Source organism: Halomonas sp. I1 (genome assembly GCF_032334135.1).
Classification (GTDB): domain Bacteria; phylum Pseudomonadota; class Gammaproteobacteria; order Pseudomonadales; family Halomonadaceae; genus Halomonas.
Map to the genome: position 1 here is coordinate 1 of NZ_JAVXUS010000013.1, position 57671 is coordinate 57671.

General features: G+C 60.3%; 51 protein-coding genes and 5 tRNA genes. 19 read left to right on the forward strand and 37 right to left on the reverse strand.

Features of this window, described 5'->3' with window-relative positions; translation table 11 throughout:
• From RSO41_RS13155 to RSO41_RS13185, 7 genes are all read left to right on the forward strand, one after another.
• Positions 1-1178: TRAP transporter large permease subunit (locus tag RSO41_RS13155; protein ID WP_315619604.1), on the forward strand; the 1178-nt coding region annotated here is incomplete at its 5' end.
• Between the two features lie 159 nt (positions 1179-1337).
• The gene (locus RSO41_RS13160) at positions 1338-2708 is read left to right on the forward strand and encodes an MFS transporter (protein ID WP_315619605.1); all 1371 of its coding nucleotides are present in this window, start codon (positions 1338-1340) and stop codon (positions 2706-2708) included.
• Positions 2709-2734: 26 nt separating this feature from the next.
• Positions 2735-3703 (forward strand): glycoside hydrolase family 43 protein, encoded by a 969-nt coding sequence (locus RSO41_RS13165; RefSeq protein WP_315619606.1) that lies wholly within the window; start codon positions 2735-2737, stop codon positions 3701-3703.
• 97 nt (positions 3704-3800) lie between these two features.
• Positions 3801-4787 carry an AraD1 family protein gene (araD1, locus tag RSO41_RS13170; RefSeq protein ID WP_315619608.1) on the forward strand — a complete coding sequence of 329 codons (987 nt, stop codon included), beginning with the start codon at positions 3801-3803 and terminating at the stop codon, positions 4785-4787.
• A 72-nt stretch (positions 4788-4859) separates the two neighbouring features.
• Positions 4860-6437, forward strand: coding sequence for an aldehyde dehydrogenase (NADP(+)) (locus RSO41_RS13175; RefSeq protein WP_315619609.1), 1578 nt, complete (start codon positions 4860-4862; stop codon positions 6435-6437).
• 90 nt (positions 6438-6527) lie between these two features.
• Positions 6528-7694, forward strand: coding sequence for a fumarylacetoacetate hydrolase family protein (locus RSO41_RS13180; RefSeq protein ID WP_315619610.1), 1167 nt, complete (start codon positions 6528-6530; stop codon positions 7692-7694).
• Between the two features lie 154 nt (positions 7695-7848).
• Complete coding sequence (locus tag RSO41_RS13185) at positions 7849-8613, forward strand: FadR/GntR family transcriptional regulator (RefSeq protein WP_315619611.1); 765 nt, start codon at positions 7849-7851, stop codon at positions 8611-8613.
• Positions 8614-8797: 184 nt separating this feature from the next.
• Here the strand turns inward: RSO41_RS13185 and RSO41_RS13190 are convergent.
• Positions 8798-8873 (reverse strand) — tRNA-Ala (locus tag RSO41_RS13190).
• Positions 8874-9104: 231 nt separating this feature from the next.
• On the opposite strand from RSO41_RS13190, the gene uvrY reads away from it, so the two are divergent.
• The 8 genes from uvrY to RSO41_RS13230 all read left to right on the forward strand — a co-directional run bounded on the left by uvrY (position 9105) and on the right by RSO41_RS13230 (position 14788).
• A complete protein-coding gene (gene uvrY, locus RSO41_RS13195; protein ID WP_315619612.1) occupies positions 9105-9752 on the forward strand; it encodes a UvrY/SirA/GacA family response regulator transcription factor in 648 nt (215 codons plus the stop codon).
• Between the two features lie 59 nt (positions 9753-9811).
• Complete coding sequence (gene uvrC, locus RSO41_RS13200) at positions 9812-11626, forward strand: excinuclease ABC subunit UvrC (protein WP_315619613.1); 1815 nt, start codon at positions 9812-9814, stop codon at positions 11624-11626.
• A 71-nt stretch (positions 11627-11697) separates the two neighbouring features.
• Entirely contained in the window at positions 11698-12246 is a 549-nt protein-coding gene (pgsA, locus tag RSO41_RS13205; protein WP_315619614.1) for a CDP-diacylglycerol--glycerol-3-phosphate 3-phosphatidyltransferase, read from the forward strand.
• A 62-nt stretch (positions 12247-12308) separates the two neighbouring features.
• A tRNA-Gly gene (locus tag RSO41_RS13210) sits at positions 12309-12383 on the forward strand.
• Positions 12384-12535: 152 nt separating this feature from the next.
• A tRNA-Cys gene (locus tag RSO41_RS13215) sits at positions 12536-12609 on the forward strand.
• A 35-nt stretch (positions 12610-12644) separates the two neighbouring features.
• A tRNA-Leu gene (locus tag RSO41_RS13220) sits at positions 12645-12731 on the forward strand.
• A 160-nt stretch (positions 12732-12891) separates the two neighbouring features.
• On the forward strand, positions 12892-14079 hold the full coding sequence (locus tag RSO41_RS13225) for a tyrosine-type recombinase/integrase (protein WP_315619615.1): 1188 nt from the start codon (positions 12892-12894) through the stop codon (positions 14077-14079).
• A gap of 262 nt (positions 14080-14341) precedes the next feature.
• Positions 14342-14788, forward strand: coding sequence for a universal stress protein (locus RSO41_RS13230; RefSeq protein ID WP_315619616.1), 447 nt, complete (start codon positions 14342-14344; stop codon positions 14786-14788).
• A gap of 76 nt (positions 14789-14864) precedes the next feature.
• Here the strand turns inward: RSO41_RS13230 and RSO41_RS13235 are convergent, their stop codons facing one another.
• From RSO41_RS13235 to RSO41_RS13250, 4 genes are all read right to left on the reverse strand, one after another.
• Positions 14865-15926 carry a helix-hairpin-helix domain-containing protein gene (locus tag RSO41_RS13235; RefSeq protein ID WP_315619617.1) on the reverse strand — a complete coding sequence of 354 codons (1062 nt, stop codon included), beginning with the start codon at positions 15924-15926 and terminating at the stop codon, positions 14865-14867.
• 669 nt (positions 15927-16595) lie between these two features.
• The gene (locus RSO41_RS13240; RefSeq protein WP_315619618.1) at positions 16596-17054 is read right to left on the reverse strand and encodes a hypothetical protein; all 459 of its coding nucleotides are present in this window, start codon (positions 17052-17054) and stop codon (positions 16596-16598) included.
• Positions 17051-17761 carry a phage antirepressor KilAC domain-containing protein gene (locus RSO41_RS13245; protein WP_315619619.1) on the reverse strand — a complete coding sequence of 237 codons (711 nt, stop codon included), beginning with the start codon at positions 17759-17761 and terminating at the stop codon, positions 17051-17053. Before RSO41_RS13245 ends, RSO41_RS13240 begins: the two co-directional genes overlap by 4 nt.
• 105 nt (positions 17762-17866) lie before the next feature.
• The gene (locus RSO41_RS13250; protein WP_315619620.1) at positions 17867-18049 is read right to left on the reverse strand and encodes a hypothetical protein; all 183 of its coding nucleotides are present in this window, start codon (positions 18047-18049) and stop codon (positions 17867-17869) included.
• Between the two features lie 117 nt (positions 18050-18166).
• Here RSO41_RS13250 and RSO41_RS13255 point away from each other — a divergent pair, with 117 nt between their 5' ends.
• From RSO41_RS13255 to RSO41_RS13270, 4 genes are all read left to right on the forward strand, one after another.
• On the forward strand, positions 18167-18532 hold the full coding sequence (locus tag RSO41_RS13255; RefSeq protein ID WP_315619621.1) for an Arc family DNA-binding protein: 366 nt from the start codon (positions 18167-18169) through the stop codon (positions 18530-18532).
• A 108-nt stretch (positions 18533-18640) separates the two neighbouring features.
• Positions 18641-19414 carry a hypothetical protein gene (locus tag RSO41_RS13260; protein ID WP_315619622.1) on the forward strand — a complete coding sequence of 258 codons (774 nt, stop codon included), beginning with the start codon at positions 18641-18643 and terminating at the stop codon, positions 19412-19414.
• Positions 19415-19423: 9 nt separating this feature from the next.
• Positions 19424-19813 (forward strand): hypothetical protein, encoded by a 390-nt coding sequence (locus RSO41_RS13265; RefSeq protein WP_315619623.1) that lies wholly within the window; start codon positions 19424-19426, stop codon positions 19811-19813.
• A 118-nt stretch (positions 19814-19931) separates the two neighbouring features.
• On the forward strand, positions 19932-20144 hold the full coding sequence (locus tag RSO41_RS13270) for a hypothetical protein (protein WP_315619624.1): 213 nt from the start codon (positions 19932-19934) through the stop codon (positions 20142-20144).
• Here RSO41_RS13270 and RSO41_RS13275 read toward each other — a convergent pair.
• The 32 genes from RSO41_RS13275 to RSO41_RS18510 all read right to left on the reverse strand — a co-directional run bounded on the left by RSO41_RS13275 (position 20141) and on the right by RSO41_RS18510 (position 57542).
• On the reverse strand, positions 20141-29215 hold the full coding sequence (locus tag RSO41_RS13275) for an LPD38 domain-containing protein (protein ID WP_315619625.1): 9075 nt from the start codon (positions 29213-29215) through the stop codon (positions 20141-20143). The genes RSO41_RS13270 and RSO41_RS13275 overlap by 4 nt on opposite strands.
• Positions 29215-30534, reverse strand: coding sequence for a hypothetical protein (locus RSO41_RS13280; protein WP_315619626.1), 1320 nt, complete (start codon positions 30532-30534; stop codon positions 29215-29217). Before RSO41_RS13280 ends, RSO41_RS13275 begins: the two co-directional genes overlap by 1 nt.
• Positions 30534-30797 carry a hypothetical protein gene (locus RSO41_RS13285; protein WP_315619627.1) on the reverse strand — a complete coding sequence of 88 codons (264 nt, stop codon included), beginning with the start codon at positions 30795-30797 and terminating at the stop codon, positions 30534-30536. Before RSO41_RS13285 ends, RSO41_RS13280 begins: the two co-directional genes overlap by 1 nt.
• A 25-nt stretch (positions 30798-30822) precedes the next feature.
• Entirely contained in the window at positions 30823-31311 is a 489-nt protein-coding gene (locus RSO41_RS13290; RefSeq protein ID WP_315619628.1) for a hypothetical protein, read from the reverse strand.
• Positions 31312-31322: 11 nt separating this feature from the next.
• On the reverse strand, positions 31323-31973 hold the full coding sequence (locus RSO41_RS13295) for a hypothetical protein (protein ID WP_315619629.1): 651 nt from the start codon (positions 31971-31973) through the stop codon (positions 31323-31325).
• Positions 31970-32497, reverse strand: a complete 528-nt coding sequence (locus RSO41_RS13300) for a hypothetical protein (RefSeq protein ID WP_315619630.1) — start codon at positions 32495-32497, stop codon at positions 31970-31972. The genes RSO41_RS13295 and RSO41_RS13300 overlap by 4 nt, the downstream gene beginning before the upstream one ends.
• Before the next feature lie 33 nt (positions 32498-32530).
• Positions 32531-32908, reverse strand: coding sequence for a hypothetical protein (locus tag RSO41_RS13305; protein WP_315619631.1), 378 nt, complete (start codon positions 32906-32908; stop codon positions 32531-32533).
• Positions 32901-33284, reverse strand: coding sequence for a hypothetical protein (locus RSO41_RS13310; protein ID WP_315619632.1), 384 nt, complete (start codon positions 33282-33284; stop codon positions 32901-32903). The genes RSO41_RS13305 and RSO41_RS13310 overlap by 8 nt, the downstream gene beginning before the upstream one ends.
• Positions 33281-37249, reverse strand: coding sequence for a hypothetical protein (locus RSO41_RS13315; protein ID WP_315619633.1), 3969 nt, complete (start codon positions 37247-37249; stop codon positions 33281-33283). Before RSO41_RS13315 ends, RSO41_RS13310 begins: the two co-directional genes overlap by 4 nt.
• Positions 37250-37282: 33 nt before the next feature.
• Positions 37283-38920, reverse strand: coding sequence for a hypothetical protein (locus RSO41_RS13320; RefSeq protein WP_315619634.1), 1638 nt, complete (start codon positions 38918-38920; stop codon positions 37283-37285).
• Positions 38917-39471, reverse strand: coding sequence for a DUF4376 domain-containing protein (locus RSO41_RS13325; protein ID WP_315619635.1), 555 nt, complete (start codon positions 39469-39471; stop codon positions 38917-38919). Before RSO41_RS13325 ends, RSO41_RS13320 begins: the two co-directional genes overlap by 4 nt.
• Positions 39468-40892: a WD40 repeat domain-containing protein gene (locus RSO41_RS13330; RefSeq protein ID WP_315619636.1), complete on the reverse strand. Its 1425-nt coding sequence runs from the start codon at positions 40890-40892 to the stop codon at positions 39468-39470. Before RSO41_RS13330 ends, RSO41_RS13325 begins: the two co-directional genes overlap by 4 nt.
• A 3-nt stretch (positions 40893-40895) precedes the next feature.
• A complete protein-coding gene (locus RSO41_RS13335) occupies positions 40896-41162 on the reverse strand; it encodes a hypothetical protein (protein WP_315619637.1) in 267 nt (88 codons plus the stop codon).
• Positions 41159-43396, reverse strand: a complete 2238-nt coding sequence (locus RSO41_RS13340) for a hypothetical protein (protein WP_315619638.1) — start codon at positions 43394-43396, stop codon at positions 41159-41161. Before RSO41_RS13340 ends, RSO41_RS13335 begins: the two co-directional genes overlap by 4 nt.
• A 12-nt stretch (positions 43397-43408) precedes the next feature.
• Complete coding sequence (locus RSO41_RS13345) at positions 43409-43831, reverse strand: hypothetical protein (protein ID WP_315619639.1); 423 nt, start codon at positions 43829-43831, stop codon at positions 43409-43411.
• Positions 43832-43865: 34 nt separating this feature from the next.
• Positions 43866-44423 carry a hypothetical protein gene (locus RSO41_RS13350; protein ID WP_315619640.1) on the reverse strand — a complete coding sequence of 186 codons (558 nt, stop codon included), beginning with the start codon at positions 44421-44423 and terminating at the stop codon, positions 43866-43868.
• Positions 44424-44426: 3 nt separating this feature from the next.
• On the reverse strand, positions 44427-45140 hold the full coding sequence (locus RSO41_RS13355; RefSeq protein ID WP_315619641.1) for a DUF6682 family protein: 714 nt from the start codon (positions 45138-45140) through the stop codon (positions 44427-44429).
• Positions 45141-45143: 3 nt separating this feature from the next.
• Positions 45144-45524: a hypothetical protein gene (locus RSO41_RS13360; protein WP_315619642.1), complete on the reverse strand. Its 381-nt coding sequence runs from the start codon at positions 45522-45524 to the stop codon at positions 45144-45146.
• Between the two features lie 58 nt (positions 45525-45582).
• Positions 45583-46371, reverse strand: a complete 789-nt coding sequence (locus RSO41_RS13365) for a P22 phage major capsid protein family protein (protein ID WP_315619643.1) — start codon at positions 46369-46371, stop codon at positions 45583-45585.
• An 85-nt stretch (positions 46372-46456) separates the two neighbouring features.
• A complete protein-coding gene (locus tag RSO41_RS13370) occupies positions 46457-47044 on the reverse strand; it encodes an HNH endonuclease signature motif containing protein (protein ID WP_315619644.1) in 588 nt (195 codons plus the stop codon).
• 465 nt (positions 47045-47509) lie between these two features.
• Positions 47510-48484 (reverse strand): hypothetical protein, encoded by a 975-nt coding sequence (locus RSO41_RS13375; RefSeq protein WP_315619645.1) that lies wholly within the window; start codon positions 48482-48484, stop codon positions 47510-47512.
• 261 nt (positions 48485-48745) lie between these two features.
• Positions 48746-50986, reverse strand: coding sequence for a hypothetical protein (locus RSO41_RS13380; RefSeq protein ID WP_315619646.1), 2241 nt, complete (start codon positions 50984-50986; stop codon positions 48746-48748).
• Between the two features lie 5 nt (positions 50987-50991).
• Complete coding sequence (locus RSO41_RS13385; protein WP_315619647.1) at positions 50992-51441, reverse strand: hypothetical protein; 450 nt, start codon at positions 51439-51441, stop codon at positions 50992-50994.
• A gap of 25 nt (positions 51442-51466) precedes the next feature.
• Entirely contained in the window at positions 51467-53071 is a 1605-nt protein-coding gene (locus RSO41_RS13390) for a terminase (RefSeq protein WP_315619648.1), read from the reverse strand.
• Complete coding sequence (locus RSO41_RS13395; RefSeq protein WP_315619649.1) at positions 53058-53615, reverse strand: hypothetical protein; 558 nt, start codon at positions 53613-53615, stop codon at positions 53058-53060. The genes RSO41_RS13390 and RSO41_RS13395 overlap by 14 nt, the downstream gene beginning before the upstream one ends.
• Positions 53616-53920: 305 nt before the next feature.
• A complete protein-coding gene (locus tag RSO41_RS13400; protein ID WP_315619650.1) occupies positions 53921-54472 on the reverse strand; it encodes a 3TM-type holin in 552 nt (183 codons plus the stop codon).
• Positions 54472-54816, reverse strand: a complete 345-nt coding sequence (locus tag RSO41_RS13405) for a hypothetical protein (protein ID WP_315619651.1) — start codon at positions 54814-54816, stop codon at positions 54472-54474. Before RSO41_RS13405 ends, RSO41_RS13400 begins: the two co-directional genes overlap by 1 nt.
• 2 nt (positions 54817-54818) lie before the next feature.
• Positions 54819-55373, reverse strand: coding sequence for a glycoside hydrolase family 104 protein (locus RSO41_RS13410; protein WP_315619652.1), 555 nt, complete (start codon positions 55371-55373; stop codon positions 54819-54821).
• Between the two features lie 33 nt (positions 55374-55406).
• Positions 55407-55480: transfer RNA gene (locus RSO41_RS13415), tRNA-Met, on the reverse strand.
• A 116-nt stretch (positions 55481-55596) separates the two neighbouring features.
• Positions 55597-56202 carry a hypothetical protein gene (locus RSO41_RS13420; RefSeq protein WP_315619653.1) on the reverse strand — a complete coding sequence of 202 codons (606 nt, stop codon included), beginning with the start codon at positions 56200-56202 and terminating at the stop codon, positions 55597-55599.
• A gap of 54 nt (positions 56203-56256) precedes the next feature.
• A complete protein-coding gene (locus RSO41_RS13425; protein WP_315619654.1) occupies positions 56257-56871 on the reverse strand; it encodes a hypothetical protein in 615 nt (204 codons plus the stop codon).
• A gap of 11 nt (positions 56872-56882) precedes the next feature.
• Complete coding sequence (locus tag RSO41_RS18510; RefSeq protein ID WP_410000336.1) at positions 56883-57542, reverse strand: HNH endonuclease; 660 nt, start codon at positions 57540-57542, stop codon at positions 56883-56885.
• Between the last annotated feature and the right edge of the window lie 129 nt (positions 57543-57671).

Sequence of the window (57671 nt, forward strand, 5' to 3'; positions counted from 1 at the left end):
GCGCCCTGCCGCTGGTCACCAGTCGGGTCTACGGCTTCGTCACCGAATACTCCCTGGTGGCGGTGCCGATGTTCGTCTTGATGGCATCACTGCTCGATCGATCGGGGATCGCCAAGGACCTGTTCAATGCCATGCGGGTCTTCGCCGGCCGCCTGCCCGGTGGCGTGGCGGTGCAGACCATCGTGGTGGCCTTCTTCCTCGCCGCCCTGTCCGGCATCATCGGCGGCGAGATCGTGCTGCTGGGGATCCTGGCACTGCCCCAGATGCTGCGCCTGGGCTATGACAAGCACCTGTCGATCGGGGTGGTCTGTGCCGGCGGCGCCCTGGGCACCATGATGCCGCCGTCGATCGTGCTGATCATCTATGGCTTGATCGCCAGTGTGTCGATCGCCGACCTGTTCACCGCGGCGATCACCCCGGCGGTGATCCTGATGCTGTCGTACATCGCCTATGTGCTGGTGCGCTGCCTGCGCAATCCGGCCATGGGGCCACCGATGAGCGACACCGACCGCCAGGAAGGTTTCGCCAACCGCTGGCAGGCGCTCAAGGCGATTCTCGTGCCGGGGCTGATCGCGCTGCTGGTGCTGGGGTCGATCTATGGCGGTGTGGCCTCGGTGACCGAGGCGGCCGCCATGGGCGTGTTCGGCGTGCTGCTGGCGGTGGTGCTGCGTGGCGAGTTCTCGATGAAGACCCTGCACGAGAGCCTGGGCCAGACGCTGACTACCTGCGGCATGATCATCTGGATCGGCATCGGCGCCGCGGCCCTGGTCGGGGTCTACAACCTGATGGGCGGCAACCGCTTCATCTCGGGCATGATCACCGGGCTCGATGTGGCGCCGATCGTCATCCTGCTGGTGATGATGGCGATCCTGCTGGTGCTGGGCATGTTCCTCGACTGGATCGGCGTGGCCATGCTGACCCTGCCGATCTTCGTGCCGATCGTCGAACAGTTGGGCTACAGCCCGATCTGGTTCGGCATCCTGTTCGCGGTGAACATGCAGGTTTCCTTCCTGTCGCCGCCGTTCGGGCCGGCCGCCTTCTACCTGAAAGGGGTGGCGCCGCCGGAGGTCAGCCTCAAGGACATCTTCGTCGCTGTGTTGCCGTTCATCGCCCTGCAGCTGTGCGTGCTGTTCGCGCTGTTGTTCTGGCCGAACCTGGCGATGTGGCTGGTGGGGTAGCCAGGCGATATCGACGCCGCCCGGCGAGGACGGACGGCGCCTTTCGATCACTCGGGACACGATGATTCACCGAGGCCAAGAGGCATCCAGCCACTTCCCCGAAGCTGGCCAAGAACAAGGACGCCTCATGACCATCAACAACGCCAAGGAGGCAAGATCATGACAACACGGCGCCTGACCTATCTGGAGAAAGTGGGATTCGGCAGCGGGGATATGGCGATCAATATCGTGATTTCTTCGATGTTTCTGATCATCTCATTCTTCTATACGGATATCTTTGGGTTGAAGCCGAGCCACATGGGTATTCTCTTTCTCGTGGCTCGCCTGGTGGATGCCATTACCGACCCCCTGATGGGGATCGTCACCGACAAGTTCAACAGCAAGCGTGGTCGATACCGACCCTACTTCCTGATCTTTTCGGTGCCATTCGGCATTTCCGTACTGCTGCTCTTCACCACGCCAGACTGGAGTTACAACGCAAAACTGGTCTGGGCCTACTCCACCTACCTCTTCGTCACCCTGATGTTCACGGCCGTGACGATTCCCTATATTTCACTGATCGGCGTCCTGACACCCGACCCTCAGGACAGGCTCTCCGCCAACGGTTATCGCCTCTTCTTTGCCAAGATCGCAGCCTTTCTCGTCACCATCATCGTGCCCAAACTGGCCGAATACGTCGGCAGTGAAAGCCTCCAGTTTGGCTACCAATTCTCCATGGGGCTGATGGGCGGGCTGGCCACCCTGCTCTTCCTGTTCTGCTATGCCACGACCACCGAACGCGTGCAGCACACCATCGAGGACAAGCCACTGCGTTCACAGTTGCACATTCTCAAGAAGAACGATCAGTGGCTGGTTCTCTGCGCCGTGTGTTTCACCGGTACCCTAGGCTACGTCATGCGCAGTTCGGTGGCCGCCTACTACGCCAAATATTATCTGGGGGCCGATGCCACCCTGCTGTCGGCGTTCCTTACCACAGGGGTCACCGCGGCGATTCTCGCCATGGTCGCATCGACCTGGCTGACCAAGCGCTACTGCAAGATTCAGCTGTTCCGCTGGAGCCAACTGGCAGTCGGCGCCTTGAGTGTGCTGATGTTCATCGCCGTCGGGCCCGGGGATATCGCCCTCGCCTTCGTGCTGTACTTCCTCATTTCCTTCATCGTCGACCTGCACGCACCCGTCTTCTGGTCAGCGATCGCCGAATCCGTCGATTATGGCGAAGCCAAGACCGGGCAGCGCGTATCGGGTCTCGCCTTCGGGGGCATCTCCTTCTGCCAGAAGGCCGGCATGGGCGCGGCGGGGTTTCTCGTCGGCCAATTGCTGACCTATTTCAACTACGAGGCCAACGTCGAGCAGAGCGCCTTCACCTTGACCGGCATCGCGCTGATGCTCTCGGTCATTCCCGGGGTATTCCACACCTTGATGGGCAGCTTCATGTTCAAGTATCGCATCACCAACCGCTACTACGACGCCATGCAGGACGGCGAGTTGGACGATACGCCCCCATCGACCGCCGACACCAGGACATCATGACGCCAGCACGTCCACAGGAGAACGGAATGAACAAGCCACTTGCGCCCTTGATTGAGCAGCGAGCAGACCCTTTCATCCACCGGCATGACAACGGGTACTACTTCATCGCCTCCGTGCCTGCCTATGATCGGCTGGAGTTGCGCCACGCCACCACCATCGCCGGTCTCGCCGAAGCCGAGCCCGTCACCATCTGGGAAAAGGAAGACAGCGGCCCGCTCAGCGAACTGATCTGGGCACCGGAACTTCACTATCATCAGGGCCGCTGGGTCGTCTATTTTGCCGCCGCGCCCAGCCGCGACACGCGAGACGGTCTCTTCCAGCACCGCATGTACTGCATCGCCACCAGCGCCGACGACCCCATCCAGGGCGTATGGAGCCATCCGCAGCGGATCGATACCGGCATCGACAGCTTCTGCCTCGATGGCACCGCCTTCCAACATGGCGGCGAGCTCTACTACGTCTGGGCACAGAAGGAGCCGGACATCCCCGGCAATACCAACCTCTACATTGCCCGCATGGCCACGCTGGATACCCTCGACAGTGCGCCGGTGCGACTTTCCATCCCCGAGTTCGAATGGGAGACACGTGGTTTCATGGTCAACGAGGGCCCGGCCGTGCTGGTACGGCACGGTCGCGTTCTGCTGACCTACTCGGCCAGCGCCACCGACGAAAACTACTGCATGGGCCTGTTGTGGGCCGATCAATCCGCCGACCTGCTGGACCCGACAAGCTGGACAAAATCGACCACCCCCGTCTTCACCAGCGACCGACAACGCTCGGTCTTCGGGCCTGGCCACAACAGCTTCACCATCGCCGAGGATGGCAAGACCGACATGCTGGTGTATCACGCCCGCTCCTATACCGACATCGTCGGCGACCCCCTCTGGGATCCCAATCGTCACACCTACGTCAAGCCCATTGCCTGGGACTCGAATGGCTTTCCCTGCTTCGGTCAACCATCGCTGGTAGAGGCCCCGGCAAGCGATGCGGAATAGGTGACACCGCCAATATGTACAACATTTGGATTTATTTATTGAACATGCCATCCTGTCCCGCATGCAGAAGCGGCGACACGCCGAGGAGGACGACCCCATGCGCCTGATCCAATGCCTGCACGAAGACCGCCTGTACGCCGCCCTGGTGGAAGACGACACGACGGTACGGCTCACTGACGCCGACACCTACCACCTTGCCCGCGATGCCATGGCATCGAGCCGGCCACTTGCCGAGGTCGTCGAGGCGCGGTTGACCGACATACGCCTCGATTATGCCGAGCTCGTCGACGCAGGACGTCTGATGCCGCCGCTCACGCATCCGGACCCGGCGCATTGCCTGGTCACCGGCACCGGCCTGACCCATCTGGGAAGCGCCGATGCCCGCTCGGCGATGCATGCCAAGACCCAGGCCAGCGAGGAAGACCTCACCGATTCCATGCGCATGTTCAAGCTCGGCGTGGAAAACGGCAAACCCGCCGCCGGCGAAACGGGCGCTCAGCCCGAGTGGTTCTACAAGGGCGATGGCGACTGCGTGGTACCGCCCGAAGCGCCTCTCCCGTCCCCTGCCTTTGCGCAGGACGGCGGCGAGGAACCGGAACTGGCCGGCCTGTACCTCATCGACGACACGGGGCGTCCTCGGCGACTCGGCTTCGCCGTGGGCAACGAGTTTTCCGACCATGTCACCGAGCGCTTCAATTATCTGTGGCTGGCCCATTCCAAGTTGCGCGTCTGCAGTTTCGGACCGGAACTGCTCATCGGCTCGCTGCCCGGCCACCTCGAGGGGATCAGCCGCATCACCCGCGAGGGCGAGACCCTGTGGCAGAAGCCTTTCCTCACCGGCGAGGACAACATGGCCCACAGCCTGGCCAACCTGGAGCATCACCATTTCAAGTACTCGGGCTTCCGCCGTCCCGGTGATGTGCATGTGCACTTCTTCGGCACCGCGACCCTCAGCTTTGCCGACGGCATCCAGCCACGCGAGGGCGACCGTTTCGAGATCGAGATCCCGGCATTCGGCCGTGCCCTGCGCAATCCGCTGACCCGGGAGACGGCCGACGATCGCGCGGACGTATCACCGCTGTAGACGCCACCAGAGCCCCAGACCGCTGCGGGCGCGCGGAATGCGCGCCCAATCGTTACCACGAAAGGAGTGACCATGACCCTAGAAGGCACGCAACTCATCGGACGTGAAGCCGTTCAGGCCACGGGCGACGCCTTTCACGCCATCGACCCGGCTACCGGCGAGACCCTTCAACCGGCCTTCCACACCGGCGGCAAGGCCGAGGTCGAGCGCGCCAGCGAACTCGCCCGGGATGCATTCGATCGCTATCGTGAAACGAACCTCGAGACCCGCGCCAGCTTTCTCGAGACCATTGCCGACAAGATCGAGGACATCGGCGATGAGCTCATCGTTCGCGCCATGGCCGAGTCCGGCCTGCCCCGGGCCCGCCTCGAGGGCGAAAGAGGCCGGACATGCGGCCAGTTGCGACTGTTCGCCAAGGTCGTGCGCGCCGGCGAATGGCTCGATGTGCGCATCGATCCCGCACTGCCCGACCGCCAGCCCATGCCGCGCGTCGACCTCCGACAGCGCCACGTTGCCCTGGGCCCGGTGGCCGTATTCGGTGCCAGCAACTTCCCGCTGGCCTTCTCGGCCGCCGGCGGCGATACCGCCTCGGCTCTGGCCGCTGGCTGCCCGGTAGTGGTCAAGGGACACCCCGCCCACCCCGGCACATCGGAGCTGGTCGGGCGCGCCATCCAGTCGGCGGTAGCCGAGTGCCAACTGCCCGAAGGCGTCTTCTCCCTGCTTCAGGGCACCGGCAACGAGATCGGCCAGGTCCTGGTCACGGACCCGAATATCAAGGCCGTGGGCTTCACCGGCTCGCGCGGCGGCGGCACGGCCCTGGCACGCCTCGCGCAGAATCGCCCGGAACCGATCCCGGTCTACGCCGAGATGAGCTCGATCAATCCGGTCTTCCTGCTACCCGAGGCCCTCGAGGCCCGCGGCAAGGAGCTCGCCGAAGGTTTCGTCGGCTCGCTCAACATGGGCGCCGGTCAGTTCTGCACCAACCCGGGGCTGGTAATCGGCATCCAGAGTGAAGCGCTCGATCGCTTCCTGGTTACCGCCGCCGAGTCCGTCGAAGCCAGCGGCACCCAGACCATGCTGACGCCGGGTATCCAGGATGCCTATTCCCGTGGCATGTCGGCCCTGGCTTCCAGCGACAAGGCACGTGAAGTGGCAAAGGGGCAATCCAGTGACGCTCCCAACCAGAGCCAGACCGGCCTGTTCGTGGCCAAGGCCGAGGATTTCCTTGCCGACGAGACCTTGCAGCAAGAAGTGTTTGGCGCCACGTCCCTGGTCGTGGCATGCGCCGACCAGGCCGAGGTCAAGCGGGTCGCCGAGCATCTCGAGGGGCAGCTCACCGCGACCCTGCAGATGGACGATGCCGACGTCGAGTTCGCCCATGAACTTCTGCCGACCCTGGAGCGTCGCGCCGGCCGGGTGATGGCCAATGGCTGGCCCACCGGCGTCGAAGTGTGCCATGCCATGGTGCACGGCGGCCCCTATCCGGCGACCACCGACGCTCGCACCACTTCGGTGGGCAGCGCAGCGATCCATCGTTTCCTGCGTCCGGTGTGCTATCAGAACCTGCCCCAGGCACTGCTGCCCGAGGCCCTGCGCGACGGTAATCCGAACGGCATCAGCCGGCTGATCGACGGTCAGCGCGACGCGTGATCAGGCAGCAGGACATCGGTGCGATGACCCTCCCGGCGGCGCCTCGCGTCGCCGGCTGCTCTCGCGTCGCTCACGAAAGGAAAGAGATTCATGCCCCACGACAACAGACTCCCAGACGATCATCGCCGGGCCCTGCTGGTCGGCCGCGTCTGGCGTGATTCACCGGAGGGCCCTGCCCCGGTTGTCGTCCGTGATGGGCAGGTCATCGACATTTCCGATACGGTCGGAATCATGGCCGACCTGCTCGATCGCGACGACGCGGCGCAACGCGTCGCCTCGGCCACAGGCCCCGTGCTGTGCGATGTCACGACCCTGCTCGACAACTCCACACGGTCACCCCAGGGCGTCCCCCACCTGCTGGCCCCCTGTGACGTCCAGGCTATCAAGGCGTGCGGCGTCACCTTCGCCGTCAGCCTGCTGGAACGCGTCATCGAGGAGCAGGCCGGTGGCGACCCGAAGCGGGCCGCCGAGCTACGCGACGAACTCCAGCGACTGATCGGCGGCGACCTGTCGCGGATCACCCCGGGCTCTGACGACGCCATGGCTCTGCGCGACGAACTCAAGGCCCGCGGCGCCTGGTCCCAATACATGGAAGTCGGCATAGGGCCGGACGCCGAAGTCTTCACCAAGGCACAACCGCTCTCGTCGGTGGGATTCGGTGCCTGGGTCGGTCTGCACCCGGCCTCGCGCTGGAACAACCCCGAGCCCGAGATCGTGCTGGCGGTGAACGCGGCGGGCAATCCCGTCGGTGCCACCCTGGGCAACGACGTCAACCTACGCGACATCGAGGGCCGCAGCGCCCTGCTGTTGGGCAAGGCCAAGGACAATAACGCATCCTGCGCCATCGGCCCCTTCATTCGCCTGTTCGACGAACATTTCTCCATGGACGATGTGCGCACCGCCATGGTCGACCTGCGCATCGAGGGGGAAGACGACGGTTTTCGGCTCCAAGACTCGAGCGACATGCGCGAGATCAGCCGATCGCCGGAGGGGCTGGTCAACCAGACCATCGGGGCCCATCACCAGTATCCGGATGGTTTCATGCTGTTTCTCGGTACCATGTTCTCGCCGATACAGGATCGGGATGGGCCGGGCCAGGGTTTCACCCACCATCTGGGCGACACCGTGACCATTGCGACGCCACGCCTAGGAGCCCTGATCAATCGTGTGGAACGCAGCGACCGCCTGCCGCCATGGACTTACGGCATTCGTCGCTGGCTGGCCGACCAGCGAGGACCGTCCAGTCACCGGGCGTAATGCCCAGAACGACCCAAGGCCCTCGAGACACTTTGGTCTGCCCCGGCGGCGACCATTCGTCTTGCGCGGGGGGCCTTGGCGGTCCCAGGAACGACCGCATTGCAGCTATGTTAAGCATAAGCTAGGATCATCGCCATTTTCGCGGAGCCCGTCAGTGCCAGCAACCTCTCGTCCCTCGCGTACTCGGCCCTCCATCGCCGAACATCTCGCCGAAGCCATTTTCGCCGGGCGCTACCGTCCCGGCGATTTCGTGCCCAGGGAAGTCGACCTGGCCCAGCGATTCGAGCTCAACCGCTCGGCGGTGCGCAGCGATCTTCGCATGCTGGTCGATGTCGGCATCATCGAACGCATTTCGGGGCATGGCTCCAAGGTTCGCGACTACGAGGGCTGGAACATCCTCGACCCCCAGGTCACCGACTGGATGACGCGGTATGCTGCGCCCAACCCCCGAATCCAGCGCGAGATCCTGGCCTTCCGTCTCGATGTCGAGCCCTATGTGGCCATGACGGCAGCCCGACGCGCCACCGCCCGGGATCTTGTCGCCCTCGAGGAGGCCTTCGAGGGCATGGGTCAACACCTGCGTGACGACACCGGCGCCGAGCAGCGACGCCTGCACAGCGAACACGATGTTGCCTTTCACGTCGCCATCTTCAAGGCAACCCACAACATCGTCTGGGCCCAGCTCTCCCATATATTGCGACCATCGATTCATTTACTGATCGAAACATCGAATATCAGCGCCACCGACCCCGAGGACAGTCTCGAACGGCACCGTCAGGTCATGGAAAGTATTCGCGCCCGACGCCCTTCTGAGGCCTTCCACGCCGCCCAGGCAGTCCTGGCAGGCACGGCCTCTGCCCTGGGCATCGAGACGGGAGAAAGCACACTGGGCGGCCAGGCCATTCCGCCCGGCGATTGAGAGGGTGTTTACAAACTACTGCGCTCGCCCATGCGGCGTTGAAATCAGCCTCAAAATGCTCATTTACCAGCTCGGCAACACGGTCATGAGGCCGGCGTTGCCGGGACGTCATCATTGTTCATACGCTCGGCCACGAAAAAGCCGCCTGACGCATTGCGTCAGGCGGCTGATTCTTCAAAACTCTTGGTGGAGCCTAGCGGGATCGAACCGCTGACCTCAACACTGCCAGTGTTGCGCTCTCCCAGCTGAGCTAAGGCCCCACATGTGCTCGCCTTTGCGAGAACGAGACGTATGTTATTCATCAAAACGCGGCTCGTCAACCAGAGGAGCAGAAAAATGATAAAAAACATCGTCGGGCTGGCATTGCCAATTCCCCTTAACTTCATGTTATGTCAAGGTATGCGCGATTCAACGGAGGCCAGCCAGGGCCACGTCTACCTCGACGCGGACCATGTTCCCGTATTTCGTCCACTTCGTAGTAGGAGTTCCTTTTGATCAGGGTTCTCGTCGCCGATGATCACCACCTGGTAAGAACCAGCATCGCCCACCTGCTGAATGACGAACCGGACATCAGCGTGGTCGGTGAAGCTGCCGATGGCGAACAAGCCATCTTCCAGGCTCGTCAGCTCAAGCCGGATATCATATTGATGGATATCCGCATGCCCGGCATAGGCGGCCTGGAAGCCACCCGCAAGATCACTCGCCTCACCAGTGACATACGCATCCTGGTATTGACCGCCTTCATCGAGGAGGCCTTCGCTCAGCGACTGCTGGAGGCGGGTGCCCACGGTTTCATCAGCAAGGGATCGCAGCATGACGAGATGGTCCAGGCCATTCGCAGCGTCTTCGGCGGGAAGCGCTATATCAGCCCCGACATCGCCCAGCGACTGGTGCTGTTTCGCATCGACTCCAACGACAACCCCTTCGACCAGCTCTCCCAGCGCGAACTGCAGGTGGCGATGATGATCGTCAACTGCCAGAGAGTCGCCGACATCGCCGACCGCATGTTCCTGAGCCCCAAGACCGTCAATACATACCGTTACCGGATCTTCGAGAAGCTCGGCGTGCATTCCGACGTGGAGCTGACCCACCTCGGCCTGCGTCACGGATTGGTGGACGGTTTCAGCGAAGTGGAATAACCCAGCCGGTGGCGGGTCTGATAGGATGACGCCCGTTCCATCCCGTTATCGGCATCCCGATGAGTTTCGATTCTCGACAGTTTCTCGACACGGTCACCGAGTCCCCCGGGGTCTATCGCATGCTCGACGAGCAGGGCGATACGCTCTACGTCGGCAAGGCCCGAAGGCTCAAGGCACGCCTCGCCAGCTATTTCCGCGGTGCGCTCAATACCAAGACCCAGGCACTGGTCTCGCGCATCGCCGATATCCAGGTCACGGTCACCAACAGCGAGACAGAGGCCCTGCTGCTCGAGCAGACTCTGATCAAGGAGCAGCGTCCGCCCTATAACATCCTGCTGCGCGACGACAAGTCCTACCCCTTCGTCTTCGTCACCGACCGTCACCCGTTTCCTGCGCTGGAATACAAGCGCGCCCGAACCCGTCATGACGACGGCCGCTACCTGGGTCCTTACCCCAGCAGTGGCGCAGTGCGCGAGAGCCTGTCGCTGATGCAGAAAATCTTCCGCATCCGCAACTGCGAGGACAACGTTTTCGCCCACCGCAGCCGCCCCTGTCTGCAGTACCAGATCGGCCGTTGCAGCGCCCCATGCGTGGGTTATATCGATGAGGCCGATTACCGTCGGGATCTGGAGCACGCCGTGCAATGCCTCGAAGGCAAGAGCGAGGCCGTCACCCAGGAGCTCACCCGGGACATGGAAGCGGCCAGTCAGGCGCTCGACTTCGAGGAAGCCGCCCGCCTGAGGGACCAGATCCAGCAGCTCCGGCAGCTGCAACAACGTCAGTTCGTCGACACCGGCAGCGGCGATGCCGACATCTTTGCCCTGGCGAGCCGCCCCGGCGCCTTGTGCATCTCGGTACTCTCGATACGCGGTGGACGACTGCTGGGCGCCCGGCATCACACGCCGAGCAATGGCCTCGACCTGACGCCCGACACCCTGCTCGGCGACTTCATCAGCCAATACTACCTCGGCCAGGCGCGGGCCATTCCTGCCGAAGTCATTTCCAGCCATGCACTGCCCGACACCGACCTGATCGCCCAGGCGCTGGAGACACGTGCCGGAAAGCGAGTGCGCCTCACCTCGCGGGTGCGCGGCCACCGGGCCCAATGGCAGGAACTCGCGCGCACCAATGCCGAGCAGCAACTCTCCACACAGCTGGCCAACCAAACCCAGCTGGCTCAGCGTTTTGCGTCCCTGCGAGACGCCCTGGCGCTCGAGCAGGTACCAGCGCGTCTCGAGTGCTTCGATATCAGCCACAGCCACGGCGAGGCCACGGTGGCCTCATGCGTGGTCTTCGATGCCAATGGGCCGCGCAAGTCCGACTACCGGCGCTTCAACATCAAGAACATCGAGGCCGGCGATGACTACGCCGCCATGCGCCAGGCCCTGACACGACGCTTCAAACGACTCAAGGATGGTGAAGGCGAGCCTCCCGACCTGCTGATTGTCGACGGCGGCAAGGGGCAGCTCAACATGGCCCGGGACGTTTTCGCCGAGCTCGGCGTCGAAGGCGTGGGCCTCATCGGTGTGGCCAAGGGCACGACCCGCAAGGCAGGCCTCGAGACCCTGTTCATCGAGACCCCGGACCGAACCCTGGACCTCGACACCTCATCCCCCGCCCTGCACCTGTTGCAGCACATCCGCGATGAATCGCACCGTTTCGCCATCACCGGGCACCGCACTCGGCGCGACAAGGCCCGACGTACCTCGACGCTTCAGGACATCCCCGGGGTCGGCCCACGTCGACGTCGCGAACTGTTGCGCTTCTTCGGCGGTTTGCAGGGCGTCAGGCAAGCCAGTCGCGAGGAGCTCGCCCGAGTCCCGGGCATCAGCGCGACCCTCGCCGAGTCGATTCACCGCGCCCTGCATGGATGAGTGTCGACAAGCCGGATAGAATAGTCGGAATTTTCCGGCATCCCCCCTTCAAGGCAAGGACCGCAGCTCCGATGAACATACCCAATCTCCTGACGTTGGCCAGAATCATCTTCATCCCGCTGCTGGTGGTGTTCTTCTACCTCCCTCTCTCGTGGAGCATGCCAGTGGCGGCCGCCCTCTTTGCCCTGGCCTCGGTGACCGATTGGCTGGATGGCTTCCTTGCACGCCGCTGGGACCAGTCGACGCCGTTCGGTGCCTTTCTTGACCCGGTCGCCGACAAGTTGATGGTCGCGGTGGCCCTGGCATTGCTGATCGAACGCTATGACGCCATCTGGCTCACCCTGCCGGCTCTGGTGATCATCGGCCGCGAAATCGTCATTTCGGCATTGCGGGAATGGATGGCCGAGATGGGCAAGCGCGGCACGGTGGCGGTGTCCTGGATCGGCAAGCTCAAGACGACACTACAGATGGTCGCCCTGCTTTTGCTGCTCGCTTTCGCGCCAGGGACCCCCATCGCCATCCTGGGCGTCGTCACGCTTTATGTCGCCGCACTGCTGACACTCTGGTCGATGATCCAGTACCTGCGCGCCGCCTGGCCGCACTTGAGCCGCGCCATGTAACGTCGGCACGAAAAAGCGTTTGACAGTCACCAACTTATCCGTATAATACGTCCTCGAGTCAAGCGGGAATAGCTCAGTGGTAGAGCATCGCCTTGCCAAGGCGAGGGTCGCGAGTTCGAATCTCGTTTCCCGCTCCAGACTCGCAAGCAGCAAATAAAGTCGAAGCGTGCGACAGAGGGTCGCGATCCGGTGCGCCGGTCCGATCGAATCTCGTTTCCCGCTCCAGACTTGAACAAGCAACACCCCAGAGTCGAGTTTCATTCTTTTCGAGGATGACAGGACTCACAGAGGCTGGATGGCAGAGTGGTTATGCAGCGGACTGCAACTCCGTGTACGCCGGTTCGATTCCGACTCCAGCCTCCACTCCCCCTTCGCATCGAGCACCCGACCTGCATACCGCCCGGATGGCGAAATTGGTAGACGCAAGGGACTTAAAATCCCTCGGTGGCAACACCGTGTCGGTTCGAGTCCGACTCCGGGCACCATATGCCTAACTGACCCTTCCTGAGTCTGCTTAAAACCTCCTTAACACGCGCATTTCATTGAATTTCTGCTGCCTGAGCTTACTTGAGTATGTCTCAGTCACTGTTGCCTGTCTTGTACCCTGCCTGTACCTTTTGAGGCTCTGGGGTACAGGAGCTAGCTATGAAGCGCAGTCAGATCAAAAAGCGGCCCATGTCAGACACGACCCTGGCCAAGCTTGAGCCTGAGGCTACAGAATACCGTGAGCACGATGGCCACGGCTTGTACCTGCGGGTAAAGCCTAGCGGCGTGAAGTCTTGGAACCTGCGCATCAAGAAGCCGAACGGGAAATGGGGGTGGACGACACTGGGCAAGTACCCCGACCTCAGTGCCAAAGAGGCTCGGGAGATGGCACACACCTTCGAGGACAAGCCCCCAGAAGACACATTCTCCGTTGCTGCCGAAGACTGGTACGACCACAAGGTCGCATCCGGCAACGCACCAGACTCCCTCGACCAAAAGCGCCGCTATCTCGACAAAGAGATATTACCAGCCATCGGACACAAGCCTCTCAGCGAAGTCACAAGGCAAGACTGCGCCAATATTCAGAGCTCGCTGGAAAAGCGTGACGCTCTGTCGGTAGCGTCAAAGGTGCGAAGCTGGTTGAACCAGATCTTCTCACGCGCCATTGCCCGAGGGCGGTGCGAAATGAACCCTGCTTCCGAGCTTCGCGCTGTCGCGCTCAAGCGGCAAGAACAGCAGTACCCTCATCTTCTTGAAAGCGAGTTACCCGACTTCCTTCGGGCACTACGAATCAGCAGAGCCTTCTTACTGGGCCGAGTAGCTACATGGATGACGCTGCGAACCGCTTCAAGGCCTGGCATGGTGCGTTGGGCTGAGTGGTGCGAGATCAACCTGGATGACGGGCTCTGGACCGTACCGGCCGCGAAGATGAAGATGCGGCGGGAGCACTACGTACCCTTGAGCAGCCAGACGATCACAGACCTACGAGAGCTCAGAGAACGCACAGGGCGTAGCCAGTACCTCTTCCCCGGCTCTCGCGATAACCCCGTAATTAGCGAGGGCACAATCAATAAAGTCATCAGCTCTGCAGGGTACAAGGGAAAGCTGGTGGGTCACGGCTCGCGGCACACTGCCTCGACGCTTTTGCATGAACACGGCTGGCCTCACGATCATGTCGAGGCCCAGCTTGCTCACAAGGTGCAAGGTGTAGCGGGGGTCTACAACAAAGCAGCCTACCTAGCTCAGCGCCGGACGATGATCCAGTGGTATGCCGACTACCTTGACGCCCTGGAGCGCGGCATCACAAAGGACGAGGTCGAGACGTTCAAGGCGCGAGTCGAGGCATGACGAGCCGGCTCACGATTGCCTAATTGAGGTCGGTGCACTGGCTGTCGTCTCCCTCCTCGACCATCACGCCCGCTTGTCATGAGAGAGACCGTCATCGCTCTGCGTAGGCTCGCTGGGCCCTCGCGTCTAGTGAGACGGAACGCTACTCTGCCTCCTAGCTACCATCAGTGGCATGTGACATTACGCCCCACGCGCAACACTCTCTTTACTACTAGGCTGTGAAGTGAGCAATAGCCTTGCTAACCAATGTCAGGAGTTTGCCATGTTTCAGTCAATTCTCGTTCCTCTGGATGGGTCAGAACATTCACAAATGGCCTTGCACGTGGCCTGCAAGCTCATCTCACAAACAGGAGGGCAGATCACCCTCTTGCATGTCCCCGAACCACTCGAGCATGAGCCCATGATGGTATGGGGGATTGGGGCTGTCCCTATGGGGACAAACCAAGAGGAACGTGAAAAGGTAGGACAAGCGTTGCTTGATAAGGCAGTCGAAGACGCAAAGTCTCAAGGGCTTGATCAGAATGCCATTACCACCAAGCTAGTGCACGGTGCCCCCCAGCAGAAGATTTTGGCTGCAGCCAAGGAGTACCATGTCGATGCTATCGTCATGGGCAGCCGCGGTCTCAGCGATCTCAAAGGGCTAGTCGTCGGCAGTATTGCCCATCGAGTTAGCCACGCAGCGGATTGCCGAGTGATCACTGTCCACTAGATTTAAAGGCAAAATCAGGCACATCGAATGTGCTCGGCCTGGTCTAGGCCGAGCTGTTACCAGGTACTGAAGGAAGTTACAGGTTACACACCATACCGCTGGATTCGATGTCCTCGACCCGGGCAGGCCCGAGCCCATCAATTCGAGTGAGGCCATCAATGCTCTCGAACGGGCGGGCGCTGATGATATCTTCTGCTCTAGCCGGCCCGACCTGGGGCAGTTCGTCGAGCCGGCTCGCACTCGCATCGTTGAGGTCGATGCATTGCGGGACAGCGTCCTGATCAACTGTCACTCCCTCCAGAGCGGTGAACTCAGGCTCCGCGCCGCCGACAGTGATGTAAACCGGGGCGTGATCCGAGACAATGTCGCGTGATTTCTCGTGGCTCAATCCCAGCAGATCAGGGAATTCCACGATGTCGCTGCCGGTGTTGTCGAGAATGCCCTGATCGAACCACAGGTTGTCATAGAGGTTGGCGTACTGGCCGTCTGTCGAGCTCAGCGTCGTCGCGCCTGACGTGATTGCCGGTGCCGCGCCCTCATCGCGCAGCATCTGCCACGCATCGTGATCCGGAGCGAGATTGAAGTCACCCGCGATGATCCGTGGCGTCTCCGGGTAGACCTCGCGCATCCAGTCCCAGATCTCTGCAAGTTGCCGGATCTCGGGCGTGCGGTCGGCACGGCTGTCGCCGTAGACGATGTGCACCGCGGCCATAGCGACCTTGTCGCCTGTTTCGACATCGCGGAACTCAGCAAGATACGGCTCGCGCGCGAACTCGTCGCCCGGATCGCGGTAGACGACCGCCCCTTTCGTATATTCGACCTGACTGTCGCGCCAGAGGTAGCTGTAGCTCTCCTGGTACGAGGAGCGCCCTACTTCGTGCGACGTCATCGACGACCAGCTCTCGCCCGTTAGCGACTCCAGCTCGCTCTCGAGCTGCGAAACCGCTGCTTCGTCCATGACTTCGGTCAGGGCCCACAGATCAGCCCCTTGGGCGATATGGGCAACGAGGTCGATCCTCTTGCCGTTGTCCCACCCCAAATGCTCAAGGTTCCATGTGCCGACACTCATATCCCCGCTTGCTGCGGCCGGTAAGCCCAACACGACCGTCAGCGCGGCTCCCAACAATCTTTTCGGCATTGTGCCCCCACTCCTATAAACCAAAGGGCATGGTATCGATAGGAAAGGAGGGAAGCGAGAAGTGACGCGAATCCCGGTAGTTGCTGGCGACCCGCATGCGGCCGCGGGGACTGGGCATCACACCTACAGAATAGATCCAAACGTACGAGATTGCTTTATAGTCCCTCAATTGAAGTGTAGGAGATCACCAACATACAACCATCGCCTATTGCCAACAGACTTCAGCCTCAAGCTATACTCACCTGCACTACATATAAATGAACTGCAGGGAATATCATGAAAGTCAAAGGCATTCTTCTATCTGCGCTTCTCGCTCTACCGCTGGTAGCCGTTGCCGACCAGCCCACAGATGCAGAGGTTAAGCAGGCGATCATCGACCGCTCTATTCGATTTTACTCAGGCAACTGTCCTTGCCCATACAACTCGGCAAGTAATGGAAGCCGTTGTGGAGCGCGAAGCGCCTATAGCCGGCCAGGCGGTGCATCGCCTATCTGCTATCGAAGCGATGTTACTGATGAGATGGTCGAGCGGTGGCGGGAAAGGAATCAATGATCTTGATGTCGCAGCATTCGCTACCTCATGAAAATCATTGATACACTTTAGGGCCCGGCCTGGTAAGCCTTCACCGGGAATTGGACCCGTACGAACTGCTCCAGGCCGGGCCTCAGACTATGCAGCGTGGCTTACTGGATGGACGGTGATTGCTCTTTCCAGTTGCCGTGTTGCCGACTCGATCCACCCGAGACACTCAAACATGGCCTTCCCCAGCTCTATTCGAGGCGTGCTTGAGCAATCCTCGAGATAGATTGCTTCAATCAGGCGGATGGAGCTGACCGTGCTGAATAGCCGGCAGGTCACGTACATGTCAAGCAGGTCATCGGGCGGCAGCTCGTCCATCTCCTCATAGGGAACGGTGCCTGCGAGATCATCTCGTAGCGCCTGACTCATCCAGCAGTGATGGCCCTGGCGTAGGGCATCCGCATACCGAATGGCTTCAATCCTCAGCCCGAGCCCGCGAACACACATCTCCAGTACCGCCCGGTGCTCGGGATCTAGCTCTGGCTGAACGCATTGCAGGAAACGCGCGGCCGCATCAATGCGGCTCGCAATCGTCAACAGATCACTCATGCCGCATTCCCCTTCCCCTGGTCCCACATCCGCTGAAGCTTCGCCAGCCCCTTCCCAGTCACCAGTGCCGTAATGTTTTCTTGGAGCCCTTTTTCTGGGTGCTCCCAATGACGCACCTTCACATCCAGCAGGCCTGCTTCGATTTTCGCCTGATAGGGTTCGTTGCGGCGATCTACCCAGCCGTGGCGGCGCAGGAATGAAAAAAGCCGGTTTCGGCCGGTGCCGATTGTCTTTGCCGCCTGGCCGACGGTGATCGCGTCCGGGGATACCTCAACCTGGTTGGCAAAGGCAATCTTCGGAGCCGCTTCCTGCAGCGCCCTCTCCTGCTGCTCTATCCGTTCAGCCTGATCGGCGGCAAGCCGCAGAGCCTCGGCCATGGATTGCGGGAGTTGGGGTTGAGTGGCCTGCTCCTCGAGCTCCTGCCAGCGATCCACCAGCCTGGCCGTGAACTCTGGGCAGAGCTGGGCAACCACCACGTAGCTGTCTCGCTTACCTCGTTCGCCCACGAAAATGTAGAAAGCGCTGGGACGGCCATCTGTAGGCTTCTCCCCCATTGGGGGAAAAGCGATAACACCGCGCTTTGCGAGGCGATCGATGGACTGCTTCACCTTGTCGTGACGGGACTCGACCAGCTCGGCGACCTCGATGCTGGTCATGGCCAATTTGTCATCGTTTTGAGTGACTGATAGAACGGTGCTAGTATTCATAGCGTCATATCCTTTGGTAGCACATTGGTCTGACTTCGAAGCCTTTGGGGCGGCCACCCCGGAGGCTTCACTCATTTTCGGGCCTAACAGGTCCTCTTTCATCTCTTAGCCCTCCTTCATCTGCCCTGTTTTGGCTGCCTTTCGTTGATCATTGCTCCTTGCCTCCTTTATGAGGTGCGCGATCATGCCGTTTTGGCTACGGCACTCGCGAGCGCTCTTCTCCTTGATCCACCGCTTATCCTCTTCATCGAGGCGAAGGGGAAACGGCGCTTGCTGCTTGACTTTCATAGGCCCTCCGGTTGTGTCCGTACCAAGATAGATTCTAAAAGAGTCAGAGTCAAATTGATTCTTTGATTCTTTTTGATATCTAGGACACTATGTCCTAAAACCGCGAGGATAGAGGCCATGAGCGACAAGCCGCAGAAGGCGCCTTACCCGCTTCGCATGCCTGACGGTATGCGGGAGAAGCTCAAGGATGCCGCACACAAGAACCAGAGGTCGCTAAATGCGGAGATCGTAGCGCGCCTGCAGGAGAGTCTTGACCCCTTGAATGAATTCGTGCGGGATTTCGGCGATGGACAGCCTACCGGGCTTGAAAATTTGTTCGCTGAGCTTGAGGCGGACAATCAGATGGCGAACAACGCGGAAGACCAGCACATCCTCGATCTGCTACGTACAAGGAGGGAGATGCTGAAGTCCATGGAGCAAGTCATTACCAGCATCGACGCCAGGATCAAGAAACACCGGAGGCAGCTCAAAAGCCCTGAGTAAGCAGGCCTAGCCATACCTATGGGCTATCAGGCTATAAGTCCCCATCCCCTTTGCACCCCGCTCTATCGAACGATACGCTTACACCTCGCAGGGAGATAGGCACAAGACATGGCTACGCCACAGCTAGATACTCAGAATGTCACAGACCGCATCTTTAGCCTGCCAGAGGGTGAGGGCTGGGGATCATTCAGGGTCCGATCCATACAGAAAGAGATCGATAGCATCCAGAAGGAGGATGCTGCCATCGGTTTCATGCTGACAGGCATCCTAAGCGCCAAGCTACGGGATTATCGCAGCGTGGTGTCATTCTTCAGTAAGGCTGAGCGCATCGCACCTACGGATGATGCGATGTTGTGGAATTACGCAGCCGCACTGAATTTATTGGCTCAGTATGATGAAGCGGGCAAGATCTTCGAACGCTTGCTGGATACCGGCAACGTAAACGCGATTAACATCAAGGCAGCGCTGTGGGCGAACGGATCGGCTCTCAACCTTGAAGCATTTGAGCGCATCTATAATAAATATGCCCAGGCAGTGACGGACGAGGTGATTATGTCGATCATAGAGGATCTGAGAGCCTCATCTAGCATGGTGAAGGGTTTTATGAGCCAAGATTCTACACTCCAGGCAGATGCGCAGAAGATGGTTCAACACCTACAGTCAACACTCTTCGACCATAAGGCAACTTTGTCATCCGCCACACCCAAGATTGATAACTTTTACGGGCAGAGCGTGTTGCACCTCTACTACGGCGTCAACGCTTCAGTCGAAACGGTGATAACGCTGAATGACGACCTACTGGAAAGAGTATCTGACGATGAGGCCATTACCCATTGGGATAGCATCATTCCATCGTTCGTCAAAGTTTCTGATGAGGAGTGACGCGAAAAAATGCCAGTAACACCAATGCAGATCATGGAAGTCGCTGACGCCATAACCAGTGAAAGCAGCACCGAAGCAACGCTCAGGACTGCGGCTTCTCGTAGCTACTACAGCTTATACCACCATGCCCTGGAATTCGCTGACAACGATTCAGACGTACCAATCAGCAACCTTGCCGGGCCAACGCACAGGAAGCTGTCTGAATACTTCTCCAGCTCTGTGGCGCACCCTGATTGGCGCCGTAAAGCGATGCGTCGCGCTGGAATCCTGTTGAGAAAATGTCACGACTCTCGCTGTTATGCCGACTACAGCATCAGCGAACCTTTCGATGAGGACGTGCTGAAGGTAATGCGCCATGACTGCCAGAAGGCGATTGGCGTTATTGAGGGTATGGAGTGAATATGACCTATCGCGAAGAGGACAGGGGCGTCCTGAAGTAAGCTCCCGAGGTCTAAAAGAGCGGATCAAGGCTCCTTAGGCCCTGGCATCCCTTCGATCGTCAGGCTACCCTGCTTGCATGGATATCGGACCCATTATCGGAATTGCGGCGACGTTGCTCATGCTGGGGGGCATCGCCATGACACAGCTCGAGGGCGGCGTCGGTATGTGGCTGTTCATCAGCTGGGTCGCCATCCCTGGCTTTGTACTAGTGGTCGGCCTGCTGGTTAATACGCCGAGCCTCCTGTTCGGCGCACTAATTGCCATCGGCATCTACGCCTTCCGCCATTAGCCCCCAGCGTTCAGCTTCTCCACTTCCTTGCCGAGCACCTCGGTGATGCGGTTTCGCATCGTGCGCAGGCGCTCCAGCTCCCTCCGCTTGTAATCAGCATCCATATCCGTGGATCGCTTTATCTGGTCCATGCGCTGGCTGACGTCTGAAAGATGTCGCTGGGCGTCATTCAACTGTTTGCGAAGGCGAAGCATGTCGCCCTTGTTCTGCGCTTTTTCACGAGCCTCGTCAATCGCCCCCATCTTCTCCAGTTGCTTCAGGTCGCCATACACTCTATTGACCTCTTCCAGTCCCTCATAGAACAGGCTCTGGTACCGCGTGTAGTAAGCCGGCGTGTTGAGGTTTCGGTAAAACCGACGTATAGGTTTCGATTCCGTCCAATAGCTGGCCGGCGACTCCACTCCCATGGCGTTACGCCACATGGTGTCGGCCATTCCCATGGCATAACTTCCGACAGTACCAAAGTAGCTGTTTACCAAGTAGTCCAGCTGCAACGGAGATAGCGAAAGAACGCTATCGGAACCAAAGGCGCCTTCCAGCCCCTTCGACACAAATCGTGACTGCATGGTGGTGCTGGATCGGAAGCGCAAGCTCGGCGATAGCTGCTTGTCCCAGTAGGGCTCGATCGGGCGATTCCTGAACGGGTCGCGATTGGCGTAGACGTCGAGCACCGGCGCGGCTGCCTGCGGCACAGGGCTAAACGCGAAAGTCTGCGTAAGCATGTGCCACAAGCGCTCTTTCAACAGGTCGCCGCCAGCTTCATCGCTGATAAACTGCTCGGTGATTCGCTCACCCATGGTGGCAACGGCCCCAACTTCGAAAGGCTTCGGCATGAAGAACGCCTGGTCGCCGAACTTGAAGAACGAATAGGTATCTTTTTGCCAGTCCGGCAGCGCCTGGTAGTCTTCATCGTCCTCGTTATGCAGAAACAGCCCAATGGATGCGGCCATATATGCGCCCGTGACCACAGAAAAGCGCTTCGCCCTTTGCTTGTCTGAGTCGCTACCCTTGCCGAACATCGTCAACAATGACGGCTTGAAGCCATCCCGGTATAGCTTGTCAGCCCCTTGGATACGCGCGTTCAGGAACGGCACTGTCTCGATCAGGAACCGCGTCATAAACCAGCTCCCGTGGCTGGAGAAGTCCATCAGGTCACGAGATTGAAAGGCCGCGTACAGCTTCCCTTTGTCCAGGTTGGCTTGATAGACCTTAGCTCGGTTGACGTTCTCGGCGAAATCGGTGACATCGTTCCAGCGACGCCAGCTCCACTTGACTGCCTGGCGAGCTGTCCCCGGGTCATTCACTACCTTCGCGTTTTTCAGATTACGGCGAAGCTGGGCCTTCAGCTCATCGGCACGATCACCGTATAGGTGGCCGAAGTTGAATGACGCCCCGCTGGCTATCATCTGTGCGCGATTTTCCTTGTTCGCGTAGTGGGCGGTGCCGCGCACCGCGTTCCACGCAGGGTTCAGGCCTGCCGGCGTAACCGCCGCAGACTGAATTGAGTCGCGCAAGGTATTGGCGGCCACAAACCCAGGGGTCACGGTAGTCGTATTGGTCAGAACGCGCTTGAACCAGCGCATCACTTTCATGGCAGAGCTGTTCAGCAGCGCCTGCATGCCGGCGTCCGTCATGTTGACCAGCGCTTTGTACACCAGATCATCGCTGATCTCGTAATAGGCTTGCTGCCCGTTACGCAGGATAAAGGTCGAACTTCGAGGATCTCGGTTGCTTTCTGAGACTTCGTGAGCAACTCCAAGTTGCTCTGCATTATCAATCGCCTGCATTGCAGCCTGGTTTTTCAGGGAAGCGGACAGCAGGTGGTGGTAATTCATGAGCGTGTTTTCCAGCAGGTCGCCGATACGCATGTCGGCGCCTTTGAGTCGCTGGTAGGCACGCTGACGGCTCAGTCCCGCCGTAGAAGCTGGTCCTTGGACATCATTGGTGTTCTCATCCAACACCCGGTAGAACGGGACATAGAATTCTTCTGCCCAAATCTCGCGTTGGTCGCGCTGCAAGCTGCTCCACTCTTCCAAGGCGCTGTCATAGCGCTGCTGGGCTGTGTCCAGGGCGTCGGGCTGCACGTCCTGCTGCGCCTGCTCCCATAGCCATTCTTGCAGTCTCTCACTGGCAGCGTTATAGATGGCCTGCCCTTGATCCAGAAGGTCGCCATCTTCCTGGTTCATGGCGGTCTCAGCGCGTTTGAGCTGATCCACGATCTCATCCGGCGCACCGCGCTGGCGAGCAATAGTCAGAGCCGACTCAGGTTGGCTCATCGCGCGGCGCAGAAGGCCGGATTGCTCGGCAATAGATAGCACGTCATCGCGGATGGCCTGGAATTGCTCGAAGACCTTCGGGTACAGCGTGCGCCGTGCTTCACCGTTCTTGGCGCGGCCACTGTTCAACTCGGTGAGCCCTTGGATGTGGCGCTCTTCAAAGTAGTTTTCGCGCCCTTCCTCGCGCAACTTCTCAGCTCGGTTGCCAGCAATCCAGCCCATAAAGCGGGTCACTTCCTCAGCATCGCCCAGCTGGGCAAGCACAGCCTGAAGGCCGCCATCAGCACCATCCTTCAGCTCGATGACCTTCTCTTTTGAGTTGAGTTGAATACGACCGTTATGGATCAAAGTATTCAGAGCGCCTTGCGCAGCAGGAGCCATGCGGGCCAGTATCCAACTTGAGGAGGCCGTACTGTTCTCAATAAAGTCTTTGCCGTGAACCTGTTCATCAAGCGCTTTCAGGGCAGCAAACTTATCAAAGATGCCTGCGCGCATCTTCACTCCGGCTCGATCCCAGACCTGTCGAACCTTCGCCATGGCCGAACCAGCAGCGCCCAGCGGCCCGATCATGTCGAGCGCTTCGGCCTGGTCGGCGTTCAGATCGCTGAAAGATTCTGACACCCGGCTTTGGTCCTGGCGGCGGCGCATCGCATAGGTAGTGGTTTCTGGCGTGTCACCATCCGCCTCGGCCTGCTTCCGACGAAGATAATCACGCGACTTTTCGCCCAGGTTCAGGGCATCTGCCGTAGTCCATGGGACTGACGGGAAGTAGCGGCGTAGCAATTCCTTGATCTTCGCCACGGCACGCTGCCAGGCGGCAGGGCGATGACCCTTCTCGATCAAGTGGGCCACCATTTCCTCGGCGACCGTTATCTGATCGTCAGGGTCGTTCCAGTCCAGGAAGGGATAGTCGCGTTTCACTTCATCCCGAGCCTGGCGACCAATCTTGCTATGGGGAAGGCGACGGAAGAACTGGCGCATAACTGGCTCCAGCTCTTCCCCCAGGACGCCATGAATCCCTTTATGGCCGACGGCTTCATGAACAGCCGCTCTAACGGCTTCCTCGAGGCCATCATTGTTGCTTGCAATGACATACAGTCGATTGCCCGAAAACATGCCCCGCACGTCCTGAGGGTTAATACCCTGAAGCGTCATGCCCATCAGGACATGTGGTGGTAGTTCGCGAGGATGGTCAATGACCTCCACGTCCCCCAGCAGGTCGCTCATCGTCTCCAGCTCGGCGCGAACCGCGTCAACATCCGGTGGCGCCAAAGGCTGCTCTGTGCCTGCCGAAAAAAGCAAGTCGCTATCACCCTCGCCGCCAGGGTCGAAAGCCGCCTGTGTAGACCGAACCTTGGTCGGGTCTAACATCGCGACTTCGTACGCATCTCCATACCGGGTCACAACACCGTCATAGCCTTGCTTTCGAACCCACTGGGAGAACGCCTCGGACGCTTCCGGTCCGGCGGTCGAAAGCCGGCGTTTAAACGTAGGGGGGACTCGCAGAAGCGACTCGGGGCGTATATGCAACGGCATGATGGTTTCACCGCCATTGCCACCTTGGCGATGCGCCTTACGGCTAGCGTAATGCTCGGCTACTCGTCGGTCGGTGGTAAGGTAGACGCCTTCTCCGAGCCATCCGCTGTCGAGCTGGCCTGGATGCCCGGGAACAAAAGACGCAACATCTCCTGCTGTTCCGTGGTAGACAGTGAGCGGTCCCCGTCCTCGAGAAGAATCTTCATGACTCGCGCCATCTCGTCCGGCGTCTCTGCTTTGGAGATCATCTTCGCCGCTTCGTCGCCCGAGATCCGCTGACCGCTCTGCGCCTTCTGTTTCAGTTCCTCCAGTCGCCTCTCTTCCTCGGTCAACTCGGGTGATTTGTCCGTCAACGTACTCTCCTTTGATCACGTCTTCGATGGCAGAAATGTAGCCCATATCATGGGCTCGCTGCATCCGCCCCTCTTGACTCATATCGAGCCCTTTGGCACTTGCTCGCCCCCTGAGAGACTCTGTTGACGTATCGGGAGCGCTGACGCCTATACCCTGAGTGCCTGTCGTTACCTCGGGAGCTTCGGGCGCTATATCAGGAGCTGAGCCGCTTACCTCCTGACTCCCTGCTGTTACCTCGGGGGCTTCGGACGCTATATCAGGAGTGGCGCCCATCAAGTCGCCCTGGCCGTAGCTGGCCGCAATATCCGCGTCGCTGTCGCTGCCCGTCAGACGGAAGTCATCGACCTCGGCATCCGCTTGGGCACGCTCTTCTTCCTGGCGCCGACGGTCGGTCTCGGCCTGGCGGACCTCGTTTTCACGTTGGGCAAGGTCGGCTTCTGTCTGGGTCTCAAGCAAGGGAGCGTCATCAAACTCGACGCTTTGATACTCGAGCGACCTGCCTGTGGGCTGCGAATCAGGCGACGTCCCATCGTCACTCCCAACGCGGCGCGCAACAGGGCCGCCCGAACGTTGAGATGCTGCGGCAATGTCTTCTCGCTCCAGGATCGTGGACGCGCCGCTATCGGTGTTTGTAATACGCACACGCCCATCGCGCTGGATGGTGCCGACGCGGTACGAGCCACCGGCGCGGGCATAGCCCACGTCAGTATCCAACTCAATGGTGTCGCCCTGGGCAATGCCGCCCAGTTCTTCAGCGGAGCGGCGCTGCCGGCGTGTCGGCTCACTGGATCGGGCCGAACGACTCGGGCGCGGATTCGGCGCATCTATGCCGCCGCCTTGCTGCGGGGCAGGATCGACACCCTCGCTTGGCTGGTCGGGATACGTTTCGTAGTCACTATCAGCGCCCTGGGCGGTATCGACGCCGAGCTGACGTGGCCGCTCTACCGTCTCGGACAGTCGCTTGGCTTCGGTGAGGGTGTCGCCGGTAGCGAAGTTCTCGCCACGGTCATAGGCGGCATTGTCCGCAAAGGCCATAAAGGTCTTGGTGCTTCCAATGCTATGGTCGGCAATTACCGTGCCGTCACTGCCGTCCCACACGCGGCGACCGTCGCGACGCTTCCAGGTTATCCTGCTCGAACCAGAGCCGCGCCGAGCGGTGCCTTGCTCGCTCTGGGAAGAAGGTGGCCTACTCTGCGTGGCATCCGGCACACGGAACCCCCAGCCGCCCTCAACTTCGACCGGCTCGGCGCCTGGCGTGTCACGATAGCGCTTGGAGATCTGGACAGCTCGACGGGTGGGGAACGGCTTACCGTCGGCCTTGAAGTTTACGGCTTCGGTGGCGCCTCGCCCGGTTTCGGTGGCTTCTTGCCGTTGTTCGCCTTCGCGTACAGGTGCTGAAAGATCTGTTCCTCCGAGTATCCCTGATCCCGAAGTTGCTCCTTCTCCTCCGTCCAGGCGTGGTTCGCCTGCACCCTCTGCTCGTGTGTCGTCTCCGCCAGATGTTTGTTGATCTGGTCGTTCGTATAGCCCTGCTGTCGCATCCGGTTCGCCGTCAGGTGCTTGTGATTGCTGTCGTTCATCTGTTGCCGGGTTGCCATTGAGCAGTGTCTCCTTCAATTCCTTGGCTGCTTTGGCGACTGACTCGCCGCCGTTCACGCGCCGCGCCGCATCATTGATCTGCTGGTTGATTTCAGGTGTGGTCGTGGCTCGCTCGAGCACATCAAGGGCCCTGGCCGACGCATCCTGGAACGCTTCATTTTGGTCGGTCGCAATGCGGTTTCCCGCTCGCTGGGCCTTGTCAGCGTTGTTGTTCAGGGTAGCGAACAGGCGGCGGTCACGCACCAGGTCCTGGCGCAGCTTGTCCATTACCTTGACGCGTTCGCTGATCAGCGACTCCATCGGGTCATCACCGAACAGTCCGCCCTGGGAATCGGCAAAACCGGCTTGCCGGATTTCATTGGTCAACAACTGACGCTGGTTGTCATTCTGCGGATCAACGTCCTTGAAGGCGTCAATCGCTGCCAGCTGCTGCTCGGGATCATCGAAAGATCGGCCAATCGCCGCGCCGTCCTTTTCCTTGACCACATTGTTGAGCACCGCGCCGAAGGCTTCATCGCTCAACTTGGCCAGATCGGCCCCGTCGCGCACTACCTGGGAGCGACGCGGCAGATTCCGCTCAGTGATGATGTCACCGGCATCGCCTTCGCTGTTGCGGAAGACCTTCGCGGCATCCGATGCCGTAGCATTACCATCAGCAATGTTGGTTTCCGCCGCTTCGCGCCGCGCATCCGCAACGCTATACCCGTCCTGCTCGCGCAGAATCTGGGCGTTCACCTCCTGCTGGCCAGTGCGGCGCGCCAGGTCGAGCCGGTGGTGGCCATCCGCGGCAAACAAGCGGCCATCCTCGCGCTCATGCAACATCAGGCTTCCCGCACGCACGTCGTCCCAGCGCTCGACGCCTTCGAGGCGCGAATCGACGCCCTCGTCGTTCACTTCCGTGCGGAACTGGTACTCAGCGGGATCGACTTCGATCTGATCGACGGGCACACGGCTGGTTGGCGCCTGGCGGTTGCTGGTTTTGCCATCGCCTTCAATACTTGAGGCTTCGGATTCTTGGCTTGATGTCTGGGAGTCCGCCTTTGGCTTGGCCGAAGACTGGCCGGCAGCGCCGTCCATTGACAGGCCGAGACCACTTTGGCTCGTCTGCTTGGCCGCACTGCCCTGATCTTCTGTCGCCTTTTCCTGTGGCATGCTGAATGGTGCTTGGGTATCACCGTCACGCATCCAGCTCTTGAGGGCTTCCGCATCAACTTCTGAGATCTCGCCAAGCCCCTGCCAGCCTTCTTCATAGTTCGCCAGGTAGCCTTCACGCGCCTCGTCAGCCGAGTCAAAGCCGAGCATCACCTTGTGCTCGTCAAAGCTGCCATCGTCGCTCACCTGGTCGATGATAAAGGCCTTGCCATTTTCCGGGCGGTCGCCGACGAACACGTCGAGATTGTCGCCGTCAGCGCCAGTGGTGCCCTTGATGTCACCGTAGTGGTGGGCCATTTGACTTTCCCACTCCCGGCCCTTTTCGTCAGTACCGCGTCGGGTAGAGCCTTTGGGGTTTTCAATCGCGATGTCCAGGCCCTCAAGCTGGACCCGGCCTTTCCGGTAGTTGCCCGCCTCAGCCTGCGCGGGTGTTGGCTCTGTATCAGTGCGCTTGGCCGCGTTCTCCACCTTCTCGCTGGTGGAACGCCCTTCCTGAATGCGGTCCCACGCTTCCTGTGGGCGGAGCTTGCGGATTGCCTCATCACTGTGCCCCAAGTCCCGAAGCTGCTGCCGCATCTGGTTGGTCATCATCGTCGAAACGGAGGCAGTTTTCTGGCCAGAGTCGGCATCCTCGGGCATCTGGAGGCCCGCCGGCTTATCTCCGGCACTCTCGCTACCTTCGGTATCATCAGGGGAAGTGCCTTCCTGCTCCCACGCTTCACGCCAAGCCTGTTCAGTCGTTTCCTTGTCGCCATAGCGATAATAGGAAGGCCCGTTCTCGCTCCCTTCTTGAAATTCCGGGTCGGCCTTGGTTTGGTCGCTCCCTGCTTCACTACCAGGGATACCGGATAGGCCGGCGCCACCGCCTTGACTCGCACGATCCTGTTCAAACTGTTCGTTGAACGCCTCGATGTCCTCTGGCGTCCGCTCTCGAACGGCATCATTTTGTGTGCGCGGGGGCGTGGCATCACGGCCACCGCCAAGCGCGCCGGCCGCACCCAGCCCGGTACCGAACATGCCGCCCAGGACCGCATCACCGAACGTGCCGCGATCCAGGTCCTGGTCGCCTTGGATCGCGGTATTGGTGTTCTGCCGGGCCAGCATCGTCTCGCTGACCTCTTGCGTGGCCTCTGCTGGGCCTTCGAGGGCGACGCTATTGGCCAGTCGGCCGCCCAGGCTTCCGCCCAGCTGACGCTGTAGCGGACCCAGCACATAGCTGGTGACCGCGCCACCAGCTGCACCGGCAGGGGCGCCACCGACGAAAGCCGCCGCGCCGGCAGCCTTCGCTGTTTGATCTCTGGCGTCTTCATGCGACACGCCTTGATCGCGAAGGTCTTTATACAGGCCGGACGCTTCCGAAAGCTGGTTTTCGTCCATGGCCTGGATGCGCTTCTCGGCTTCATTCGCCTGAGAGCCGCCCGCCTGAGCGCCACCCATCAGCGTCATGGCTGTGGCGGCGCGCTGTGGAGTGCCAGCGAGCATGGTGGCCGCCTGCGGTGCGAACTGCCCGATCAAGCCCGCCATTTGCCCTGCGTAGCCGGCGGCGCTTGGGTCATCGCCAAATGACCAAGTATCAGGCGCGAACACGTCACCCTTGGGCGTGCTGCCCTGCATGGACTGTCGGAAAGCCTCGGTCTGGCTTGCATCAACTTCCTTGGCACCTTCCTGCATCCAGCTTTCAAAGGCTTGGAAGGCATCGCTCGGCGCCATGCCGCTGATCGCTTGGTCGCCTTTATCAACGACATCGCCCAGCCCAAGTTTACGCAGGCCGGATTCCACCAGGTTGCCGCCCCACTCCAGAAAGTCACCCGTGCCGCCCACGGCGGAGCCAACACCTTGAACACCGCCTTCTGCCGTCTCTTTGAGGTAGTCGCTGGCCTCGATGCCCTCGGCCTGCTCTGTCGGGCTGGCCACTTGCTCGGCCTGCTCAGCAGCAGGGGAGCCCAATGACAGTCCCATGCCTCGCGGGGCCGGGCGGGCTTGGCTGCTTTGTGCCGTGTCCTGGCCGGGCATGTCCAACCCTTTCGCATTCTGTTGGCTGCCGGATTGGGTGGACGTCTCATCAATGGGAGGTGCATCCATCCACGCAGATCGCCCTTCGCTTTTGCCGCCCGACCCTTCGACAGCAGGCGCGTTCTTCCAAGCTTCAGACATTAAGGCTTCCTCCGCTTTACGCCATCAGGGCCGACAAACACAGTGCCGGAAGACAGTTCCTCGTAATCGCTATCATTTTCAATCTTTACAGGCCCCTCGCCTGCGAGTGAACTGCCAGCACTTACTTCAGAATCACCGCCTGACGAGTTACTTCCGCCCCAGCCTTGCCCTTGGTTACTAGGGTTCCGACCGCGATCCTTGTAAAGCCGGCTTCCCACCTGGGAGGCTCTATCCTGAAGCCGGGCTCGCTCTTCTCGCAGAGCCTCGACCTCTTCCTTGGGAACACCAGAGGTAAGTTCGGCAGCAGTTTTAAGCTGCCGATCTATACCCGCGATACGATCATTTAAATATTCAAGGTGGTCTTGGGACATTCCATACTCATCCCGGCCAGACCGGGTATTCAGCTTGTTCCAGGCGTCCTTCATATCTTCAGCAATCCCGTTCTCCACCAAGAACCTAGCATCCCTCTGGGTGGCGGTCGGACGGCTCCAGTAGTCAGTTCCCTGATCTTCATAGGGGCTGCCGGCACCGGCGCTCAGGGGTTCGATTTCGCCTGTTGTGTCGTTGACCTGGATCATGCCGAGCTGAGGATGGTTCATCACAGACCAGCTTTCTTTCTGGCCGTCGCCACGAATCGCACGGAGCATCTTGGCGGCGCGCTCTCGACCTTCTGGAGACTGGAAAATCGAGCGCAGCTTCTTCATGCCCTGCACTTGCCTCGCAGCTTCGCCGACATCGACCGGCTTAACCGTATCGTCTGAGCTGTCGGCGCTTCGCCCTTCTGTCATGGGGGCCGTGTAGGTCTGCCCATCCGGCCCCTCAACTTCAAGGTCGAACATCAGGCTTTCGCCATCGGGTGACGGATAGCTGCCGACGATTCTCTTTCTACCGCCATCGCCCTTGTTGATCTGGTCACCAAACAGCTGGTTCATGGCGGCCAGCCCGTCAGGGTCGTTCAGGTCGTCCGGCTGGTTGGGATCCACTACCCTTTCAGCCTTGGCGATAGACTGATCGGTCGCAGGCATCAGCGCCTTCTCAAACCGTGGGTACTTGCGGAAGAGCTCGATTTCTTCGTCTGCCAGCCCAAGGCCTTGCATTCCTTTATTCATCGCGAACTTGATTTTCTCCATATCTTGCTCGCGTTGAAGCTTTTCCTTCTCCATCTGGGCGGTTTCCATTTGAAGGCCAAAGCGCTGCTCTTTCATGTCCATGCGCCGCTCGGCCCGCTCATTCTTGTTTTCCTGCTGGATGTATTGGTTCATCAAGCCAAAGCCTTGATTGAAACCACTTGCCAAGCCGCGTGTATCAAGTCCTGCCATTACATCAACTCCCCGGCCACAAGGCCGATACCAGCGCCAATGACAGCACCCCATGGCCCACCAGCCGAGCCGCCGTACTGTGCGCCTGCCATGGCGCCTACGGCCGCACCGGTGCCAGCCATTTGCATCGACTGCTGTTTCTCTGCCTGTTCCATTTGATCTTCCAGACGGTTATCGCGCCGCTGCTGCTCGGCCAGGTCGCCCATGCCCTGCATGGCGTCTTTTTCGAGATCGTCTTTCAGGCCCACGAGACCATATGCCATGTGTCACCTCCCGGTGAGTTGGCGATTACTGTGATTCCAGGATCTTGTCCGGGATGCTGGAAAGCCCCATGCCGCCCGCCAGGATCTTGCTCTGACGATCCTGCGCCGAGATACGCGCCTGGTTGCCGGCGGCGGCCATGTTGGCTGTCTGTTCCAGCGCTCGCCGTCGCTGGTCGGCGCCCTGCTGCGCTTGCGAGACTTCAAGGCCCATACCCTGGCGCTGCATGTCCTGAGCCTGGGCGCTGTTGTCGTAGGCCGTGGCCATGGAGTCCTGCGCCATGGCGGCCGCATCCTGGCCAGCGCCGGCCCTGGTGCCTGCATTGATCAGCGAGTTGATATAGGGGCGAAACCGGTTCTTCCAGTCTTCCCACTGCGCCCGGCTCAATCGGCCAATCGTGTCCGATGCGCCCTGGTCGCCCTGGAAGGCGTCTTGTGGGTCAACCCTGGTTCCGGCTGTTTGCGATGAAGACGGTTCAGGGATATTGATGCCCAAGGTGTTCAGATAACTGGCCATGATGCGCCTCCTCAGCCGCTATTGAGTGCCACAGATGCGTCGATAGCGCCCTGGTTAACGCCGCCTTCCATGCCAAGGCCTCCGCTACTGCCACCCATGCCTTGCAGGCCATAGCGCGTACCGGCACCGGCCACCTGGCCGAGCAGTTGAAGATTCGCGCTTCGGCGGTTGAAGCTCTGCTGTGCTTCTGCACGGGCATCCGCCTGGGCCTGGGTCGCCAGTGTGGAGAGGCCGGCTTGCGCCTGGCCGGATTCACCTTGGCCCATGGCCACGATATTCTGGAGGCCTTGAACCTGCTGGTTTTGCTGCTCGAACTGGCCGCGTCCCATCTGTGAACCGCCCGCTTGCGCGGCGTCCAGCGACAGGCCTGTCATGACCGACTGAGCCCGACCGCTGCTGGGATCGATACCAGCCTGGTTGAGCTGCCCGGTGGCATCGCCCATCAGCTGGTCGGTGGCCTGCATCTGCCCCTGGCTGGCCTGGCCCTCGATGTAGCCCATGCGGCTTGGCGTGGTCATCTCCCCGACATCCTGCATGTACTCGTTTTCAGCCGGCGCCAGTTCACGCTGGGCATAGTTCCATTTCTCGGCGGCCACCTTGGCCAAATGGCGCTGCTCGGGAGTGTCTTCGATCTCGTTACTGCCGCCACCGCCGCCGCTCATGACTCACCGTCCTGAAGGCTTTCTTGCACATCCTCCTGAAAAGCCGGGTCATCAGCCGGGTCGCCATCCTCCAGCTCCGGGGCGACCGATGCCACATAGTCCGCCAGGCGCTCATCATGGAAATAACGGCGAATGGTAGGGCCAACCTGACGCATGAACTCGTAGCCACCGATCAGGCGGGTGCATTGGACGACAATGCCAGTCAGCTGGTCACGCAGCACAAATGCCAGGTTGCGGTCGTGCTCGGCGCCGGAACGTTCCAGAGTGACACTATCCGTCCAATCTTGAAGGGCAACGGCAAGCTGTGGCCGCAAGAACGGCTCATGTTGGCGATAGAAGGCGTTTTCGGGCAGATCGATCAGAGCGCGCCAAAACGCCTGAATAACGGTGCCCTGGTCGAGCTGGCCGTCACCATCGATCAGGTCATCGAGGACTTGAGAGATATGAAATACCGTCTCGCAGAATGCGACAGCAGACGGATTATTGGGCAGGACTTGCTGTAGAAACTCACGTTCGCGTGACATAGCGCACCTCACGGTGGGCGTTGTGGGAGAGGATCAGGACAGAAGGTCAGCAGATAGCCGGTTCACGATTCGCTTTTGCTCTGCCGGTGACGTGACAGCACGAATATCCGCCCTCGCCTTGATCCTTGCGGCTTCGATTTTAGCGCATTTGGCGGCGTACTTCTTCCTCTGCTCGAGGACGCGACTGGCCACGGCATCAACGGATTCGCCCAGCGCTTCGGCCTCCGCCTCCAGTAACGGTCGAGGCTGTCCGGAACCGGTCGCCTCATCCGACTTGGCTTTATGAAGCCCCTGCTTTGTCGGCGATGCCATGCGCTCCTGAGCACTATCGGCAACATGATCCGCTTCCGCCAGGTGAGCCGCCGTTGCAGCTGCAAGGTCAGAAAACGTCGCGACATTCAGTCTACTCAAGCGTCACCTCCACCTCTTCATCCAGGTGCTGGAAGTGCTGAAAGCTGATGGTATAGGTGCCGGGTGTGTCGAACTCGATTTCTGCCACGCCCTTCTCGGCAATGAGTTCTTCACCCTGCACCCGGACGGTAGTGCCAGGCGGCAGCTCTGGGAACTCAACTATCAGATCATTGATCTCGTGGGAACTGTCGAAACGGTGGCGTTCGCGGGCGACGTGAGGCGTCTGGCTGACATCGACATAGTGAGAGATATCATTAACTTCTCTACCTACCGGCATGTACAATTCTCCTTGATCGACTTGGTATTTTTCATAGCCATCAGGAGAGTCAACAATACGGTCGATAAAGCCAGCTTCTGTGTATATCGCAATTCTCATCGTTTTGTCCCCAAAGCAACCAATCTTCTTTCGCCGGCATAGAACCCCCAGGTACCGCCGTCAGTGGTCCGATAATACAACTCAAGGCGGTACCGTTCCCAATTCCCTGGGTTGCTATCCTCCACCATAGTAAAGACGGAACTCCTGGCTCCGCCCTGCCCGACAACATGGCCACCTCTCCGAAGCCGCCACTGCATGTCGGTTACATAACGACTCTTTATGTCTTTCGTCACCACCTCTACCCATATGATGGCGCTACCGTTACCTGTGTTCACGTTGACGCTGAGGACTTGCTCCCACTTCCCCATATTGTTCATATTTTTCGTCCAGTTCGCAGAGGAGCCTGCCGGGAACGTTACCGCACGGCCCTTGATCTGGAGCGTATCGACGTAGGCATCGGCCGTGGAAATCTTGTTGCCGTTTATCAACGTGCTGCCAGGGCGGGTCCAGTCGTTCTGTCGATCCCGAGCCCACTGCCCTCGACGGGCCTCGTTACGGACGGTTCTTGCATCTCGCCCAGCAACCCGGCCTGTATCCCTGGATGTATGGTTACCAGTTACATCTGCGTTGTCTTCAGGCTTATTGCCACCATCGATCTCGTCCCACCATGCGTAGTCGCGGGTAGCAAACTTTCCCTGACCTGCGATGCGTTTGGCTTCATTATCCGAGGTCTTGTCCGCTTCTGCCTGACGCGGGCCGTTCAGAGTCTGTAACGCATCGACATCCGATGACGAGAACACTTCACGCTGTACAAAACTTGACCAGTTTGGGTACGTGCTTGGGTGAACCTCGCGCACCCATTCCTCATTGCCACCGTTACCATAGAATACTTGCACAGCGCGGTTGTGGTTGGACCAGTAGGTAATCACCCCGCCGTTGTCTCGGGGCCACCCGCCATAACCACCACTAACCTCGAAGATCAACGTTCCCTTCTTATGGGATCCACTATATTGATCGGCCTTCTTCCACTTTGGATAGGCATTGACACCCAGGCGGACAAAGGGCGAATTGATCACATCATTTACGTAGTCGGCCTTGTCTTTGGTAGCCAGCTTTCCTTGGTTCTTTATGCTCTTGGCGGTGTTTTCAGCGGTTCTGTCAGCGTTGTCTGAGGGCTTGTTCCCACCATCCACCTCGCTCCACCAGACACGGTCACGCCCTGCCAGAACCCCGGCGCCGTTCACATTCTTGAATTCGACCTTACCGTTGAAGACGCCCTCGTTGAACTCGACATTGCCGTTTTGAAGGATCGCCCAGCCTCGCCGGCCAGCCCGATAGTTGCCGGAGTAGACGTTGCCATAGAATTTTGCCGCTTCCGCGACACTCAGATTGTCCGCATCGATAGCCCCGGCTCGGATCTTGCCAGCGACATTGGTCAGCGGGTCGCCATTTTCCTGCGTCAGCTTTCCGATAGTGATGGGGCCGAGCTGGCCTTCCTGGATGTCGCCCCGGCGAATTCGCGCGGCATCCATGTAAACAGTGCCGCCATCGACGATGAACGGTTTCACCTTGTCGGAGTTGGTGCGCCCAATCCAGAAACGATCAACGTCGAAGCCCGCTTCAACGGTCTTGCTGTCGTTATAAAGGCCGAACCCGCCGATCAAGCCACCGGCCTGCACTTTGGCGGAATAGATCGATTCGAAGGCTGGGATGTCACTCTCTTCTGTCAGAACCTCGATGCGCATGTTGTCAATCAGGACGCCGCGCCCATTACCAGACGTGTCCGCCCACACACCTATCCAGTCGTGGTTGCCACTGCTGGGATCGGGAACGTCGTACAGGAAGCTGTATTGCCTCCAGGACCTGGTAGGGCTGAAACGGTGCCATCCGCTATTGCCCACGTCAGCAGTGCTATACGACACCGCAAACTCTGATGTTGAGTTATTGCCGGGGCGCTTGGCATCCAGCGTCACGCGGATACGGCGGCCGCCGAACTGGAGCGCTGTGCGCTCCGGGATTTTCTTGCCGGTCCCTGGGCGCCCGCCACTGGACGTAGAGCCACCAGACCAACGAAACAGCGCAGACTGTGAGCCAGAATTGGCGTCGGCATCGGGCTCTATGGAGCCGCCGCCAGACCACCCCGACAGATCTTCAAACGACGTGCTCCAGTGAGCGATACCCTCGATACGGGTTTCCATCCGGGTCTCGACACCCGCCACCTTTCCATTGAGCGTCGATTGCGCGGTATCGACCTTCTTGGAAACGGCACTGACCTCGCCATCCAGCCGCTTGACTTCAGTGTTGACGGTTTCCCGCACACCCGAAATGTCGTCGCCCAGCTGGGAAATGTCTTCATTGAACCGCTTTGTCTGGGCCTTGTTGGCTTCAACGCGAGCTTCAGATTCGGCATTGATGGCAGCCGTAATCGCCGGCAGGTCTTCTTCCGTGGTCGCGGGCCGGACGGTGATTAGGTCAACTTCCACACCCTTACCGTTGCAGCTTGTATCACCCCAGATGCCGACATAATCGACACTATTGGAGCTGTCTAACGGCATGTCCCACATGAACTCGAACGGCGCCCAATCATCGCCAGGCTCGAAGTAATGCCAGCCGCTGTTGCCGTTTGCCGCGGTCGAGTAGGCTACCGCGAACTCACTGGCCGGGTTGTCCTGTGCTTTACGCGCATAGACCTCGACGCGTACGCGTTTGGCCACGAAACTCTTGGCCAGAGTCTCCGTGACTTCGGCATAAACACTGTGAGTGGTGCCCGTCGATGACGGCGTATCTCCGTTGTAGCGGATGACCGCCGCCTGGTTGCCCGCGAAGGCAGTACTCACCGCCTCGATGGAACCCCCGCTGGCAGTCTTCCAACGATCAAAGTCGGCACCGGGCTCAAAGTTCGATGACCAGACCGGCGTCGCATTGAGCCGTGCCGTCATACTCTCGAGTGACCGGGTCAGCGCCGACGTCTTGGATGCCAGGGATTTCTTGGTTTCGGAGATGTCCGCCGCGTTGTCTGCTGCCTTCGCTTGCGTGGTATCGATCCGAACCCCAAGGGCATCCGTCTTGGTTGTCCATGCGGTCCGCTCACTACGGAGAGCGGCCTGGAAGTCTTTCTCCACCTCGGAAAAGGCGGTTTCGATCTTCTGGGCCAGCGCCTCATCCTCTTTCGTGAGGACTTCCGTTTTACTGGCCAGGTCCGCGATCGACTCATCATACTTCGCTGTGACAGCGTCAATCGCCGCATTCCAGTCCTTCCGCTCCCGCTGGATACTCTCCGCTCGCTCCCTTGCCTCACTGGCAACCGCTTGGCGACGCGCATCGGCTTCAGCCGCCAGACGGGCGTTCACCGACCCTTCGACATCCTCGGGGGCCACCACCAGGTTGATCTTGGATCTCAGGGTCTTGGCCAACACCCCGTCATCAATCTCCCCCGTGATCCGCTGCATGATGAAGCGGACATCGGGGATGACCTCGGCATAGGTTCCGCCAGGCGCGTTGGGCGGCCCTTCGACGCCACTACTGCTGGTGAAGGTGATCCAGTAGTAGTACCCGACGCCGTCCTCGGCCACATCGCGCACCTGGTCGGTGTACGACATGCCCGAGTCCTTGCCGATAATCACCGCATTGGCGTAGTTGTCCTCTTGTGCCCGATAGATGTTGGTGAAGCCGTGGTTGCCGTACAGGTCGCCCGGCATACTCCAGGACAGGGCGACATAGCCGAAGCTGCCGAAGGCCTGAAGGCCAGTCGGCCGTGGCGGGACTTTCTGGTTTTCCGCCGCATCGTTGTCGATTGCGCCGCCAGGGCGCAGAACGCCAGAACTGCCTCGTCCAGCACCGTGCAGGCTTCCGATGCCGGAATCCACCAGGTCGCGCATGGTGAGCTTGCGGTCCAGCGGGTCGCCACGCACACCATCGCCGGTTTCGGTAATCTCTTTGACAGCTTCAAGGAAAGGGCGCAGACGGCGGTCTGTCTGCGGGTCAATCGGGGGAAGCGCCTTGCGTCGGCGCGATTTCTGAGCCATGCGTACCTCACGGTAGGCAGGTTGATCTTGCGGTTAGCGCAGCTCGCCAGGGCTGCCGGCCAGCTGGATCGATACCACCTCGTTGTTGCCGGCCACCTCGATTTCCCACTCTCGGGACAGCGAATAGCCCGACGGCAGTCGGAACATGTCAGGGCCCTGGATAGCCTGATCCACGATGGCCTCACCATCGGCATACACGCGCAGCTTCACCGGGTAGGCGTGGGCAACGATGCGGCCACAAGTCAGTGTGGCGCGGCCTGACGGATAGCTATGGATGGGCGACCGCCAGCGCATCGAGAACAGGTTGCCGGCTCCCCACGCGGTCACAGCGCCATTCTGGAGCAGGTAAAGTGTATCGCGTTCGCTGTCGTAATAGCCGCCCTCGGCGCTGACCTCATAACGATCGATGCCCTCACCAGGCGTGAACGCCAGGCAACCATTGGTGTGGAACGCCATATACCGCCCATCGTACCGATATGCGTGGATCGACGACGGGTCGAGCGCCTTCCACTGGTCGCGGGAGTAGGTTTCTTTCGTGACTACTTCAGCCTGCTGCCCGCCGACCGCAACCAGGCCATCCGGGGAGGCATAAAGCGCATAGCCGCCCATCTCGACAATGCTGCGTTTCGACACACACGACTGGTATACGTCGAGCTTCATCTGAGACATGGCGGCAGGGCTGGCCCCGGTCAGCAATGATGGCTGCCCAGTGGTCAGGACCACAAGGCCCGCGCTCGTCGATGCCAGGCCAACGACAGGATCATCAAACGCCAGTTGGTAGCTCACCGGCCAAGCATGCGGGTAATAGGCCTCGCAGAATGCGACCGTATTGCCGAAGAAGCCCGCCAGGATGCCGTTCGGCAACACGGTGAGTCCTCGCATCTTCGGGTCGGGCACGTCCCACTCGGCGGACGGCAAGGCAATGCCCAGCTCGGCGGAAGACACGCCGTCCTCGAATTGCCCAGTCCCGGCTGACACGTCTGCAACATGTTGATACACCCCACCCGACTCGGTGCGGTAGATCCGCATTAACTGGATGTTGCTGTTGCCACCGGGAAGCGGCGGAAGGTTGACGATAACGTGGCCACCACCTGGTATATCGCTCTCGTCGTCCCAACGCTCGATCAGCTCTGACGGCAGGCTCGGTGCGCTCTCTTCGCCGTACTGGCTGACACATGTCACCACATACGCCGTTTCAACCGTCGTGGGCGGCGGCCATTCCCCCTCTTCCGGCGGCGTGCGGCTGGCTGGCTCGACGACTTCAGGCGGTTCATCAGGTGCCGGAACGCCCAACTGATACCAGTTCGAGGGATAAGGGCCGTCACCCTGGGTAATGACATCGATGCCGCCCATCTTCGGCGGGCCGTCGCCAGTCCAGTAAACGCGCTCGTATTGGTCATTGGCGATGGGCGAACGCGCCACATCGACATCAAGGCCGCGGCGCCACGACAGCCAGAAACTCGCCGATCCATCGCCAGGCGTATAGCGGAAAAGGTTCGCGGGCCGGAACACCTTAGGTACGTCGCTGACGTGTGCCGGCTTGCGCTCAGGCTTGAGTGTGCCGTGCCGGCGCGTCAGGTTCTTGGCCACCTGCGCGGACTTCTCAGGTAACAAGCGCGGGTCAATCAGCGGTAGCTCGCCAAGGAACCCACCAGGGTACATGATCGTCATTGCAGACCTTCCAGTGCAGCTTCAACGTCATCGAGCGTGGTCGCTTCGACCAGGGCATCTTTGGCTGACCAGCTCTGCTGATAGATGTCTTCGATGTGGGTCAGCGCGGCCATGGTCATGTCGCGCATCTCGGTCGGCGTTAGCTGATAAGTCGTGTTCGACAGCCCCCGGAACGGCATCGGCGTCGTATCACCAGCCTCGACCCTGGCCGTCGCTTTGGTGTTCAGGGCCATTAGGTTCAAGCGGTCGTCAGGCCGGGTCTGTACGGTGTCTTCTGTGCCGTCCGGCATCGTGTACGGCACACCGTCGTTGAGCGAATTGTCCCGCCACTCGTTCACCTTCGCCCTGGCCTCATGGGCCCGGCGCTGGACGTCGGACAGCGGTACGCTGTCGATCAGCACCCACGTCCGGCCTCGGAGCTGGGCCATTTGCCCCTCGGGCACCTCAGGCGGCACAACTTTCGTGTATCCATCGGGGAAACCCTCACCCTTCCTCAGTTTGAGTGTTTCACCCGTCCAGATTGATTGCGCATCGAGCTTATAGATGATCATTTGGCCTTGATCCTATATTCGAGGGATGGGTCGGGGGCGCTCACGTCGGGGAGTTGGAACTCGTCGCCGGGGCCTTCCATGGCGATGGTCAGGTAGGGAGAGCCTTCATGGCCCACTGCCAGATAGGAATCATCGGGGCTGAAGGCAACCCCACGCCCAGTATCAGGCAACGACGGCGTGCCGCTAACTACAGACCAGCCATCGGTGTTAATAACAGCCAGGTAGGGGGAGCCATAATGGCTTATTGCCAGGTAGGCGCTATCAGAACTAAAGGCAGCAGCGTACACAGCACCAGGTAACGAAAGTGGATTTTCCACTACAGACCAATCGCTAGTGTCGATGACGGTTAGGTAAGGCGAGTCTATATACCCCACCGCCAGGTAGTTGCCGTTAGGGCTGAAGGCGACAGCGTATGCGGCATTAGATAGCGAGGGCGTGCCGCTCACTACACTCCAGTCGCTGGTATTGATGACGGTTAGGTAAGGCGATTCCCATCTATTCCCCACCGCCAGATACGTGCCATCAGGGCTGAAGGCGACAGCGTGTCCGTCATCAGGAAGTGTAGGCGTGCCGCTCACCACACTCCAGTCACTAGTATTGACGACGGTTAGGTAAGGCGAGTCTGTATGCCCCACCGCCAGGTAAGCGCCATCAGGGCTGAAGGCGGCAGCGTTTCCGCCATCAGGAAGTGAAGGTGTGCCACTAACTACACTCCAGTCACTAGTATTGATGACGTTTAGGCGAGGGCTATAAGCGGACCCACACACCACCGCCAAGTATGCCCCGTCAGGGCTGAAGGCGACAGCGTTTCCGACACCAGGAAGTGAAGGTGTGCCACTAACTACACTCCAGTCGCTGGTATTGACGACGGTTAGGTAAGGCGATTCCCATCTATTCCCCACCGCCAGATACGTGCCATCAGGGCTGAAGGCGACAGCGTGTCCGTCACCAGGAAGTGAAGGTGTGCCGCTCACCACCTCTTGTGCCGGAACCATAAACGCGAACATCGCCCCTAGCTCCGGGTAATCAGCCACCTGGTACGTGAGCCCGTCCAGGCGCAACCGGTCATCCAGCGGGGCGCTCTTCGCAACCAGTAAAGTCTCCCCGATACGAGTCTGAATGCGATCCATCGTGCCCGCTGTGGGTCGAGCCTCGATCAGCTCCCCGGCAGCATGCGGCACAGCCTCGAATTCCACGCCGCGCTCCACTGTCAGAGTCGCGCCTGACACCCCGGTGACGCGCACAACTTCGATGTTCTCGCCATACTGCGATGAGTCGGCGTACAGCGTGACCAGGAACCATTCGTTCTCGCCGAGCGATGTCGGCAGGTTCACGGCATCGGATACCTCGACGGTCGTGGCCGCGTCATCAATCGCGGATGCCAGTACCGCACGGGCATTATTGAAAAAACGCTGGGGCATGGTTTACATCTCCACCACAACAATCATGAAATCCACCTCTTTGATCCGACTCTCTGTGTGGATCAGCGGCGAGAACTTGTAGCTGTCACCGTTTGCCCCGCCCTTGATCCACAGCTTGACGCGGTTCGGTTCAATACCTACCTGCGTGACCTCGATGCCATCGGGGGCCTCAACATCGACGTGCTCCACCTCGTCGCCCTCGGCCATCCACTCGGCCAGATTGATGTCATAGTCGAGGTGGTCACGGGGCTGCTTCTTGAATGTCTTCATACGATGTACTCCCGTGAGGTATTTGGCACCGACATCGAGCGGGCACCGGCCATCAGGGTGATGGTCCGTCTATCGGGTGCCGGAACGCCGGGATTGATCTTGAAAGAGACGCGGCCTGTTTCGGCCCAGGACTCGCCGTCAACAGCCTGGGGGGCAGTTGTGATGCGCACCATGTCGCCGGTACTGGCTGCGCTGCCCTGGAATGACATCTCGCGGAAACGCCAGACGTAGATCGTCACCGGAACCCGAGCCGAGGCACGGGCCTGGCCACTCATGGGGCGATACCGAGCGAACCAGGCATTAGAGGTGGCCCACGACGAGCTGCTGGCCCGTAGGAACCGGGTAAGTCGCGGCGTGCCGTTTGACGCTGACCAACTGATAGTTGGCCGTGGTGTCAGGTAAGCGTGCCGTTCATAGTCACCGACCGAGGACGAGAACGCCTGAGTAGGGTCATCGACGAAACGAGCAAACCGCGTCGCCGTTGCTGATGACGTAGAGTGAGCGCGTATGCTCGGCGCGGTGATATACCGATGGGGTTGAATCACCCCGCTCGTCTGAGCTGTGGCCGTCGATTCAGCTTCCAGATACCGATCTACATGCGGTTCATCGCCCTGGCTCACTGATTCACTGATCTGTGGCACGATCTCGGGGATCGCCAGCCGGGTCGCATCGAAGCGGATCTCGGAGCCGGGCTCGGCTGCTTCATCGATATAGCGGACGATCTTGTTGGCGATGTCCCGACCACCGGATGTGATGATCAATGGCTCAATGACCGGGTACCGCCAGCTATAGATGACGGCACCGATGTTGATCGCAGAGATGGCGTAATCATCGCCCTCGGCCTTGGCCAGTCGCTTGGCGTTCGATACCACCGTGGCCGTGGCCGAGGTGCTGTCCCATGTCGGGACTTCGCGGTAGCACCAGCCCGTGGACTTTGCCGAATTCGCCAGCTCCTTGGCCGTCACGAAATCCTGACGGATTGTGTAGGCCGATTGGTCCGATTCCGCGACACTCTGCCCGGTGGCGCGGACCCAGGGATTGACGCGGGCATGATCAATGGACCATGCGTCTGCTTCGGCCTCAGTCGTGCCCTCGAACGCATGAATCTGGTACGGCTCACCCGACGACTCACTGAAAGCGGTCGGCTGCCCCGTTGCTTCAGTGATTCTATGACCCACGGATCGGTGGTCTGACACAGCCACCGCTGGGCCATCGGCATAGCGGTATGTCGTGCCGTCCCGCGTGACAGCGGGTGATGCATGCGTCTCGGCTGTCGCTATCGCCCCGCTCTTGATCACGGTGATGCGGGATGCGACAGACTCGCCAGTCGCGCTGCTGTAAGTGGCACCTCGGTGGTCGCGGTACAGGCGCAACGTCCCGGCCACATGACCGGAGAACGATTCCGGCCGCATCGTGCCACGACCGATTTTCGTATTCGCCAGCGCCGAGGACCGGGTACGAATAACTGTCCGCGCCTCGGCATACCGCTGACGGACGCTCAGTCTCTCTATCCGTGACTCAGCTATCCACGATAGGGATGCCGTTCTCAAGGCGCGTAATGACGCACGCCACCACGACTCGTAGTCGATGCTGGTATTGGCGTCAGCCACCGATTCAGCGGTAACGGGGCGGGCACGGTACGCCGCACACTCAATGCCCGACACCGCACTGGCCGTGCTGGGCTCCATCCACGCGGTGCGCTCGGCGCTCAACGTCGCTTCGGCCACGGCCTCTGCCGGGGGTGCGCCCGGTGCCGGTGTCACCCGCTCACTGACGCCGGATGACTCGGCCACCGGCTCAGCGGTGCGGGGGGTTATGTAGACGTGACGCACACCGGAGCCAGTGGTCTCAGCATCGGCACCGGCGCTACCGTCCACGGGACGGAGCGCCCAGGGCGCGGTCAGACTGATGCTGGCCGCCGTCGCTGACCGTCCGGCCATGAACACCAGCTCGTACCCGTCGCCATTGATATGCGCGGACGCTGCCGCCGTCCCCCACCCTTTGGCCAGCCGGGTTGCATCAACCGTCAGTCCCGCCTCGGCTTCGGGAGCCCCCGTAGCGTGCGTGATGCGCAGCGGGGTCGCCGACGTATCAGCCACCGACTCGGGTGTCGCTGACACGTACCGCGCCACTGTCGGCGTGGCCGTACTGGACGACTCAGCCGACAGCGTGCCGCGTAACCACAGGCCACTGGCCCCGCCGTTCAGCGGGGCTCCATTGAGCGGGGCGAACATGGTATCCCCTTATTAGCGCAGGATGACCTGGATGCCGCCAATATCGACGGACAGGACGTCGTTGATCTCAAGCGTTTTCGAGACCGTGAACTCGCCGTGGTAAAGCATGTTGCCGCCAGACTGAGAGTCGTACAGCGCGTAATGCGTCACCGTTACGTCACCATCGGCAACGGGTGGGAACTGGATGACCTTGGCGTTGGAAGACACCTTGCCGTCACCGGAGTCCGTCGGCGCTGTCCAGCCACTGGTAATACCCTCGCCCTTGGCCGCGTCCTGACGAACGTAGGCAGAGTCTGCAACCTCGTTGCCGGTATCGGCATCGGTGGGGTCAGACGTGAACAGGGCGACGTAGATGGAAGAAGGCGTCGGGAGCGTGGTACCACGCAGAGTATGTTCCAGAACGCCGGATTCGAGATAGTCGGAGAATGCTGCCATTGGGAGTTACCTCACGGTAAGTCGTAGAGCGAAGTTAGATAAAGCGACGCGCCTTGATGCGGGCGCCGCCTCGAGCGTGGCCAAGTCGGGAGGTTTGTTTGGCCGTGGCCACGTCGGCCAGGTACTGGCGACGGTAGTAATTGGCAAGCTCAGGGTTGCGCCATTGCTGGGGGAGCATGAGCAGACGCCATCGAGCACCATTGGCGATGGCCATATCCCATCGATCGACAACCTCGGTGGGCGGCATGTCGCCCACGGCGGGACGGCAAGCCAGGCGACCGTATACAAGCGACGCTTCCGGCCGCTCGTAGAACTCGATGGTGGTGGGCGTGGGTTGATCGAAGCCCTGCCCCTGGATGCACTCGCGGCCATTGAGCGTCAGCGACACAATGCGAAACGGCTGACCACTGGAAGCCGTTACCTGCGGATTCGCTGTGTTCGCCGCCACAACGACCGGTTCGCCTTCCTGCACCCAGACATCGGCCTCGGTGCATAGCTCGCGTGCCATCCGCCTCACGGCGTCGCGCACCGTCATCATTGGTGCATCCGGTACGTCCATCAGCACTTGCTGAACCAGCTCTTCCAGCGTCATGGCTTAGCCCCCGGTCCGGCCTACAGAACCAGTCGGGTTTGACGAGTTGTCAGGCGCGTTGGGTGAGATGGACCGATCAACCTCGACCTTCTGGCCCAGCGCCTTCATGTAGTTCTGCATGTGCAGCTGGGCTCGGTTCATGTTTTTGGCGTGCTCGGCATCCTTGGAATAGGCGCGGAACAGGATGTAGTCGGTGATGACGGGGCCATAGCTATCGTTCAGCTTGATTCGCTCGCCGGACAGTCCTTGCAGGCCTTGCGCAACATCATGTGGCTCCGGCACTGCTGAATAGATCAGCTCTACCTCGGCACCGCTGGCAGCGGGTGGATAGACATAGAAGTGCTTAGGATCTTGGTCATCGAAAATGTACTGCTCGATGTCCACGCTCTTCGGGTCGGCGTGCCAGCTGCGGCGCGTTGTATCCAACGACTGACGCGAGGCGACCAGGATGCCCATCTGCTGACTGCTGCTGGCAGTGTTGCGCACGACATCGATCAGACGCAGACCGTCGGCGGGGATCTCTTGTCGTGTGCCCTCGGTCAGTTCCAGCGGCGCATTCACGGTCGAAGCATCGGGCTTGATCTGGACGATGGCTTGGTAGGCTTCGTTGAGCCAGCCAATCAGTTCTTCATTGGTCCACCGAGTGCCGGCAGTCGTGACTTCCTGGAGGACCAGCTTGGCGTTTTTGATGACGGTTCCCACCGTGGTCACGGCCATGGCTTAAACCTCCTCGATGTGTCGCTTGGCGGCCAGCGCAGCGCTGTACGCGAAGATGCGGCCATTGCCGCGATGCCGAAGCAGCCGCTGTTTGGGCGCCTCCTGTTCTGGCTTGCCCTCGGATGCCGGCGCCTCGGTGATCTTGGATGCCGGGGTCGAGCCGTCCGATTCCGGGGCGACAGTGCCGCCATCAGCATTTCCCTCGGCATGCTCTTCTACAGGCGCTTCACCGCTTTCGCCCTGGTCCTCGACTCGCTCGAGCAGGTCGGCGCGCAGGCTCTCGAGCCCCTTGCGCTTGTCGATGTCCACCCCGAGCGATTTCTTACCGATTTTCTCCAGCTCATCTTTCGAGCCAGCATTTTCAATCTGATCTGTCAGTGACATGGGATGCCCTCTTGTCAGAAACAAAAACGCCACCCCGGAGGGTGGCGAGTCAGGCGCTTCAAGCGCGCTGTGCGTACAGGTGGCCAGCAGCATTCGGGTCGATCATCTCGTACCCAAAGACGTTGAGGCCGCGCACCAGCTTGCCGAAGTCCTGCGGGTTGGGCAGGGTTTCCATGTTCGTCATCTGAGACGCAAAGGTGAGCGCCTTCTTGTGACCGAACAGGACGTTGGTGGCATTTTTGCCGGTAGTGCCGTCCTGCACCGTGCTCAGGTTATTGCTGATATACACGTCAAAACGGTCGAGCATGCCGACCTTGCCGTTTCGGTAAACGGACGTGCTGTCACCCATCGCGCTGGCATCGCGCAGATCGGACTTCTTCAGCATACCGTTCATCCAGGCCGGCAGGATGATGTAGCGCCCAGTGTCGGGCACGTTCTGCTCGTCCAGGACGGAGCCACAATCCACGAGCGTGTCGAGAATCGTATCCTTGGCGATACCCACCGGCGCACCGGCTTCGCCCATGTTGTAGCTACCAGATTTCACGCCTGCACTGGGGCCGGCGTTCTCTGGCGCGGCATCGGCGTAAACATCGCCCAGGATTACCGTGTCGATGGCGATCTTCATCTGCTGGCCGGCATCATCGGACCAGTTGTCCATCAGCTTGATGTCAGACTGGTAGGCGTCCACGTCATTGACCTCGAAGGAGAAATACTTCGCCTTGTCAATGTGCAGCTCTACCTTGTCGCTGGTCGGCTTCTCGTAGTTGAGGCCGCCGCCGACTTCGTAGTCGCGGATGGTGATGGAAGGCGTGGTACGGATCTCGACCGTATCGCCCTTGTTCTTCACTTCCGTTCTGTTTCCACCCTTTCGGGCTTCGTCCCGGCTCTTTATCCGGGCTCCTCACGGTTTCCCATGAGACCAGACTATATCTTCACTGCTTGCGCTTACGCGGCCGCTTATCGGGGCCACGACCAACCTTGCCCGTATGGTGGTAACTGGTGTGCTCTCCCAGCTCCATTAAGCCAAGGTTCTCTGGGCGATTGTCGAGCTTGTCTTCATTGATATGGTGAACAACCTCACCCGGCTCTAAGTACCTACCCAGTTTGCGTTCCATCACCAGTCGATGCTCTCGGACATACCCCTTGCTGTCAGCGTGGGGGTGCCCGTCGGGAGCCTTGATCATCCGGTAACCGTTATGGGTGATGATCTCGCCCCGATGCAGCGTGTCGTTAAGCGGAAGGCCGAAGCGTCGAGCCGCACGATGCACAACAGGTCGGCTGAAACCGGACTCCTCCACTATCTCACTGGTCGTCAGCCCGGCTTCCAGCTTGGGGCGTATCAACTCGTCGGTTTCAGCCGCTGTCCTGCGCTTGACCTTCGGAATCCCGAACCGCTTCATGTATATCATGACCAGCTTTTTCGAGACGCCGTGCTTTTCAGCAACCTTGAGGGTTGACCGAAGCTCGAGATAGTCCGCTTCCAGCTGCTCCTTGGTGATGAAAAACTTCTTGTCTGCCATGGGCCCTCCTGTTTATTTAAACAGTATCACCCATGTTTTTAATTTCGCAAGCAATGCCCCGCACTCGTGGGCCTTCATCGTCCTGTCAGGACTGTTTGGCCTAGTCGTTGAACCTTCCACCCGTTACCGGGAGGCTTGGCTGCTGATTGCCCAATCCCTGCGCTTTTTAGACCGTCACGTTTGCCGTTGCCGGCTACGTTGTGGCGCTCAGGGCTCTAAGGGCTTCCCAGCAATTCACGGGGTTTAGTGAGAGCTGACCTCAACCCTCGTAGTCGGTGTTGGCGATTTCACCGAAGCAAGTGGAGGCATAGAGCTTTTCCACCAGCTTCCCGCTCCAAACCTGCGGGATAAAACCGCTGGAAGACGTGCTTGAATAGTCGGGATGGCTCCCGTCGCGTGTCGGACCTGCCATTGTGTGTTACCTCTTCGTCGCCTCACGGCGAGTTTTCGGAACCGCTGGCGGGATCAGCCTTTCACTCGGCCTTCCCGCTGTGCGGCAAAGATGTCGGCTTCCAGGCGCTGGGCTTCTTCAGCGCTGTAGCGCCCCGCTGTTTTCTCCCGGTAGAAATGGCTGATCTCCTGCCCGGTCCACATACGCTGCCTCTGGGGAGCGCCTGTCGCCTTGGCAGTGCGAGGATCAACCTGGTCATCGGGAACGGTGCGCTTGGCGCCCTGCCCGGCCTGGTCCATGTAGAGCTTGAAAATGTCGGCTACCGCTTTGGCATCCAGGTTCTGCTGGGCCTTGTTCAGCGACTCTTGGCGCTGCTCGCCAGTGTTGGGGTCGAACTGGGCCAGGAACTGATGGAAGCCTGCGTCAGCGTTGACCTCGCGCAGATTCGGCACAGCCTGCTCCAGGTTCATCCAGAAACGGGCCGACGCATCCTGGTGCTTCTCGCTCTCGAGTCGCTCCAGGCGTTCGTTCAGCTCCTGAGTGTTTCCGGTATCGGCTGGCCTCCCGGACGGGGCTCGTTGGTCAACCATCCGCGTAACGAAATCCACGAGGTCTTCGCCATACGTCGCCTTGAACTGCTCGAGCTGCTCATCGCTGACACCGCTATCGGCGCCACCGGTGGGCTGCTGTTGTTCAAGCTCGGCGATTCGGCGATCTCGCTCGGCGATGGTGTTCTTGAGCTCGCTGTTTTCCTGACGCAGCGCCGGAATCTCGCTGTTGTACTTGCCCTGCAGGACGTTGAACCGGTGCTGCCAATAAAGAGCACCCTGGTCTTGTTCATCCTTGGGCTGTGCTTCAGCGCTGTCGGCGGGTTGCGTCGGGCTGGGCTTGTCGGCCTTGGCAGGCGCCGAGAACTCGTCCTGCGGGTTTCGCTGCCCTTCCTCGGGAGCCGAGTCAGCGGGACGCTGATCATCGGGATTCTCGGGTTGGGGTTCGAAGTGCTGACGGGCGGCTTCGGCTTGGGCCTGAACGGACCTGGGTAGTGACATTGTTGCTCCTGTGACGCCTCACGGCGTGACGGGTGAGCCGGCATTTGCCGGGGTTCACGACTCGGGTAACGGGTTCTGACTGCAGTCCAGAGCGCTCCCACGACAAAGCCGCCCAGGGCGAACCATGAGCGGCTTTGCGGTGAGGCCGGGCCGGAGCCCGGCGGCTACTGAGTAAAGCGCTGGTTGACCACGTCGCGGGCTTGCTCGAGCTTCTCAATCAGCTCGGCCACCGTTGACGCACGTCCTTGCAGTCGGGCGACTTCAGCGGGTTCGCGGCACTTTTCCAGGCTGTCGCGGCATTCCTCTCGCTCGGCCTTGAGAAGCGCCACCAGACGCCTCCCCTCCGGGGACTCGGCCAGCCTGGCCAGCGCCTTCCAGTCCTGTCCCTCCATCGTTGCGTCCTCGCGTCTCGGTAATCAGCTTGGCGATCTCGGCCAACAGGTGTTGTGCCTCGAGGGGCGCCATCTGCTGCGATTGCTGGGTTTCGGCCTCGGTCTGTGCGGCGTCGGCATTCGCCTCGCGCGCCCGCGCCTGCTTCTCGGAAGCCTCGGCTTCGGCCTTGGCTTGTTCCATCCGTAGCTGGGCCTGCTGGTCCTGCCGTTGCTGTGCCAGGTTCTGCTGCATCTCCTCCTCGGAGGGGATGAGACCAGGCAAGTCCAGCTTCTCTGCGATACTGTCGAGCAGCTTGCGGCGCCCATCGTGGCCGATGATGCCCATGTCGTAGTCGTTGGCAGTGAGTTGGAGGAACTGCTGGCGTAGCTGGTTGGTCTGCTCGCGGATAAGCATGGCGCTCGACCCTCTGGCCACCACGCTGGCATCGCCCTTGATGCTGTTGTCGTCGCTGAACTGCATGTTGTGGAGCCAAAGCGCCTCGATGACCCGACGAAGCACACCGCGATCGATGTGCCGAATCGCATCCTTGATGCCCTTGTTCGCGGACTCCATGAGCATCGACAGGCCTGACGCGGTTTGTCCGGCGCCGCCCGCCTCATCGCTGCCGTACATGTAGCGCGGGATGTTGGTGGACTCGTCGGCCCGGTATTCGAACTGCTCGTAGACAGCCAGCAATTCACTGGCATTGCTCTGCGGCTGGAAGAAACGCAAGGCAGGATTGTTGCCGGCCTCTACGCTGCTCTTGGTTCGCCAGATCTTCCACGGATAGATATCGGTCGGGTCCTCCTGCGGCTGCAGGCGATCCTCGTAGACCTCGAGCTGGGGGCCTGACGAGATAGCCAGATTATTGACCAGGCCTCGCGCCGTGGCATTGCACACATCCTGAATATCGGCCATGAGCTCGGGAATGCCCTGGCCCCAGAACGAGCCGGGGACCGGCTGGAATGACGCTTTGTGATATGGCCGACGCTCCAGAGGATCTCGGTTGATGCGCACCCGGATGACATGCTGGCCGATCAGGATGGCCTCAACCTCATACTCGGCCAGCGGGTCTTCGATCTCGTCGGGGCTGATACCCCACTGCAGTAGCGTCACGCCCTGGGCGCCGCCGGAGTAGATCAAACCATCGATGGTCTCACCCGGCGTCAGCCATTCATGGCCACGGCCTTCGAGCTCGGCACGCTCGCCGTCGCTCCAGAGCCAGTCGCGGAGTCCACCCTGGCCATACTGATCCAGAACCCGACGGATGGCCTCCTCGCTGTAGCTCGGCACGCCGATCAGTTGGTTGAGCTGCGATCGAGTGAAGCGAGCTCGCTCGATGATGAAAGCACCGTCATCGATGCTGGTGGCGTCCGGGCTTGGGTACAGGTCGAAAGGTGAAACCCGCTCGAACTCGGGCCTAATTGTCTCTCCCTTGACCGGTTGCCATCCCTCCAACCATTGCAGCTCCGGCACGCGCCGGAAAATCGGGGCGCGGATGAAGGCCGCCGGGTAGGTCACGAAGTCGTCGATGAACGCCTCGAATGCCTCATCCCAGTACCCTTCCGCGAGCTGGTCGCTGATGAGCTCCTCATGCCGTTCCGTCGCCTCTCGCGCGGCATCCTCGGCAGCCTGTCGCAGTTGCTCGCGGGCCTGCTCGGCCAGGGCGGCCATGTCCACCTGCTGGCCCTGCTGCTGCATCTCTGCGGCCTGTTGGCGGATTTGGGATGCCAGAGGAGCCAGATAGGCATCGGGCACTTCCGCCACTGGTGTCGGCTCGAGCCCCCAGGGGCGCTCGTTTGCCGGCATCATGATGTCGCGAATCCACGCCGCCGCTGCCCGACACTTGGTCGCTGTCAGCATCATGTAGATCTCGGCGCCGCCTTCCTTTCGGATCGCCTGGAGCTTCTCGGGCGAGTATTCCCCTTTGCGGCGCCGCAGGCAGTCGAGCATCCGATTGTCCACCGACTGTCGGGCCATCTTGGCGTTTTCCCAGCACCGCTGGATGTGCGCGCCCAAAGACGACTCGATGAGTTCTTGCCTGCGCCGTTCTTCCTCTGCCTGGCGCTGCGCTTCTTCCTCTTCAGCGGCCCGCATCTCTTCCGCCGACCGATGCTGTAGCAGCCCCATACCGCTCATTGGGCGCCCCCGGTCAGCCGGCTATAGATAGCTTTGGTCGCGTCTTGCTTGTTGCGGCGCAGGCGCATGATGTTGCGGCGCATCGGGGCCAGCTGGGCAAACAGGTCGCGAACATACCCGGATGGATCATCAGCGAACTCGCGCAGCTTCACGTTGAGCGTGACACCCATGCTGCCCTGAGTATCGAATTGCAGGCGCATCCCCGGTTCAGGCTTCGTCACCCGTTCCTCGATGACGATCATGTCGATCTGGACCGGGCCGACATCAGGACGCCAACGGCCAGTTTCGAGCGGGATGCCGTGCTGATTGAGCATTTCCGCGATGGATTGCGCCGCGTCGCGCATCATCTGCTGAACCTGCTCTTGCGTCTTGCCTGTCAGGTCGAACGCCGTATTGCCCGCGCGGCGTTGTGCGCCCGCGTCCGGTGACGTGAGTATCTGCGACATGAATCCCTCTGCCTCGCGGCGGTGGTCAGGTATGCGCGGCCCAGCCCGAGCGTTCGCGTTTCTGAGGGCGCGGCGTGGGTGTGTTGGTTTGCTGAAAGATGGACGACCGGGCCAGCGTCTCGAGCGCCTTGGCCCCGTGAGATGCCCAGTCATGGCGCGGTGTGTCCTTATAGACGCCCCGCTTGTCGTCCCACTCTTTCCGGTAGTTGTCGAGGCACTTCACGCCTTCATCGCAGGCGTCCTCGTCTATCCAGCACATCGGCAGGAAGTTGCGGACCGCCTGGACGCCCTCGGCGTGGTTGCTGATACGTGGCACGACCTCGAACTTGATCCCGTATTGCTGGGCCACGTCGGCGCGACTCTTGCCGGTGCCCAGCTCGCGGACGGCCAGGTCATGCGGCCCGAAGTGGCCACCGTATCGATAGCCCTTCTTGTTGAGCTCGTCGGCGTAGTATTCGATGCCCTCGCCTTCGCCCTCGAGGTAGTCCACCAGGTGGATCTCGCGACCGACGATCTGTGCGAACCAGATCGCCATGGTGTCGTTCATGCCCAGGTCCCAGGCGGTGAAGACCGGTAGCGACGGATTTACCTGCACCTCGGCGGTGATGCGCTTGTTCTTGCGCAGGAACCGCATCTGGCTGGCGTAGTAGGCGCCCTCGATGCTCTGCTCGAATGCCTCGGCTGGCGTGCTCGGATACTCCCGCTTCATGTCGTCCTGGAGCACTTCGGCTTTCTTGGCGTACCACGCCTGCTGTGCCGCATCGGTCGCGATGCCGTGCTTGTGCTCCAGGTCTTCGAAGTATTCCCGCAGCCATTGCGGTACCAGCACCCCCTCGGGATCGAGTCGGTAGGCCGGCTCCTGCCACCACGGGAAGAAATGGAACTGGAAGTCCATCAATGTCGGCTTGCGTCCCAGCTCCTGCAGGTGCTGGGCTGACTGGCAGTAGTCGAAGAAGTACCCTTCGCGACCCTCGGCGGTAGATTCGAGCGTTATCTGGTTGCCCAGGCCGACCGCCTCGAACGCGCCGGTGACGATTTCCTGCGCCTTGTGCGGATACTGCCGGCAGATCTTACCGAACTCCGAGATGTGGAGCCGCTGGAGCGTGCCGCCACGATACGAGGTGCTGACCTTGATGCTGGAGCCATTGTCGAAGACGTAGGCGCCGGAGCCGCTCTTATCGCTCACTGGTTGCGGGATGCGGATGCCCAGCATCTTGAAGATGCGATGCCAGGCGTCATCGATACTCTGGTACGCAAACGACACCTTGTTACGAAAGATGTCCTGTGCGTCATCGAGCTTGTGGCATATGCAGCCGGCGGCGAAGTTGTCGCGGAACAGGCAGTCGTCCAGGGCGTCGATCATCTCGAATGTCGTGAACCCTAGTTGCCGGGCCTTAAGGATGATGTCCCGCGTGTGCCGGTTGATATAGCGCTCACGCTGCGCTCGGTTGGGCCGAAACCGACGGACCTTGCCTTGCTTGTCCTTGATCTTGTACAGCGCATTGAGCCGAAACCACTTGAGCGACAGCGCTTCGAGCAGATCCGCCTGATCGGTCAGTCGGCCTCGAGCATGGGCCTTCAGAAACGCATTCGCCCGTTTGATCTCGCGACGACGGTCACTCCGATTCATCCGGCGCAACCTCGGCCATCAGTTCTTCGAAGGTCTTTTCCTGGTCGTTGCCGTCGTCCTGGTCCATACCATAGCTCTGGCGCTCGAGCCGGATAACGCGGTCAACGGCCTGCGTGCCGGCGCCCATGGCCTTGGCGATATAGTCCAGCGGGAGATCGATCGAGGCGAGGTCGCCGCTCTTGAGCTGCACCGTGATTTCTCCGGCTTCGAGCTGCTGGTCGAGCCTGTCAGCGAAGCGGTCGGCGATGCGCCGCCAGCGCGACAGCGCGGCACGGTGGCCCCGGACGATAGCGGCGTTCTCGTCAGACGCCTGCTCGATGATGTCCGACTCGGGGACATCCGGCGCGGCGGACTCCGGGCGACTCAGCTTCTCGCGTGTACGCTGCTGTACCGCACCGGTGAGATCCTTTTCCCAGCCTTCGGCGGTCGCCTTCTTGCTGATCTGCGATTTACTCGGGCCGTGGCGGTCGGCCAACTGCTGCAGGCTGAACCGTCCCGTCCGGTAGTCCCGTTCAACGGCCTCCCAGTCGTGTCGCTTTGCCATAGCTGCTATGCGGTGCCCTCACGGGCAGCGCCTCCATCAAAATAAGGTGATGCGATGCCTGGCCGTGGTCTCCAGTGATGCGCGGCACTCCCGGTATTACCCGGCTCTACCCGCCACGACAGAGGTCTTCGCCGCGCATCTCATCGCATCAGGGTTGCCGGGCGCCTCACGACGTGCCGGCGAAAGCGGGCGACGCCTCACGGCGTGGCCCTATCCCATGGCGGGGAATTCGCATTGATGAGCGCCCCGAGACCCAAGGTTGTGTCGAGACTGCGTGTGGTACAGGCGGGGCGCTCACCGGTGCGTCATTTGCCCGCCACCCGGGTTTTGAGTGCGTCCATAAACGTGAACGAACGTGAATCGATGCCTTTGGCCGCTAGGCGCTCTTTGCCCACGCGGTTGATGTCGATGCCCAGGACAGCGGCGAATACGCCAAACATCATCACGGCCTGGCGCAACAGTTCGATTCGGTCGGTAGTGCCGGCGAACATCTCGAAGACAATCGATGCCATAACGCCGCCCAGGGAAAGACCAAACATCCAGCCCGTGAAGCCTCGCCATCCACCTTTCAACGTACTGTCGCTATCGACCTCGGCCCGCATTGTCTTGTTGACCTGGCTCAGTCGCTCGGTGCGTGCCGTGATGCGAGCTTGCTCCAGATCGGCCTCGACTTGCTGAATCTTGGCCGCTGCTTTGGGGTCATCCTGCATGGCCTGGTTCACAGCCTCCGGCGTACCCTCGACGCCCAGAGCCTTGGCGACCATACCGCCAACAGCGCCTCCAGCCCGGCCATACAGGGCCGAGCCGACGACGGGCGCGGCCTCACCCACGGTTTCAGCTACGTCGCTCCAGTTCATTACAGCCCCCGAATTGCGTTCGCGATGACCTTGCCAGTCATTGAAAGTGCGGCACCCAGCAGCAGCAGGCCGACGGTTTTCAGTCCGCTCCAGCGCGCAAACAGCGTCTTGTGCTGGTAATGGCTGCGCTCTCTGCTCGCCACAGCATCTTGCTCGACCTTCTCGACCTTCGATTCCAGTCGCGCGATGCGCGCCTCGGCACGCTCCAGGTCAGCGGCATGTCCATTCTGGCGTTCTTCCATCCGCGTCAGCCGGTCGAGTATCTGCGTGTTGAGCGCCCGGAGATCCGACAGCCCCTGCTCGATGCGATCCAGCTGCGCGTTAGTTGCACCTACCTCTGCCATAGTCACGCCGCACCCCCAGACGAGTGCTTGATGACCGATGCGTACCAGTCGTGGTCTTCACTGGAGAGCTGGCCACCAGCCTCGACGTATGCCTGCACGAGCGTTTCGTGTGCGTGCTCATGCTGTCCGTACCCGGCCCCCGGCAGACTTGCCCAGATGCTCGCAGCGGCGGCAATCGCGCGACGGAAATAGCCGTCATGAATCAGCGGCAGAGCGCCTTGCTCGCGCAGTTGCTGGAGTGCGTAGCGGTCCTGCGACTCCGGCGAGAAGTCGGGCAGACCGAGCTGCGCACGGTAATGCGGCCAGTAGGTGTTCAGGATCTGATAGCGGCCGGCGGCGGTGCTGTAGACGCCATCGGCATATTCGATGGCATCGTCATCGCTCGGCAGCGGATGATCGGCGTAGCTGTCGAACAACGTCATATCGCCCGGCAGCGAGCCGACCAGGACGTTATAGCCATCGTCGCTGTCAGCGAGCATCGCGGGGCCGATCTCGGCACGTGCAATAGTGTCGAGCAACGCCCTGGCGTTGAGATGCGGGGATTGAATGCGTGGCATAAGGGCTCCGGCGCCTCACGGCGTGGGAGAAACTGGTAGCGGCCGCAGGAATCGAACCTACTTCTCCGGGTTATGAGCCCGGCGTCTTGCCATCTGACCCGGCCGCTAGAAACAGGAAAGCCCCACCAGGAACTGGCAGGGCCGGATACGAAAACGCCCCGGCTCGGAAGCCAGGGCGCAAATATCGATAGTGAGAATATTGTGGCCCACTCGGGCACATGGGTCAAGGCCTCTTGGCTTCTCTCTCTGTAGAGGCAACACGCTCGATGGCTTCGCGCAACTCACTACAAGTAGTCTTAAGACTTTGCCGATTTTCAGCAAGCCACTCCCTAGAGCTCTTCACGTTTTCCGAGTTGGATCTTGAGTGCAAACGATCTATATCATTATCAAAATCGCGAATAAATTGCGCACTCACTGACAATTTTTCGGCCAGCTCATTTAAGCTACTGATGTGAAGCTTCAAAAGCGCCCTGACAAGATCTTCATTCTTAGAAAATTCATCAAGGTCTATCAACCTCCACTCTTCTTGGGCCCTAACAACACGACCTGATCTTAGCTCGACTGTAACTTTCTTGACTTTATCCTCACAAAAACGCTCTAGCCCATATAAAAGGGACAGGCACTCTTCCAGCTTTGACTGCCTTGTTAGCTCTTTACCTGCCTGTAACGATGCCTCGTAACCTTTCTTGCCACCCAACCAAGCCCCGCCAAAAGCCCCTAACAGGGTAGCCACAGCACCGGCTCCAGCACTAACCAAAGCCACCCAATCGGTGCCGCTACTCGCCACAATAGGATGTATCGCATCCAAGCCAGCACTTATTTCTGACATGCCATGATCTCCGAGAAGCTTATATGTGCTTGAGGATAGCACCTGAAACTCCAATCAAGCAGCGCGGGGAATCAGCTCGGCCACCGGCGCCAGGGCCTGCGCTTCCCACTGATCGAGGATCGTCGTCAACTGCCGCCAGGTATCTGACCAGCTGAGACGCGCCGTGGCATTCCATCGCCTGACATCAATGGTGGTACCCCGCTCATCTTCGAGCCAGCGCTTTATCGCTCTCGGCCCGACGAGGCCTTGCCGATTGTACGGATACGTCACCTCGCCATGGTGATAAATGGCAGCCCATGCCAGCGCTGTCAGCGTGTGCCAGGCCTTCGTCGGCGGATACTGGTTGTCGCCCTGCCCTGGCAGCCGCTGCCCCGTCATTGCTCGGCACAGTGCGACGTGCAGCCACTCCGCATCCTCTGCCAGCTCGTCTCGCGTAAATGGCCCCCAGCAGTACCGGCACATGGCCTGCAAATGCATCGGCAGCGACTCGACAGCGCTAATCACAGCACCGGCCTCGAGCCCATGCACAATCGCCCAGTCATTGCCCTGGCGGCGACTACGTTGCACATCGGCACCGAGCTGCGCTTGTTCAATGGCCCCGGCCATAACGCTATTGCCAACAACACGGTAGGCTTGAAATACCATCGACCTCGCCGAATCAAATCGCATCACGGCACCTCCTACGCTGCTTTTCCATGGCGCTCAGTGAACCCCTCGCCTTTCTCGGCAGATCTTCTTGCAGCCACTGCATCCAGTAGAGTGTCAAAGGTGCCCAGGTGCTTTTTGCGCAAGTAAGCCCTCCACTTCCCCAGGTCATCCCTCCAGCTGACACCGCAAACCCCTGTGGAGCTGGTCTGTCGAAGGCACTGATTTTGCATGTTGTCTTTCTGGGTCGCCTCGCGGAAGTTATCGATACGGTTGTTCAGCCCGTCGCCATCCAGGTGATCGATTTTGTCACTAGGCCACTGGCCATACAGGATCAACCACGCAACTCGGTGTGCTAAGTACAGCTTGTCGTTGATACGAACAGCCCAATAGCAAAGCCCATTACTCCTTTCAGCCGCTGAACCCGCTATCTTCCCTGCGTAACGGTTGTTCCATCTGGTGCAGCACCCTTTCTTCTTCCCGGCGAACATGGATTCAGGCCTCGCCTTCCATCTCAACTCGCCTGTACTGGGGTTGTAATCAATCAGAGCTCTAGCTTCCCGAGCTGTTAACTCACCCATCACTGCCCCCGTTTCCTGCGTTTCCCTTTTCGTTTCCGTTTCGTTTCCCCGTTTCGTGGCTCTCGGCCAAGGCCATCGCCTCCTTTGCTGTGTGCCGGATACCGATCCGTTCATTGCCGTACCAGAGAGTGAAAAGCTTGGTTCCGCTGTGGTACGTCCGGCAGATCGTGTACTCGCCACACTGGATGTGATACTTGCCGGCACGATCCCAGTCCATCACTCGCCCCATACTGGGCATGTGTA

Bases quoted from the DNA above. Each gene is read 5' to 3' on its own strand.
- RSO41_RS13160 (WP_315619605.1), top strand. From the start codon at position 1,338: ATGACAACACGGCGCCTGACCTATCTGGAGAAAGTGGGATTCGGCAGC.
- RSO41_RS13165 (WP_315619606.1), top strand. From the start codon at position 2,735: ATGAACAAGCCACTTGCGCCCTTGATTGAGCAGCGAGCAGACCCTTTC.
- araD1 (WP_315619608.1), top strand. From the start codon at position 3,801: ATGCGCCTGATCCAATGCCTGCACGAAGACCGCCTGTACGCCGCCCTG.
- RSO41_RS13175 (WP_315619609.1), top strand. From the start codon at position 4,860: ATGACCCTAGAAGGCACGCAACTCATCGGACGTGAAGCCGTTCAGGCC.
- RSO41_RS13180 (WP_315619610.1), top strand. From the start codon at position 6,528: ATGCCCCACGACAACAGACTCCCAGACGATCATCGCCGGGCCCTGCTG.
- uvrC (WP_315619613.1), top strand. From the start codon at position 9,812: ATGAGTTTCGATTCTCGACAGTTTCTCGACACGGTCACCGAGTCCCCC.
- pgsA (WP_315619614.1), top strand. From the start codon at position 11,698: ATGAACATACCCAATCTCCTGACGTTGGCCAGAATCATCTTCATCCCG.
- RSO41_RS13225 (WP_315619615.1), top strand. From the start codon at position 12,892: ATGAAGCGCAGTCAGATCAAAAAGCGGCCCATGTCAGACACGACCCTG.
- RSO41_RS13230 (WP_315619616.1), top strand. From the start codon at position 14,342: ATGTTTCAGTCAATTCTCGTTCCTCTGGATGGGTCAGAACATTCACAA.
- RSO41_RS13235 (WP_315619617.1), bottom strand. From the start codon at position 15,926: ATGCCGAAAAGATTGTTGGGAGCCGCGCTGACGGTCGTGTTGGGCTTA.
- RSO41_RS13240 (WP_315619618.1), bottom strand. From the start codon at position 17,054: ATGAGTGATCTGTTGACGATTGCGAGCCGCATTGATGCGGCCGCGCGT.
- RSO41_RS13245 (WP_315619619.1), bottom strand. From the start codon at position 17,761: ATGAATACTAGCACCGTTCTATCAGTCACTCAAAACGATGACAAATTG.
- RSO41_RS13250 (WP_315619620.1), bottom strand. From the start codon at position 18,049: ATGAAAGTCAAGCAGCAAGCGCCGTTTCCCCTTCGCCTCGATGAAGAG.
- RSO41_RS13255 (WP_315619621.1), top strand. From the start codon at position 18,167: ATGAGCGACAAGCCGCAGAAGGCGCCTTACCCGCTTCGCATGCCTGAC.
- RSO41_RS13260 (WP_315619622.1), top strand. From the start codon at position 18,641: ATGGCTACGCCACAGCTAGATACTCAGAATGTCACAGACCGCATCTTT.
- RSO41_RS13265 (WP_315619623.1), top strand. From the start codon at position 19,424: ATGCCAGTAACACCAATGCAGATCATGGAAGTCGCTGACGCCATAACC.
- RSO41_RS13270 (WP_315619624.1), top strand. From the start codon at position 19,932: ATGGATATCGGACCCATTATCGGAATTGCGGCGACGTTGCTCATGCTG.
- RSO41_RS13275 (WP_315619625.1), bottom strand. From the start codon at position 29,215: ATGTCTGAAGCTTGGAAGAACGCGCCTGCTGTCGAAGGGTCGGGCGGC.
- RSO41_RS13280 (WP_315619626.1), bottom strand. From the start codon at position 30,534: ATGGCAGGACTTGATACACGCGGCTTGGCAAGTGGTTTCAATCAAGGC.
- RSO41_RS13285 (WP_315619627.1), bottom strand. From the start codon at position 30,797: ATGGCATATGGTCTCGTGGGCCTGAAAGACGATCTCGAAAAAGACGCC.
- RSO41_RS13290 (WP_315619628.1), bottom strand. From the start codon at position 31,311: ATGGCCAGTTATCTGAACACCTTGGGCATCAATATCCCTGAACCGTCT.
- RSO41_RS13295 (WP_315619629.1), bottom strand. From the start codon at position 31,973: ATGAGCGGCGGCGGTGGCGGCAGTAACGAGATCGAAGACACTCCCGAG.
- RSO41_RS13300 (WP_315619630.1), bottom strand. From the start codon at position 32,497: ATGTCACGCGAACGTGAGTTTCTACAGCAAGTCCTGCCCAATAATCCG.
- RSO41_RS13310 (WP_315619632.1), bottom strand. From the start codon at position 33,284: ATGAGAATTGCGATATACACAGAAGCTGGCTTTATCGACCGTATTGTT.
- RSO41_RS13315 (WP_315619633.1), bottom strand. From the start codon at position 37,249: ATGGCTCAGAAATCGCGCCGACGCAAGGCGCTTCCCCCGATTGACCCG.
- RSO41_RS13320 (WP_315619634.1), bottom strand. From the start codon at position 38,920: ATGACGATCATGTACCCTGGTGGGTTCCTTGGCGAGCTACCGCTGATT.
- RSO41_RS13325 (WP_315619635.1), bottom strand. From the start codon at position 39,471: ATGATCATCTATAAGCTCGATGCGCAATCAATCTGGACGGGTGAAACA.
- RSO41_RS13330 (WP_315619636.1), bottom strand. From the start codon at position 40,892: ATGCCCCAGCGTTTTTTCAATAATGCCCGTGCGGTACTGGCATCCGCG.
- RSO41_RS13335 (WP_315619637.1), bottom strand. From the start codon at position 41,162: ATGAAGACATTCAAGAAGCAGCCCCGTGACCACCTCGACTATGACATC.
- RSO41_RS13340 (WP_315619638.1), bottom strand. From the start codon at position 43,396: ATGTTCGCCCCGCTCAATGGAGCCCCGCTGAACGGCGGGGCCAGTGGC.
- RSO41_RS13345 (WP_315619639.1), bottom strand. From the start codon at position 43,831: ATGGCAGCATTCTCCGACTATCTCGAATCCGGCGTTCTGGAACATACT.
- RSO41_RS13350 (WP_315619640.1), bottom strand. From the start codon at position 44,423: ATGACGCTGGAAGAGCTGGTTCAGCAAGTGCTGATGGACGTACCGGAT.
- RSO41_RS13355 (WP_315619641.1), bottom strand. From the start codon at position 45,140: ATGGCCGTGACCACGGTGGGAACCGTCATCAAAAACGCCAAGCTGGTC.
- RSO41_RS13360 (WP_315619642.1), bottom strand. From the start codon at position 45,524: ATGTCACTGACAGATCAGATTGAAAATGCTGGCTCGAAAGATGAGCTG.
- RSO41_RS13370 (WP_315619644.1), bottom strand. From the start codon at position 47,044: ATGGCAGACAAGAAGTTTTTCATCACCAAGGAGCAGCTGGAAGCGGAC.
- RSO41_RS13375 (WP_315619645.1), bottom strand. From the start codon at position 48,484: ATGTCACTACCCAGGTCCGTTCAGGCCCAAGCCGAAGCCGCCCGTCAG.
- RSO41_RS13380 (WP_315619646.1), bottom strand. From the start codon at position 50,986: ATGGGGCTGCTACAGCATCGGTCGGCGGAAGAGATGCGGGCCGCTGAA.
- RSO41_RS13385 (WP_315619647.1), bottom strand. From the start codon at position 51,441: ATGTCGCAGATACTCACGTCACCGGACGCGGGCGCACAACGCCGCGCG.
- RSO41_RS13390 (WP_315619648.1), bottom strand. From the start codon at position 53,071: ATGAATCGGAGTGACCGTCGTCGCGAGATCAAACGGGCGAATGCGTTT.
- RSO41_RS13395 (WP_315619649.1), bottom strand. From the start codon at position 53,615: ATGGCAAAGCGACACGACTGGGAGGCCGTTGAACGGGACTACCGGACG.
- RSO41_RS13400 (WP_315619650.1), bottom strand. From the start codon at position 54,472: ATGAACTGGAGCGACGTAGCTGAAACCGTGGGTGAGGCCGCGCCCGTC.
- RSO41_RS13405 (WP_315619651.1), bottom strand. From the start codon at position 54,816: ATGGCAGAGGTAGGTGCAACTAACGCGCAGCTGGATCGCATCGAGCAG.
- RSO41_RS13410 (WP_315619652.1), bottom strand. From the start codon at position 55,373: ATGCCACGCATTCAATCCCCGCATCTCAACGCCAGGGCGTTGCTCGAC.
- RSO41_RS13420 (WP_315619653.1), bottom strand. From the start codon at position 56,202: ATGTCAGAAATAAGTGCTGGCTTGGATGCGATACATCCTATTGTGGCG.
- RSO41_RS13425 (WP_315619654.1), bottom strand. From the start codon at position 56,871: ATGCGATTTGATTCGGCGAGGTCGATGGTATTTCAAGCCTACCGTGTT.
- RSO41_RS18510 (WP_410000336.1), bottom strand. From the start codon at position 57,542: ATGAACGGATCGGTATCCGGCACACAGCAAAGGAGGCGATGGCCTTGG.